This is a genomic window from Streptomyces sp. HUAS MS02, assembly GCF_055702265.1.
In genome coordinates, this window is the sequence record NZ_CM146747.1 from 5,346,606 (window position 1) to 5,401,879 (window position 55,274).

Consider the following 55,274-nt stretch of genomic DNA (forward strand, 5'->3'; position numbering starts at 1 on the left):
ACGGACGGCAGAGGAGATCGGTGGCGCGCGTAGCGATCGTGCTGGGGGCCGGCAGCGGTATCGGACGGGCGACCGCGCTGCGGCTGCTGTCCGGGGGCTGTACGACGGTCCTCACCGCCCGAGGCCGGGACGCGCTGGAGAAGGTGGCGCGGGAATCCGGCGTCGAACGGAACACCTACGTCGTTCCGGGTGACGTCACCTCGCCGGAATTCCGTGCCGAACTCGTGGAGAAGGTGGAACAACGATTCGGCCGGATCGATGTCCTGGTCAACAACGGGCCCGGGCCGGCGCCCGGCCCGTTCGACGGGGTGCGGGTGAACGACGACGTATGTGCCGCGATGCAGCAGAAACTCGTGCCGTATCTGGATCTCATCGGATCCGTCGCGCCCGTGATGACGAGAAACGAATTCGGCAGGATCATCAACGTCGTCGGCAACGTCGGAAGGGAACCCATGCCGGGCATGTTCCTCTCCGGTCTGGTCAACGCGGCCATGGGGAACGCCGGGAAATATCTGGCGAGCCAGTACGCCGCGCACAACATCACGGTGAACTGCGTGCACCCCGGGACCATCCGGACCCCGCGCTACGACCAGGCCGTCCGGCACCTGGCCCGGGACGGCGGTGTCCCGGAGCCCGAGGTCGAGGACCGTCTCGTACGGGCGGTCCCCATGAACCGGCCGGGGCAGGCCGACGAGGTCGCCGCCCTCATCGGATTCCTCGCCTCCGACGAGGCGTCCTACATCACCGGCCAGCAGATCTCGGCCGACGGCGGCCAGTTGAAGAGCGTGTGAGACGAGCGTGTGAGACGAGCGTGTGAGACGAGCGTGTGAGGAGGGACCGAGTCTTGTTCGAGGACAAGGTCGTCGTGGTCACCGGTGCCGCCTCGGGGATAGGGAAGCGGACGGCGGTCGAGTTCGCCCGGCAGGGCGCCACGGTCGTCGTGGCGGACGTCGACGGGACGAACGGACCCGAGGTCGTCGCCAAGCTGACCAGCGACGGGCACCGCGCGGTCTTCGTCCGGGCGGACCTGACCGCCGAGGTGGACTGCGAGCACCTGATCGCCGTCGCCGCGGAGCGGACCGGCCGGGTGGACGTCCTGGTCAACAACGTCGGCATCGAGATATCCACCCCGATCCACGAGATGCCGGTGTCCGAGTGGGACCGGCTGTTCGACACCAATCTGAAGAGCATGTTCCTGTGCTCCAAGTACGCGCTGCGCCCGATGATGGCGGCGGAGAGCGGGGCGATCGTGAACGTCTGCTCGGTCAGCGGGCTGGTGGCCTGGCCCGGTATCGCCGCGTACAACACCACCAAGGGCGGTGTCCTGATGCTGACGAAGTCGCTGGCCGTCGAGTACGCCCGCCACGGCATCCGGGCCAACTGTGTCTGCCCCAGCATCATCGACACCCCCATGACGGACGCGTCCATCGGCCACGACGCCGGCGTCAAGGAGGCGAAGGCGAAGCTGAATCCGGTCGGCCGTCTGGGCACGCCCGAGGACGTCGCGAACGCGATCCTCTTCCTCGCCTCCGACCGGTCGTCCTTCATCACCGGCGCCGCGCTCACCGTGGACGGCGGATACACGGCCGTCTGAGCGGGCCGCGGGAAGCGCCACAGGGAAGCAGATGAGCACGAGCGAGTGAGCCAGAGCGAGTCAGCATCAGCAAGTGAGCAACAGCAAGTGAGCAACAGCGAGTGAGCAACAGCAAGTGAGCAACAGCGCACGTAAGTGGGAAAGGTTGGCTGGAGTGGCGGATCGCTTGGACGGCGGGCAGCGCGCGGCGGGGTTCCCCTTGCTGACGGTCCTCGCACTCATGGCGGGGATCTTCGCCGTCGGCTCGGAGGAGCTGGTGGTGTCCCCGCTGCTCCCGGACATGTCGGAGTCGTTCGACACCTCGGTCGCCGTGATGGGGCTGTCGGTCAGCGTCTACGGCGTCTGTACGGCGATCGGCGCCCTGATCTTCGCCCCGCTCGGGGACCGGGTGTCACGGCGGGTCGGCCTGGTGACCGGGATGACGGTGTTCGTCCTGGGCACGCTGCTGTGCGCGTCCGCCGGTTCCCTGGGCGTGTTCTTCGCCGGGCGGGCGCTGGCCGGTCTGGCCACGGGCGCGTTCGTACCGACCGCGTACGCGTTCGTCGGCGACCAGATCCCGTACCGCCACCGGGCCAGGGCCATGGGCATCGTCGTGTCGAGCTGGTCGCTCTCCCTCGTCCTGGGCGTGCCCACGGGGGACTTCGTCGGGCAGCGGGTCGGCTGGCGGTGGACCTTCGGGCTGCTCTGCGTGCTGGGCGTCCTCGTGATCGGTGTGCTGTTCCGGGCGGGCGGCCGCGCCCACCCCGAGCCCGCCGGCCGACAGGGCACGCCGGACGAGGCCGCGCGGACACCGGACGACGCCGTGGGCACACCGGACGAGGCCGTGGGAGCACCGGCGCGGCAGGGCGACGGCGGCTGGGGCCGCTCGGTCGTCCAGGCCTTCCGAGGGCCGAAGGTGCTGGTGTACGTCCTGGCGACGTTCCTCAACATGCTCGGCTTCTACGGCATGTACACGTACCTCGGCAGCGCGCTGCAGTACCGGTTCGGCGACGAGAGCTCGTCGACCTCACTGATGATCCTGCTGTACGGCCTCGGCTTCGCGACGAGCTTCGTCACCGGGAAGTGGGCCGACGACCTCGGCAAGGAGCGCGTGCTCGTCGGTCTGCTGGCCGGACTGGTCCCGGCGCTGGCCGTGATCCCGCTGGTCGACCATCTCACCCCGCTGCTGGTGCTCTGCCTCTTCCTGTGGGGAGCGATGCAGAGCCTGGTCGTCACCCTGCTGAGCACCCTGCTGAGTGAGTGCTCGCCGGCCCACCGAGGGACCATCCTCGCCTTCTACACCCTCGCGACCAACCTCGCGGTGGCCCTGGGCGCCGCCCTGCTCGGCCCGCTGTTCACCGAGTACGGCTTCTCCGCCGTCGGCTTCGTCTGCGCGGGCATCACGCTCGCCGCCTGCGGCCTGAGCCAGTGGGCGCGCGCTCGCGACACCGGAACCCCCACCGGGACCGACGGGCCCCCGACCGGGACCGACCCCGAGCCCGGAGCCGAGCCCGTCACCGAGGACCGCCGCGTGGCAGTGACCGAGGACCGCCGTGTGGCAGTGACCGAGGACCGCCGTCCGGAAGCGGCCGCCGACCGTGAGGACCGGCCGTGAGGATCGCGTCCGCCCACCGGCTCCGGGACCTGCCCAGGAACTCGTTCGCGACGACCGTGGCCAGGATCGACCGGCTCGTGCGGTCGGGCGAGGACGTCGTCAACCTCTGCCAGGGGAACCCCGATCTGCCCACGCCCCCGCACATCGTCGAGTCGCTGCGCACCGAGGTCCTCGATCCCGCCACCCACCGGTACGGCTCCTTCTCGGGCCTCCTCGAACTCAAGGCCGCCATCGCCCGGTGGTACGCCACGAACCACCGGGTCGAGCTGGACCCGGAGACCGAGGTCGCGATCCTGTTCGGTGCCAAGGCCGGACTGGTGGAGCTGAGCCAGTGCTTCCTGGACCCGGGCGACGTGTGTCTGATGCCGGACCCGGCCTTCCCCGACTACTGGGCCGGTGTCGCCCTCGCCGGGGCCCGGATGCACCCCCTGCCGCTCCGCCGGGAGAACGGCTTCCTGCCCGACTACACGGCCCTCGACCGGGCGACCCGCGAGCGGGCCCGGCTGATGTTCCTCAACTATCCCAACAACCCCGCCTCGGTGACGGCACCGCCGGAGTTCTACGCCGACACGGTCCGGTTCGCGGACCGGCACGGCGTGCTCGTGGCCTCCGACTTCGCCTACGGGGCCCTGAGTTTCGACGGCGAGGCCCCGGTGTCGTTCCTGCGGGCGGACGGGGCGAAGGAAGTGGGCGTCGAGTTCATCTCGCTGTCGAAGATGTACAACATGGCGGGCTGGCGGGTCGGCGCCGTCGTCGGCAACCGCGCCGTCGTCGCCGCGATCGACCTCCTCCAGGAGCACTACTTCGTCTCGCTCCCGCCCTTCATCCAACGCGCGGCGATCACGGCCCTGACCGGCCCCCAGGACTGTGTCCACGAGCTCTCGAAGATCTACGAACGCCGACGCGACGTCTTCGTGTCCGGTGTACGGGACGCGGGCTGGGACCTCGACGTCCCCCGGTCCGTCTTCGCCTGGCTGCCGACACCGGCCGACGAGCCCTCCGTCGCCTTCGCCGACGCGCTGCTCGACCGGGCCGGGGTGGCCGTGTCACCGGGCCGCTGGTTCGGGGAGCACGGCGAGGGATACGTACGGGTGAGTCTGCTGGCCCCGGAGGAACGGCTGCGCGAAGCGGTCGTCAGGCTGGCCCGGTTCCGCTGACGTCGGCCGGTGCCGGCGGAGGGTCCCCTGCGTCGGGGCCCCCGGCGTCGGCGGCCGTCCCGAGCTCCGCCAGCAGCCGGGGCAGTTCCGGTGGCCATACGGGCTCGGCCGCCGGGTCGGCCAGGTCCGCGGGGGTCCACCAGCGCCAGGTCAGGATGCCCTCCTCGGCGCGGGTGGTGGTGAGGAGGCCGCCGGCCGGCTCGCGGCGGGGGCCCCGGGCCACGTAGATGTCGTCGTACTGGCGGACGGGGACGCCGGCGCGGGTGAAGTCGTGTTCCCAGGAGCAGAGGAAGGCGCCCGGCTCCACGTCCGTCCAGCCCGTCTCCTCGCGCAGCTCCCGCAGGGCACCCTGTCGCGGTGACTCGCCCTCCTCCAGACCGCCGCCGGGCAGGGCCCAGTGCGGGCCCGTCTCGTCGTCGACGTACCGGAAGAGGAAGACGGCACCCTCCGGATCGAGTACGGCGATCCGCGCGGCCCGGCGCGATCTGCGCGGCGGCTCGCTCGGCCGTTCGCTTGACGGTTCGCTCAGCGCCTTGCGCAACACCGTGCAGGGGCGCCCCAGTTGGCGGTCCCGGCGGTGTTCGACGAACTCGTAGCCGAGGGAGGTCCAGAAGGACAGGGCGCCGGGGTTGTTGTCGAGCGCCGCCAGCCGGACGGCGGCCCGCCCCGCCCGCCGGAACCGCTCCTCGACGAGGGCCGCCACCTGGCTTCCGTACCCCCGGCGTTGCACCGACGCGTCGACGAGCAGCAACCCGATCCACGGGTCGGGGTCGGCGGGATCGGGGTGCCGCGCGAGGGTGATGGCGACCCCGACGAGCCGCCGGGGAGCCGGGCCGTCCCCGTCCTCCGTGCCCTCCCTCGCGAGCAGGATCTCCACATCCGGGTTGGCCAGCTCGACCGACAGGGCCGCGGCCACCTGTTCGGGACGGATGTCGTTCGCGTCCGGGAAGTCACCGCTCAGGGCGTAGAAGTCGCGGTTGGAGGCGTGCAGGGCGGTGAGTTCGACGAGGAGGGACCCGGGAACGGTTCCGTCCGCGGCCGTACGGAGAGGTTCGAGCAGCAGCATGCCCGCACGTTATCGATCAGGGGACTCCGCCGACTGGCGCGTATGACGCCGAAGGCCCCGCCGTGGTGGCGGGGCCTTCGTGAGGTGCCGTGGTGTCGCGGGGCGTCGGCCCCGGTCGGCCGGCGCTCAGTTCTCAGACGTCACTCAGACGTTGACGCCGAAGTCCTGGGCGATGCCGACGAGACCCGAGGCGTAGCCCTGGCCGACCGCGCGGAACTTCCACTCGGCGCCGTTGCGGTACAGCTCGCCGAAGACCATGGCGGTCTCGGTGGCGGCGTCCTCGGAGAGGTCGTAGCGGGCGATCTCGGCTCCGCCGGCCTGGTTGACGATGCGGATGTAGGCGTTGCGGACCTGGCCGAAGTTCTGCGAGCGGTTCTCCGCGTCGTAGATGGAGACCGGGAAGACGATCTTGTCGATGTCGGCGGGGAGGCCCGCGAGGTTGACGTTGATCGCCTCGTCGTCGCCCGCGCCCTCGCCCGTGCGGTTGTCGCCGGTGTGGACGATCGTCTGGTCCGGGGTCTGCTTGTTGTTGAAGAAGACGAAGTGGCCGTCCGAGTAGACCTTGCCCTGCGGGTTGACCGCGATCGCGGAGGCGTCGAGGTCGAAGTCCGTGCCGGTGGTGGTGCGGACGTCCCAGCCGAGGCCCACGGTGACGGCGGTCAGGCCCGGAGCCTCCTTGGTGAGCGAGACGTTGCCACCCTTGGACAGGCTTACAGCCATGGTTGGGAGTCCTTCCCTCGTTGCGTACGTGCCTTACGGGCTTCGTGCCGGGGACGAAGCTACCTGTACCCCTATGAACGTCGGGAGGGGCGCCAGAGGTTCCAGCGGTTTTTACTTTCTTTACCCGAGGAACCCGAGGAACCGGAGGAACCAGAGGCACCCGTGCAGCCCGGGGGATCCGGGTGCGGTGAAAAGGGCGTGACGTGGACCGGACATCCGCGCGACCATGGGGGGCATGTCCGGTCCTTACGTCATCCGTGGCTCCGTCTCGCTTCCCGAGGCCGAGCTCATGTGGCGTTTCTCCCGCTCCTCCGGTCCCGGCGGACAGCACGTCAACACCAGTGACTCGCAGGTCGAGCTGCGGTTCGACCTCGCGAACACCGAGGCGCTGCCCGAGGTGTGGAAGGCGCGGGCGCTGGAGCGGCTCGCGTCGCGGCTCGTCGACGGGGTGGTCAGTGTCCGCTCCTCCGAGCACCGTTCGCAGTGGCGCAACCGGGAGACCGCCGCCGTACGGCTGGCCGCGCTGCTCGCGGAGGCGACGGCGCCGCCGCCCAAGCCGCGCCGGGCCACCCGTATCCCGCGCGGGATCAACGAGCGTCGGCTGCGGGAGAAGAAGCAGCGCTCGGACACGAAGCGGGGCCGGTCGGGGCGGGACTGGGGCTGAGGGCCGGGGCCCGGCCTACTGGGACAGTTGCCGGTAGCGGCCGCGGAAGTAGGTGAGGGGGCCTGTGTCCGGGCCCGGGAGGGTCGCGGCCAGGACTCTGCCGATGACCAGGGTGTGATCGCCCGCGGTCACGCGCTGTTCCGTGTGGCACTCCAGGGTGGCCAGGGCGCCGTCGATCAGGGGCGCGCCGGTGGCCTCGCCCCGGGTGTGGGGGACCGAGTCGAAGAGGAGGCGGTCGCTCACGCGGTTTCGCATGGCGAAGCGTGCCGCGACGGTGTGCTGGTGGTCGGAGAGGACGGAGACCGCCCACCGGGGCTGCTCGGCGAGGAGGTCGTCCATGCGGGAGCCCTCGCGCAGGCTCACCATGACGAGGGGCGGGTCGAGGGAGACGGACATGAACGAGGTGGCCGTCATGCCCACGTCCTCGCCGCGCGGCCCGTCCGGATCCAGCGCCGCCTCGTGCGCGGTCACCAGGACCACACCCGCCGCCAGTCGGGACATCGCGGCACGGAACTCGTCTTCGCTCACCCCCTCAGCATGCCCGCCGGGGAGGGAACCGGGGGCGGCCGGGGTGCGCTGGGCCACGGGCGCGTTTGCGAGAGGAACTGTCTTCGACACGCTCGCACGCTAGTCCGCGGCGAGGGGCTCCCACATCGGGCCGGGGCCCCACCCCGCCCCGGACCTGCGACCTAGGGCGGCCGCCTGAGCCGGGCGGTCAAGGTCGCTCACAGCGCCTACACAGAGTTCTGAATCCTGTTCAGGAAGCGCATGCGGGAAACGCATAAACTCCACTCAATTGCTCATGTTCCGCTGTGACTTGAGTCACAGGGGCCATATTTTGTTGACCCTGTGTACCGAGTGGGCTTCGCGCTGTGATTCAGTGGCGGGAAGCTGGAACCTGTAAGCGGGAACTGTAAGCGGCTGTAAGCCCGCGAGTTAAGCACGTCGAGCAGGTTCCGCAGGTTACCTGGAGCCTGGAGCTGCCACGAGATCTCGGGGGGAGGGCGAATGGAGACCGAGTCGGAGCCCTACGTCCGTCTGACGACGCTGCGGCAGCTGCACCAGGTGATGGCGGACATGAACACCGCGCGCAGTCTGGCCGACACGCTGCAGACCGTCGCCGACGGTGTGGTCAACGGCCTGGGCTACGAACTGGCCTGCGTGAACCTCGTCCGCCCCGACGGCGACCTGGTCGTCGCCGCCCTCTCCGGCAACAGCGCCGCCGAGGCCCTGATCACCGGCCGCGTCGGCTCCCGCGCCTCCTGGGACCGTCGGCTGAACATGGGCGAGGCCTGGGGCGACCTGCGGTTCATACCGCACACCGAGGGCTGGGTGCTCGACGAGGACGACGTCCCCCAGTGGTACACCGACGGCCCCGCGCCCCGCTTCGAGGACGAGTGGCACCCCTCCGACCGGCTCTTCGCGCCGATGTACACCCCGGGCGCCAGTGGCGCCTCCTGCGGCGAGCTGCTCGGCGTCCTGTCCGTGGACCGGCCGCGAAACGGTCGCCGACCGGGCGCGTGGGGACGCGAAGCGCTCCAGATGTACGCCTTCCAGGCCGCCATCGCGATCAGTAACGCTCGGCTGCGCGCCAACATGCAGCGCGCACTGGTCAGGCTCGAAAGGGAGCAGCAGGCGCTGCGCGCCAGCGAGGAATCCTTCCGGCAGGCGTTCGAGTACGCCCCGAGCGGTATGGCCATCGCGGAGATGGGCGGCGACCAGCACGGCCGGATCCTGCGGACCAACGACGCCCTGTGCCGACTGCTGGGCCGGCCCGCCTCCGCCATGCGGCGGTACGCCTTCTCCGACCTCGTCCACCCCGAGGACATAGGCACCCTGCTGCGGACCTCCGCCGAGGGCGGGCGCGCCGAGCTGCGCCTCGGGCGCCGCGACGGGACGTACGTGTGGGTCTCCCTGCGCAACAGCGTGGTCGCGGACGCCGCCGACGGGCCCCGTTTCCTGCTCACCCACGTCGAGGACATCGAGGAGCGCAAGCGGCGTGAGCTCCAGCTCGCGCACCGGGCCTCGCACGACGCCCTCACGGGCCTGCCGAACTCCGCCGAGCTGCGCTCGCGCCTCTCCGCCCGTCTCTGCCAGCGCCCCCAGTCCCTCCCGGCCGGCGCGGCGGCCGACTCCATGAACGCGGCCTTCGGACAGTTCGGCGAGCAGGGCGAGGGGGGCGAGTTCGGGGAGTACGGCGCCGAGCACGCGGCGCGGCTGCCGCACCCGTCGTTCGACGCGTACGAGGCCGCCGGGCACAGCGGGCGCGCCTTCGACTTCCACGCGGCCGGCGGGACGTACGACGCCTTCGACCACCATGTGCACACCGTCGCGCCCGAGGACGAGCGGGACGACGGGACCAAGGGGCTCGCGGTGCTCTTCTGCGACCTCGACGGGTTCAAGTCGATCAACGACCGGTTCGGGCACAACGCCGGCGACGCCGTCCTCATCGAGGTGGCCCGGCGGCTCAGCCGGGGTGTGCGCGACGGCGACACCGTGGCCCGGCTCGGCGGTGACGAGTTCGTCGTCCTGGCCGACGGGCTCGGCCGCGCGGACGCCCAGGACCTCGCCGTACGCCTGCGCAACGAGATCATTCAGCCGATTCGCGTCGACGGCCGCGCGATGCGCGTCGGGGCCAGTTTCGGCATCGGATGGGCCCACTGCGGAATGACGGCGGACGAGGTGTTGAAATCAGCTGACGAGCGGATGTACGTCGAGAAACGATCTCGTCCCAGACAGCACAGGCGGGCCGGATAGCGCCCGGTGTGACAGCGGAGACACCGGGGCGGATGCCCAGGTCAGCGCCCGATGGCGGCTGAAAAGCGCCTGGTCGGCGCTGGGCCGCCCGGGTGATGAGGTCCGAGTCACCCGTTTGGACCAGCGCGAGCGGGTAGGCTCGCTGTCCTACGCCCCCACGCACCAACCCGCCACCCGTACCGCATGTACCGCACCGCTGAGGAGACCTAGGGATGACGCCCGGCAACAACGGCGCGAGCACGCCCGAGGACGACGACCCGTTCGGCTACCTCTACGCCGACGGGCAGGCCCGAGGAGCCCAGCCGCCCACGGGGAGCTATGGCTACCCGAACGCGGTCAACCGGGTCCGACCGGTCGGCGAGCGGCAGTACGGGCAGCAGACCCAGCAGGCGCCGCTGGCCGCCACCGCGCAGTACGGGCAGGTCCCGCAGCAGGGTTACGGCCAGCCGCAGGGCGCCCCCGGCCAGCCGAACGCGCACTACCAGGCCCCCGAGAGCTTCTCCGGCGGCGCCCAGACGACGCGTCAGCAGGCGCACGGCAACGGCGGGGGCGGCGGCCGGGGCCGTGGTCCCAACACCAAGGGCCTCCTCATCGGCGCGATCGCCGTGGTGGCCGCCGTGGTGATCGGCATCAGCGTCGCCATGCTCGGCGGCGACGACTCCGACGGCGCCTCGGGCAACGACACCGGTGCCTCCACCGGCCCCAGCACCCAGGAGAGCGCCGACCCCAGCCCGTCGGCCAGCAAGTCCAAGAAGGCCGAGGCCGCGGAACTCCCCAAGGCCGAGGCCAAGACCCTCCTCCTCGGCGGCAACGCGGCCATCGCCTCCGACGTCCCCGGCGCGAAGTCGGAGGGCGGGTTCTATGTGGGGAACTTCAACTCGGTCGGCTCGTCCATCACCTGGAAGGTGGAGGACGTCCCGGCGGGCGGCAAGTACACGCTCTACGTCAACTACGGCGTCCCGGGCAAGAAGGCCGACGCCACGCTCACGGTCAACGGCACGGCCCAGACCCGCCCGCTCAACCTGGACAACTTCGCCAAGGGCCCCGAGGGCGACTACGAGAAGGGCTGGACGAACACCTACGCGTCCATCCAGCTCAACAAGGGCAGCAACGAAATCAAGATCTCCTGCGAGAACGGCAACTCCTGCGACGTCAACTTCGACCAGCTGTACCTGGAAAAGGGCTGGAGGAGCTGAGGCCCGCTCGCAGGAGCCGATGCCTCACGCCGCCGTGACATCCCCCGTCACCGTCACCTGGTCCACCAACTCCTCGTACGCCTGACGGTCGAACTCGCCCGCCACCGGGGTCAGTACGGTCGCGGCCGACAGGGCCGCCGCGCGGGCCAGCCGGTCGGGCCAGGACAGGCGGTCGACCAGGCCGGACAGAAGGCCCGCCACCGCCGAGTCGCCCGCCCCGGTCGGGTTGCCGCGCAGACGGCGGGGCGCGGTGGCACGCCAGAGGCCCTCAGGGGTGTGGGCGAGCAGACCGTCGGGGCCGAGGGAGGCGACGACCGCCTGCGCGCCGCGGCGGCGGGCGTCCCGGGTCGCGCGGGACGGCTCGTGGGAGCCGGTGAGTTCGGCCAGTTCGTCGGTGTTCGGCTTCACCAGGTCGGGGCGGGCCGCCACCCCGCGCCGCAACGGCTCGCCGCTGGTGTCCAGCAGGACCGGCACGGACAGCGCGCGAGCCGTACGGACCAGACCCGCGTACGCCCCCACCGGCACCCCCGGCGGCAGACTGCCGCACAGGGCCACCACCGAGGCGGAGCGCAGCAGACCGACGTACGCCTCCTGGAAGGCGGACCACTCGGCGGGCGAGACGAGCGGGCCCGGTTCGTTGAGCTGAGTCGTGTCACCGCTCGCGTCGGCCACGGCGATCGTCCGGCGCGTCGCACCCTCCACCGGTACCAGCGCGTCCACCACGCCCGGTGTGTGCGTGAGCCGGTCCTGTACGGCCCGGCCGGTCGCGCCGCCGACGAAACCGGTGACGGTCACCTCGTGGCCGAGCGCCGCCAGCACCCGGGCCACGTTCAGGCCCTTGCCGCCGGGCCGTTCGATGACATCGGTCACCCGGTGCGTGGCGTGGGGCCTGAGGTCCCGTACGCGGTAGGTGAGGTCGAGAGCGGTGTTCAGTGTGACCGTGAGGATCACCTGGGCCTACCCCCTTGGTGCTCGTGAGCGCGCCTGCGAGTAACAGAGTGCGCGCGCCCGGACGCGGTTGCGGAGGCTCGATCATGCCAAAAGAGCGGCGGTCGTCCCAGCCCCCCGGGACAACCGCCGCACTTCGCTCCTGATGCCAACAACCAGGCGAATCACCCCAGTTGGGGATCGACCACCCACTCGCCCTTGCGCAGGACCCCCTTGAGGTCGAAGTGCGCGTCGAGGAGGACGAGGTCGGCGTCCTTGCCGGGGTCCAGGGAGCCCACGCGGTCGTAGAGGCCGAGGAGTTTCGCCGGGTTGGAGCAGAGGGCGGCGACGGCGTCCTCGACGGGGAGGCGGTCGAGGGTGACGGCCCGTTTGAAGGCGCGGTCCAGGGTGAGGGTCGAGCCCGCGATCGAGCCGCCCTCCACCAGGCGGGCCACCCCGTCCACGACCTCGACCGCCAGCGGGCCCAGCGTGTAGCGGCCGTCGCCGAAGCCGGCGGCGTCCATCGCGTCGGTGATGAACGCGACCCGGTCCGCCCCCGCGTGACGGAACGCCAGCTGGAGGGCGGCGGGGTGCAGATGGGTGCCGTCGTTGATCAGCTCCACGGTGATCCGCTCGTCCTCCAGGAGCGCGGCGATCGGACCGGGGTCGCGGTGGCCGAGCGGTGGCATCGCGTTGAAGAGGTGGGTGGCCACGGTCGCGCCCGCGTCGATGGCTTGAACCGTCTGTTCGTACGTCGCGTCGGTGTGTCCGATCGCCGCGATGACGCCGTGTTCGGCGAGGAGCCGTACGGAGTCGAGGCCGCCGGGGAGTTCGGTGGCGAGGGTGACCATCGCGGCCCGGCCGCGCGCCGCGTCGATCAGCTTGCGGACCTCCGCCGGGTCGGGGTCGCGCAGGAGTTCCTCCGAGTGGGCGCCCTTGCGGCAGGGGGAGATGAAGGGGCCCTCGAAGTGGATGCCGGCGATGTCGCCCTGTTCGGCGAGTTCGGAGAGGAGGCCGGCGCGGTGGGCGAGGCCGTCCATGTCGCTGGTGACCGTGGAGGCGACGAGGGTGGTGGTGCCGTGCAGGCGGTGGGTGCGGATGCCCGTGAGCACGTCGTCGACGGTGCCGGAGGTGAAGGAGGCTCCGCCGCCGCCGTGGTTGTGGAGGTCGACGAAGCCGGGGACCAGCCAGTGGTTGCTTACGTCGATGGTGTGGGCGTTCGCGGGGATGTCGGCGGTGATCTTGGTGCCGTGGATGGTGAGACGGCCGTTTGTGACGACGCCGGTGGGGAGGGCGACGTGGGCGCCTTCCAGGACGAAGGGCTGGGAAGGGTTCGGCGGCTGCGGCTGGGTGGGGGCTGGTCGCGCAGTTCCCCGCGCCCCTGACGGGGCGCTGGTGTCGGACCCTTGGTCGGAAAATGCGGGGGCCATCAGGGGGTTACCTCCGAAGGGTCCGTCGGGGTTGTGGGGGTCGTGGGGGCGATCAGGTCCCAGGCCATCAGGCCGGCGCCCAGGCTGCCCGCGGTGTCGCCCAGGGCCGCGGGGACGATGGCGGGGACCTTCTGGAAGGTCACCCGGTGTTCCACGGCGGTGCGGAGCGGGTCGAACAGGGTGTCACCGGCCTCCGCCAGGCCGCCGCCGATGATGAGGGTGCGGGGGTCGAGGAGGGTGAGGGCGGTGACGAGGCCGTCGGCGAGGGCGTCGACGGCGTGCTGCCAGACGGCGCTCGCGCGCGGGTCGCCCGACTCGACGGCCTTGGCGCAGTCCGCCGCGTCGGCCTCGGGTTCCCCGCACGTCTCCGCCCAGGCCTGGCTGACGGCCGCCGCCGAGGCGTACCGCTCCAGACAGCCGTACTGCCCGCAGGGGCACGGGATGCCCCCGGGCCGTACGACGATGTGGCCGATCTCGCCCGCGAAGCCGTGGGCGCCCGCCTCCACCCGGCCGTCGACGCCGATCGCGCCGGCGATCCCGGTGCCGAGCGCCACGAAGAGATAGCGGTCCGCGCCCCGGCCCGCGCCCACGCGCCCCTCCGCGAGCCCTCCGGTGCGCACGTCGTGGCCGAGGGCGACCGGGACGCCGCCGAGGCGTTCGGCGAGGAGCGCGCGCAGCGGGACGTCGCGCCAGCCGAGGTTGGCGGCGTAGACGGCTATGCCCCGCTCGGCGTCGACGATGCCGGGCACGGCGACGCCGGCGGCGAGCGCGGGCTCGCCGAAGTGCCGTTCGCCGTACGCGCGCAGCTCGGCGGCGAAGTCGAGGATCGACGCGACGACGGCCTCCGGCCCGCGCTCGCGGCCGGTCGCCCGGCGTGCCTGGTGCAGCAGGACGGGGGCCCCGGGGGATGTGCCCCCGGAGGCCGCGCCGTCGGCCCCGACCAGAGCGGCCTTCATCCCGGTGCCGCCCACGTCGAGGGCGATGACATGTCTCACGGAGGACAGTGTGGCCCTTGGACCCATGAGAGGTCTAGTCCACTCACGTGGTCTAGACCTCATGAGAGGAGTGGTGTAGACCTTATGGAGGGTTCGGGAAGTTGAGTGATCAACGGCCTTGAGCGGAGAGCCGGTGACTCAGGCTGGTTCACGCGGGGCACGTGCGACGGGTTTGGGGCAGGACAAGTGCGAGAGCGGCAGAGGCGGACGAAGACCGGCGTCAGGAACAGCGGGATGGCGGCACTGACCGCGCTGGGGCTGATGGCGACGCTTGCGGGCTGCGGCGCCTCGGCGGCCGACGGCCCCGGCGTCACCCTGAAGCTGGTCGCCGCCGATTACGGCGACTCCAAGGCCAACAGCTCCCGGAAGTACTGGGACGCGGTCGTGAAGGCGTACGAGAAGAAGACCCCGGGCGTCACGGTCGACGTCACCGTGTACTCCTGGAACGACGTCGACCGCAAGGTCAAGGAGATGGTCGCCGCCGGTGAGGCGCCCGACATGGCGCAGGCGGGCACCTACGCGGACTACGCCGCCGCCGACCGGCTCTACGAGGTGGACGACCTGCTCTCCATCCCCGTCCAGGCCGGGTTCGTCCCCCAGCTCGCCGGCGCGGGCAAGGTGCGGCGCGTCGCCTACGGGATGCCGTTCGCCGCGTCCACCCGCGTCCTCTTCTACAACAAGAAGCTCTTCGCCGAGGCGGGCCTCGACGGAGCCCCGCGCAACTGGAGCGAGCTGGCGGCCGACGCCGAGGTCCTCGACGATGCCGGGGTCAAGACCCCCTACGCGCTGCCGCTCGGGCCCGAGGAGGCACAGGCCGAGACCATGCAGTGGCTGCTCAGCGGCGGGGCGGGCTATGTCGACACCGTCGGCAGCTACCGCCTCGACTCCGAGGAGAACGTCCGGACCTTCACCTGGCTGAAGGAGAAGCTGGTCGACCAGGGGCTCACCGGGCCCACGGCGCCGGCGGAGCTGAACCGGGCCGACGCGTTCGCGGCGTTCGCGCGGGGGGAGGTCGGCATGCTCAACGGGCACCCCAGTCTGATGCGGATGGCCGCGGACGAGGGGGTCGACTACGGGACGGCCGCCATGCCCGGGTACGGCGGGGGGCGGCACGCCACCATGGGGGTGGCCGACTGGATGATGGCCTTCAAGAAGAACGGCCACGGGGAGGAGATCGGGCACTTCCTCGACTTCGTCTACAGCGACGAGAACGTCCTCGACTTCTCCCGGGAGTACGACCTGCTGCCGGTGACCGTGTCCGCGTCCGAGAAGATGGCGGCGGACAAGGACGAGGCGGACCTCCGGCCGTTCCTCGACGCGCTGCCGGACGCGGTGCTGCCGCCCGTGGGCAAGACGTCCTGGGCGGATGTCAGCGCGGCGGTCAAGGAGCAGATCGGGCGAGCGGTGCGGCCGGGGGTTGAGCCGGGGGGTGTGCTGGAGCAGTTGCAGCAGACGGCGGCGGTTGTGGATCGGGAGGATTAGAGCGCGTACGGGGGTGGGGGGTTGCGAAAGCCAAGGGGCGCAGCCCCTGCCTTTCAGGGGCGCGGGGAACTGCGCGAGCAACCACGAACCACCCGCACCCGCCGACGAACCCGCACCCCCGAGCTGTCACGCGCCCTGTCACCCCCCTCCGCTACGGTCGTGGCATGGACGCGCTCGAACCCCGTGAACAGGCCATCCTCGCCGTGGAACGGCAGTCGTGGGCGGGGCCGGGGGCCAAGGAGCGGGCCATAAGGGAGCGGCTCGGGATCGCCCCCGTGCGGTACTACCAGCTCCTCAACGCCCTGCTCGACGACCCCCGCGCCCTCGCCCACGACCCGGTCACCGTCAACCGGCTGCGAAGGGTGCGGGAGGCCCGCCGCGAGGAAAGATGACGGATAGGGTCGAAGCCATGGGCAGCCACAAGGACGCAGGGAACGCAGGAAGCGCCGAGAACGCAGAGAACGCAGAGAACACGGGTTCAGCGAACTCCGGGGCCACCTTGCCGACACCCGTGACCCCCGCCGGGCGGGACGCGCTGGACGCGATCCTGCGACGACCCGGCCGTACGGTGATCGCGCTCGACTTCGACGGCACCCTCGCCCCCATCGTCCCCGACCCCGAACAGGCCCGCGCCCACCCCGACGCCGTGGCCGCGCTCGCCGCACTCGCCCCCAAGGTCGCCTCCGTCGCCGTGGTGACCGGTCGCCCCGCCGCCGTCGCCGTCCGCCACGGCGGATTCGCCGGTGTCCCCGGCCTGGAACACCTCGTCGTCCTCGGCCACTACGGCGCCGAACGCTGGGACGCCGTCACCGGCACCGTCAGCGCCCCCGCCCCGCACCCCGGTGTCGCCGCGGTCCGCGCGGAACTCCCCGGGCTGCTGGACGGCGTCGGCGCGTGGCAGGGCACCTGGATCGAGGAGAAGGGCCGCGCGGTCGCCGTACACACGCGCCGCGCCACCGACCCGCAGGCCGCCTTCGAAGCCCTCCGCGCCCCGCTGGCCGACCTCGCCGGCCGGCACGGCCTCATCGTCGAACCCGGCCGCATGGTCCTCGAACTGCGCCCCCCGGGCATGGACAAGGGCGTCGCCCTCCACGACTACCTCAAGGAGACCGCCGCCGAGTCCGTCCTCTACGCCGGCGACGACCTCGGCGACCTCCCCGCCTTCGCCACCGTCGAGAAACTCCGCACCGAGGGCACGCCGGGCCTGCTGGTGTGCAGCGGCAGCGCGGAGGTGAGCGAGTTGTCGGAGCGCGCGGACCTGGTGGTGGACGGCCCGGCGGGGGTCGTGGCCCTGCTGGCAACGATCGCCGAGCACGTGTAGCGACAGGCGGACCCGGTGCTTTTCAGGCGCGGGGAACTGCGCGAGAAGCCCCACCGGACCCGCACTCGCCGACGAACCCGCCCCCCGAGCTATCAGGCGCCCTCCAACGCCTCCAACTGATCCAGGAACCACCGCGTCGGCGGCAACGCGGTCGCCGCCGCGACGAGCCGCTTCGTCCGCTCCGCCCGCTCCGCCGCCGACTGACGCAACGCCTCGTGCAGGGCGGCGGCCGTGCCCACCACGTCGTAGGGGTTCACCACCAGCGCGTCGTCCCCCAGCTCCTCGTACGCCCCGGCCTCCCGCGACAGCACGAGCGCGCACCCCTCGTCGGAGACGACCGGCACCTCCTTGGCGACGAGGTTCATGCCGTCCCGGATGGGGTTCACCAGGGCCACGTCGGCGAGCCGGTACGCCGCGAGGGAGCGCGCGAAGTCGTCCTTCAGATGGAGGACGACCGGGGTCCAGTCCGGCGTCCCGTACCGCTCGTTGATGTCGTCCGCGACCCGCTGGACCTCGCTCATGTAGTCCCGGTACACCGCGAGGTCCTGCCGCGACGGGTAGGCGAGGGCGATGTGCACGACGCGCTCGCGCCACTCCGGCCACTCGTCGAGAAGCTGCCGGAAGGCGTGCAGGCCGCGCACGATGTTCTTGGAGAGTTCCGTACGGTCGACGCGGACGATCGTGCGGCGCGGGGAGCCGTCGGGGGCCGTACCGATCTGCTCCCGCAGCGTGGCCATGCGGTCGTCGACGTCCGCCTGGTGGGCGCGGGCCCGCAGGAAGTCCGCGTCGGCGCCCAGGCCGTGCACGCCGATCCGGGTGCCGGACGGGGCGTCGGGGCCGAGGACGGCGCGAGCACAGTCGGTGAACGCGTCCGCCCACCGCCGGGTGAGGAACGCGGCCCGGTCGGCGCCGAGGATGCCGTCGAGCACCTGGGCGGCGATGTCGTCGGGCAGCAGCCGGAAGTACTCGACGGGCGCCCACGGGGTGTGGGAGAAGTGGCCGATCCGCAGATCGGGGCGGAGCTCGCGGAGCATCCGGGGGACCAGGGTCAGGTGGTAGTCCTGCACGAGCACGGACGCGCCGTCCGCCGCCTCCTGGGCCAGCGCCTCGGCGAAGGCGCGGTTGTACGTCTCGTACGACGCCCACTGGCGCCGGAACTCCGCGTCGAAGGACGGCTCCAGCGGGGTCTGGTACAGCATGTGGTGCACGAACCACAGCGTGGAGTTGGCGACGCCGTTGTACGCGTCGTGGTGCACGTCGGCGGAGATGTCGAGCATGCGGACGCCGGGCTCGCCGACACCGCGGCGTACGGCCTCGCGGTCGCCGTCGCCGAGGGCGGAGCACACCCAGACGGCGCCCGCGTCCGGGTCGATCGCGGAGAGGCCCGAGACGAGACCGCCGCCGCCGCGCTTCGCTGTGAGGGCGCCGGATTCGTCCTCGGTGTACGTGATGGGGCCGCGGTTGGAGGCGACGAGGATCCGCGCGCTGTGCGTCGATGCCATAGGGCTCAACCTAGCCCCTGGGTTCGCCGGTCAAACGTACGGTTCGGCCGTCTACGGGGTGCCTATGGGGCAGGGGGTGCGTGTTGCGTGGGCGGCTGCGGGTGAGTGGGGGCTGGTCGCGCAGTTCCCCGCGCCCCTGAAAAGCAGGGGCTGCGCCCCGTGCTTTTCATCTTTTAGGGGCGCGGGGAACTGCGCGAGAAGCCCCACTTACCCGCACCCGGCGACGAAAGACGTGCCCCCCACCCCCTACGCCGCCTACGCCTACGCCGCCCTGCGCTCCGCGTACTCCTCGATCTCCCCCATCGGCGGCCGTTCCTCCAGGTCCACCGAATACGTGCGCGGCTCAAAACCTTCCCGGCCCCGTTCGAACTGCGTCAGGACGGGACGGATCAGGTGGCCCCGGGCCAGCCGCAGCTGAGCCGTGCGGTAGATCGCCGCCGACATGCGGCCCAGCGCCGCCCCGTCCTGGTGCCGGTGTTTGCGGACGCCCACGTCGACCTGCGCGAGCGCGTCCAGGCCGACCAGGTGCAGCGCGTCGACCAGCATGCCCAGCTCGATGCCGTAGCCCACCGGGAACGGCAGCCGTTCGAGGAGGGAGCGCCGCGCCGCGTACTCGCCGCCGAGCGGCTGGACGAAGCCGGCCAGCTGCGGCCAGTGCATGTTGAGCAGGGGGCGGGCCATGAGTTCCGTCACACGCCCGCCCTGGCCGGCGGCCGAGCCCAGGGGGCGGTCGTACATCGCCTTGACGAGGTCGACACCGGGGTCGGTGAGCAGGGGGCCGACGATCCCGGAGACGAAGTCCGACGAGAACTCCTTGAGGTCTGCGTCGATGAAGCAGACGATGTCGCCGGAGGTCACCATCAGCGACCGCCACAGGACCTCACCCTTGCCGGGCACGGCCGGGAGGCGGGGCAGGATGTCGTCGCGGTGGACGACCGTGGCCCCGGCGGCTGCCGCGACCTGCGACGTCCGGTCGGTCGAGCCGGAGTCGACGACCACGATCTCGTCGACGAGCGGGACCTGCCGCATGAGGTCGTGACGGATGATCGCGACGATGTCGCCGACCGTCTCCTCCTCGTTCAGCGCGGGCAGGACGACGCTGACGGTCTGTCCCGTGGCGCGTTTCGCGGCCATGATGCGGTGGAGCGGGCGGTCGGACATGGACCAGGAGCGGGTACTCAGCCAGCGCTCGACTTCCTTCAGCACAGTGCGCGGCTCCTCTGCGTTCATCTCGCGGTTCGGACGGCTCTCTCAACTGTCCTGGCCTTCGGTTACAGTCTTGGACAACGCTGGTGACCATCGCATGTCGCGGCTCGTCGGCGTATACAACCAAATACCGCTCATCCAGAGGGGCAGAGGGATACGGCCCGATGAAGCCCCGGCAACCCTCCAGCCGGTCTGACCACATCATTCGCGCATCGTCGCGTCATCGTCTTCGTGGTGAGGCTCCCGGCTAGGGAAGGTGCCAAATCCGTCTCACGGCGAAGTGCGTCGTGAGGAAGATGAGGAGAAAGGGCCTCGCCTCCATGGCTGCGCAGACTGTTGCAAGCACCACCGACTCCCTCGGCTCCACCTCCACAGTAGACCTCGGCCCCGCCGCGGCTCTGAGCTGTCGTGAGTGCGGTCACCGCGTACCCCTCGGCCCGGTCTTCGCGTGCGAGGAGTGTTTCGGGCCGCTGGAGATCGCGTACGACTACTCCTCCTACGAAACGGAGGAGTTGCGCAAGCGGATCGAGTCCGGTCCCGCGAACATCTGGCGGTACGCGCCCCTGCTGCCCGTCCCGGCGGACGTGGCCACCAAGCCGAACATCAACCCCGGCTGGACCCAGCTCGTCAAGGCCGACAACCTGGCCGCCGCGCTCGGCGTCGACGCCGGCAAGCTCTTCGTCAAGGACGACTCCGGCAACCCGACGCACTCCTTCAAGGACCGGGTCGTCGCGCAGGCCCTGGAGGCGGCCCGCGCCTTCGGCTTCACCACCCTCTCCTGCTCCTCCACGGGCAACCTGGCCGGTGCCGTCGGCGCCGCCGCCGCCCGCGCCGGCTTCCGGTCCTGCGTGTTCATCCCGCACGACCTGGAGCAGGGCAAGGTCGTCATGGCCGCGATCTACGGCGGCGAGCTCGTCGGCATCGAGGGCAACTACGACGACGTGAACCGCTTCTGCTCCGAGCTGATCGGCGACCCGGCCGGCGAGGGCTGGGGCTTCGTGAACGTCAACCTGCGGCCGTACTACGCCGAGGGCTCCAAGACGCTCGCGTACGAGATCTGCGAGCAGCTCGGCTGGCAGCTCCCCGACCAGCTGGTCGTGCCGATCGCCTCCGGGTCGCAGCTCACGAAGATCGACAAGGGGCTGCAGGAGCTGATCAAGCTCGGGCTCGTCGAGGACAAGCCCTACAAGATCTTCGGCGCGCAGGCCGAGGGGTGCTCGCCGGTGTCGGTGGCCTTCAAGGCCGGGCACGACGTGGTGCGCCCCCAGAAGCCGAACACCATCGCCAAGTCGCTCGCGATCGGCAACCCGGCGGACGGGCCGTACGTGCTGGACATCGCGCGGCGGACCGGTGGGGCCGTGGAGGACGTGACGGACGAGCAGGTCGTCGAGGCGATCAAGCTGCTCGCGCGGACCGAGGGGATCTTCGCGGAGACCGCGGGCGGGGTGACCGTCGGCGTGACGAAGAAGCTGATCGAGGACGGGCTTCTCGACCCGACGCTCACCACGGTCGTGCTCAACACGGGGGACGGTCTGAAGACGCTGGACGCGGTGGCCGGGACCGGGCTGACCGCGACCATTCGGCCCAACCTTGACTCGTTCCGTGAGGCGGGGCTCGCGTAGGGCCCGTTAGCCAGTCGTTCGTCTGCGGGCCGGTGGGGGCTGGTCGCGCCCACGCGGCGGCAGCCGCACATTGAACACAGCCCCGCGCCCCTGAAAAGCACACCTGACCGGAGGTCCCATCGTGAGCGTTTCCGTCCGCATCCCCACCATCCTTCGTACCTACACCGGCGGGCAGGCCGAGGTGAGTGCGGAGGGCGCCACCCTCGCCGAGGTCATCGCCGATCTGGAGAAGAACCACAACGGGATCGCCGCCCGGGTGCTCGACGATCAGGGCAAGCTGCGGCGGTTCGTGAACGTGTACGTGAACGACGACGACGTCCGGTTCGAGCAGGGTCTGGAGACGGCCACGCCGGACGGTGCGGGTGTTTCGATCATTCCCGCGGTCGCCGGTGGCTGACCGCCGTCGTACCGGCCGGTAGTAACCGTCGGTAACTTTGATTACCGAGAGTTCATCGAATTGCCCCCTCCGTGAGAGAAGCGGAGGGGGCAATTCTCTATGGTTGAGCACTGTAGAGTTGGGGAACCCGGTCCGATCGCCGTAGTGATTCCTTGCCGGGCGCATATCTCAACGCGCCGCACGCCCTATATGAAGTAGCCAAAGTGTGCAGGCCTTTTGCGTATTTCGTTCCTTTTGTGGGGCCCGACTTGCCCTGAATTCGGACGAATTGTTCGTACATTCCCGACCGGTCGTGTCCAGAATTCTCGTCCGATTGACCTGTTGCAGAGGGCAGTTGGGCAGATACATTCGGCCGCGGTCGACGCGTTCCGGCGCACACCCCCAACCGTTGGGGGGTGAGGTCTGACCCGGATCCGCGAAGTGTGGATCTGTGCAAGGGCCAGTAATAGGGGAGTTAGGCATGGCTCAGGGCACCGTCAAGTGGTTCAACGCGGAGAAGGGGTACGGCTTCATCGCGGTCGACGGTGGTGCGGATGTATTCGTCCACTACAGCGCGATCCAGATGGACGGTTACCGCACCCTGGAAGAGGGCCAGCGGGTCGAGTTCGAGATCTCGCAGGGTCAGAAGGGACCGCAGGCGGACATGGTCCGGCTCGCGGTCGGCTGAAGTAACGCGCCGGGTTTCACGCAGCGACGTTCTTCGTTCTTTTCGGGAGGGCTCGCACCCCGTCAGGGGTGCGGGCCCTCCTGCGTGCGAGGGGTATGCGCGGGGCGCCGAGGCGGCGCGTGCGCGGGCGCGTTCACCTGCGGATCATCGAGAGCCGCTTGCACTCGGCATGGTCGAGTGCTAATCATTGGCGTTAGCACTCTGAAGGTGAGAGTGACAACGAGGACCGGGTCGGTGAGGCCCGCAGGCCGGGTGGGGCAAGGAACCACGAGGCAGGCAGGCCGTCCGTCGCGGGCGCCAGCGCGGTCCGGAGCAATCCACCCCAGTCCGGGAGGACCACTTCACATGGCCAAGATCATCGCGTTCGACGAGGAGGCGCGGCGCGGCCTCGAGCGCGGCATGAACCAGCTCGCGGACGCCGTCAAGGTGACGCTCGGCCCCAAGGGCCGGAACGTCGTCCTCGAGAAGAAGTGGGGCGCCCCCACGATCACCAACGATGGTGTTTCCATCGCCAAGGAGATCGAGCTCGAGGACCCGTACGAGAAGATCGGCGCCGAGCTGGTCAAGGAAGTCGCCAAGAAGACGGACGACGTCGCCGGTGACGGTACGACCACCGCGACCGTTCTCGCCCAGGCGCTCGTACGCGAGGGCCTGCGCAACGTAGCCGCCGGCGCCAACCCGATGGCCCTCAAGCGCGGCATCGAGAAGGCCGTCGAGGCCGTCTCCGGTGCGCTGCTCGACCAGGCCAAGGAGGTCGAGACCAAGGAGCAGATCGCCTCCACGGCCTCCATCTCCGCCGCCGACACCCAGATCGGCGAGCTGATCGCCGAGGCCATGGACAAGGTCGGCAAGGAAGGCGTCATCACCGTCGAGGAGTCGCAGACCTTCGGTCTGGAGCTTGAGCTCACCGAGGGCATGCGCTTCGACAAGGGCTACATCTCGGCGTACTTCGCGACCGACATGGAGCGCATGGAGGCGGTCCTGGAGGACCCCTACATCCTCATCGCCAACTCCAAGGTCACCAACGTCAAGGACCTGCTCCCGCTCCTGGAGAAGGTCATGCAGTCGGGCAAGCCGCTGCTGATCATCGCCGAGGACGTCGAGGGCGAGGCCCTGTCGACCCTGGTCGTCAACAAGATCCGTGGCACCTTCAAGTCCGTCGCCGTCAAGGCCCCGGGCTTCGGTGACCGCCGCAAGGCGATGCTGAACGACATCGCCATCCTCACCGGCGGCGAGGTGATCTCCGAGGAGGTCGGCCTCAAGCTGGAGAACACCACGATCGACCTCCTGGGCCGTGCCCGCAAGGTCGTCATCACCAAGGACGAGACCACCATCGTCGACGGGGCCGGCTCCTCGGAGCAGGTCCAGGGCCGGGTCAACCAGATCCGCGCCGAGATCGAGAACAGCGACTCGGACTACGACCGCGAGAAGCTCCAGGAGCGCCTGGCGAAGCTCGCGGGCGGCGTGGCCGTCATCAAGGCCGGTGCCGCGACCGAGGTGGAGCTCAAGGAGCGCAAGCACCGCATCGAGGACGCCGTTCGCAACGCGAAGGCGGCCGTCGAGGAGGGCATCGTCGCCGGTGGTGGCGTGGCCCTGCTCCAGGCCTCCTCGGTCTTCGAGAAGCTGGAGCTGACGGGTGACGAGGCGACCGGCGCCAACGCCGTACGTCTCGCCCTGGAGGCCCCGCTCAAGCAGATCGCCGTCAACGGTGGCCTTGAGGGTGGCGTCATCGTCGAGAAGGTGCGCAACCTGCCCGTCGGCCACGGCCTGAACGCCGCGACCGGTGAGTACGTCGACATGATCGCCGAGGGCATCATCGACCCGGCGAAGGTCACGCGCTCCGCCCTGCAGAACGCCGCCTCCATCGCCGCGCTCTTCCTCACCACCGAGGCCGTCATCGCCGACAAGCCGGAGAAGGCCGCCGCGCCCGCCGGCGGCGGCATGCCGGGCGGTGACATGGACTTCTGATCGACCCCGGTCGATCACCGTCCTGCGGTACCGAGGGCGGCACTCCCTGGAAACGGGGGGTGCCGCCCTCGGGCGTTTCCCACGACGGGCGAGCGGATGAGCGGGCGCGCGAGCCGGCGGGTGGGGCGGCGCCGTGGCGTGTCCGGGGTCACAGTGCGCGGGGGCGATGAGCGGAATTCGATGGCGGTGGGGGTGGTTGTGCGGAGGGACGCACGCTACATGCGTGTGCATGGAATGCATTCTGCTCCCCCCTCCAAGGAGTCCCCACGTGACCACCGCTTCCACCGCCTCCACCACTGGTTCCACGTCCCGTGCCGCCGAGGTGCTCTCCCGGCCCGTCACGATCAACGGGCTGACCATCCCCAACCGGATCGCGATGGCGCCGATGACGCGGGTGTTCTCGCCCGGGGGTGTGCCCGGCGCGGACGTCGCCTCGTACTACGGGCGGCGGGCGGCCGCCGGGGTCGGGCTGATCGTGACCGAGGGGACGTACATCGGGCACGAGACGGCGGGGGACCTCGACGGGGTGCCCCGGTTCGCCGGTGAGGAGCAGCTCGCCGGGTGGGCGAAGGTCGCGGAGGCCGTGCACGCCGGGGGCGGGACGATCGTGCCGCAGCTGTGGCACATCGGGACCGTCCGGCAGCAGGGCAAGCTGTTCCCCGAGGCCCCGGTCCTCGGCCCCTCCGGCCTGCGGCCCGACGGCACCGAGGCCGAGGGCGGCCGGGCGATGACCCAGGCCGACATCGACGAGGTCGTCGCGGCCTTCGCCAAGTCCGCCGCCGACGCCGAGCGCATCGGCATGGACGGCGTCGAGATCCACGGCGCCCACGGCTACCTCGTCGACCAGTTCCTCTGGGGGCACACCAACCGCCGCACCGACGCCTACGGCGGTGACCTGGCCGCCCGTACGAAGTTCGCGGCGGAGGTCGTGGCGGCCGTACGGGACTCCGTGTCCGCCGACTTCCCCGTCATCTTCCGCTACTCGCAGTGGAAGCAGGACGCGTACGACGCGCGCCTCGCCGAGACGCCGGAGGAGCTGGAGGCGCTGCTGAGCCCGCTGGTGGCGGCCGGGGTCGACGCGTTCCACGCGTCCACGCGCCGCTACTGGCAGGCCGAGTTCGAGGGGTCCGAGCTGAACCTCGCGGGCTGGACGAAGAAGCTCACCGGCAAGCCGACCATCACGGTCGGTTCGGTCGGCCTGGACGGGGAGTTCATCGCCGTGTTCACCGGTGAGGGTGCGACGACGAAGGGGATCGACGACCTGCTGGACGGGCTGGAGGCGGAGGAGTTCGACCTCGTCGCCGTGGGCCGTGCGCTGCTCCAGGACCCCGAGTGGGCGGCGAAGGTGCTCCAGGGCCGCTTCGACGAACTGAAGGCGTTCGAGCCGACGGCGCTGGGCTCGCTCAGCTGAGGTCGTTCCACGCCGGGGCCGGGGCCGGGGATCTTTCGCCAAGTCTCCCCAGTACCCGGCGGTAGCGCACCAGTTCCGTCATATGCGTCGTTGTAGTGTCGTCGGACAGCGCCCTCGGCGCCTCAACTCCGGTTATTTCACCGGTAGTTGGGGCGCCGATTTGCTGATGATCCCATTCACCCCCCACGAATCGGACAATCCCATGGCACGACACAAGCTCACCCTCAAGCACAGGCGGCTCATCGCGGCCGGTGCCGCCGTCGCGGCCGTCGCCGGCGGCCTGGGCGTAGCCGCGAACGCGGGCGCCAGTGAGCCCGTCGCCGAGAAGACGCCCGTCCCGAGGGTCGTCGTCAAGACGGTGTTCGCCCCCGCCGCCACCGCCGATGTGGCGCCCGCCGTCACCTACAACGCCGATCTGGTGCCGGTCGCCGGGCGGGTGCAGGTCAAGGAGGAGTTGCGGCGCGACGGCGGTACGCGGGTCGAGCTGCGGCTGCGGGACCTTGTCGCGGACCGCGTGTACGGGGCGCACGTCCACACCGAACCGTGCGGCAAGCTGCCCGCCGACGCCGGGCCGCACTACCAGGACGAGGCCGACCCGAAGCAGCCGTCCGTCGACCCCGAGTACGCCAACCCCGAGAACGAGGTGTGGCTGGACGTGCGGACGAACGAGGACGGTGCGGCGCGCTCCGTCGCCGTTGTCGACTGGCGCTTCCGGGAGGGCGGGGCCCGGTCCGTGGTGCTGCACGAGGCGGCCACCTCCACGCACGAGGGACACGCGGGGACCGCGGGGGCCCGGCTGGCCTGCGTGAACGTGCCGTTCCGGTAGGGGTCCGCCTGGCCGTAGGAGCGGTCACACGGGGGTCCCCTCGCGTGGCTGTTGTGACATCGCCGCACGGATCTGGGCCACGTGGGTGCGGACCGCGTCGGCGGAGAGGGGCCCCTTGGGGTGGGCGGGGGCGCGCTCGCCACGGCACGCGCCGCACACGCCGCCCGGCAGAGCCTCCGGCCTGCCCGGGGTGCGGCAGCGGGAGCATTCCAGCATGCGGAGGGGCGGGCGGGACGGGGGTGACTCCGGGGTGTGTGCCGGTGCCGGTGTCGGTGTCGGTAGTGGTCCTGGGGGGAGCTTGTCGCGCAGACGGGTGCGGATCAGGGCCGCCGGGCTGTGGACGGGGGCGGGGAGGCCCGAGGTGAGGGCGCGGATCACGGACTCGTCGGTGGCGCCTCGCTCGAACCACGGGGTCAGGAGCGGGGCCAGGGTTACGCAGTCGGCCTCGGAGAGGGACAGGGCCGGGGTCGTACGGCCCAGGGCGGCCAGCAGGATGTGGGCCCGGGAGCGGGTGGGGCGGGCTCGGTCCGGTTCCTCCTCGGGTACGTCACCCCGGGTGAACCTCGCCCACCACGTGTCGTCGCGCGCGGTACGGGAGAACCACGTTCGGGTGATCCACCGCGGTGTCCCCGACGTGGCGGTCAGATGCTCCCGCCCCCGGCGCAAGTGGCCCGCGTCCTGGATCCTGTTGAGCGCCGTACGCAGGGCGCATTGGCCGTACGGCAGCTCCTTGGCCAGCGTCTTCACGCTGATGTCGGCACCGTCGGGGAGGCGGTCGATGTACGCGGCGACGGCCGCCTCACGGGGTGGGAGGTCCGCGAAGTCGTGTGCCGTGCGGGGGAGTTGGCCGGGGGCCGCGCGCTTGCCGTAGCCCGGGTTGGCCATGGGGTGACGGTGCGGAGGGTGCGGGTCCGCGTGCGCGAGCAGGGGAGCGCCACTAAGGTTGGCAGTAGCCATGGGATCGAAATCTTCCTTCGATCTTGTAGGTCAAGCCCCCGCAGGTGTTGGTAGCACCTGGCGGGGGCTGTTTCGTCTGCGGGCACCGTATCAGCATCGTCACGGTGCGTGGCAAGTCGAACGCGTCAAGTCAACTCGCCGGGTGGGAGGGTGGGTTGAGGCCCTCCACCCCATCCGAAAAAAGAGCGCTCGCGGCTGGTGGCTTGAGCCTCGGGGGGCGGGCGGACGGGCCTCGGTGCGTCAGGCCATGCTCTGGGCGCCGTCCAAGGACTCCCTGATGATGTCCGCGTGGCCCGAGTGCTGGGCCGTCTCGCCGATGATGTGCAGCAGCACCCTGCGGGCCGACCAGTGCGGCTGGCCCTCGAACCAGGGCGCCTTCGGTAGCTGGTGAGAGACGTTCAGGTCGGGCAGCGCGGCGATCACCTCGGCCGTACGGTCCGCCGTGCGGGCGTACGCGTCCAGTACGTCCGCCAGTGTCTCCCCGGGCAGCATCCGGAACTCGTCCGCCCTGCGGGCCCAGTCGGCGTCGGTCATCTTGGTGAAGTCGGGCATCGACGACGAGCCCTCCAGGATGAACGTCACCCACTTGTGCTCCACCGACGTGACGTGTTTGACCAGGCCGCCGAGGCACAGCGCGCTGGCGGTCGTGCGGCGGCCGGCCTGCTCGTCGGTGAGGTCGCGGGTGGTGAGGCGCAGGAAGTCGCGGTGCTTGGCCAGGGTGTCCAGCAGGTCGGCGTGCTCCTGGGTGGGGAGGGTGAGGGCGGGGGTGTTCGTGGTGGTGTTCATGGCTCCACGCTAGGGAGCGTGTAGGTCAGATCCTGACCTCATTGACCTCGCTCTTCAGTTCCTCGATGAAAAGGGACCAGCTCGCCGCTCGGAACACGAGCTTCGGACCGCGGGGGTTCTTGGAGTCGCGCACGGGGATGTGGGTGGGGTGGGCGAGGGCGACCTCCAGGCAGTCGCCGCCGCTGCCGCCGCTATAGCTGGACTTGTGCCAGACGGCTGCGTCCAGGTCGTACTCAGAGAGGTTCCTCATGCGAGTAATCCTGGGCCATGGCTTCGAGCATGACCAGGGACTTCTCAGGCGAGAGAGCTGCGGCGGTGAGGAACTCGTATGTGCGCCGCTGGTAGCGGACGGTCCCTGGGTCGTCCTCCAGCCGTCCAGAGCCGACCCCCTCGAAGTAGAGCAGCGGCGGGGAGTCTGCGAAGTCCATCAACTTCATGGACCCCTCCATCGAGGCATGGGCCCCTGCGTCGAACGGCAGCACCTGCACGATGACTTGGTTTTGCTGGACCAGGGCCGCAATGTGGTTCAGGGCCTCCGCCATGACCTTCCGGCCGCCCGTTACTCGGCGTAGGGCGGCCTCGTCAATGACGGTCCACAGCAACGGAGCTGTTGGACTGTCGAGGAGATGGGCTCGGTCAAGGCGAGCAGCCACCAACCCTTCGATCACCTCGGCCGATGCCGTGGGCCGGTACGCACGGAACACGGCTCGCGCGTATGCGGCCGTTTGTAGTAGTCCAGGGATCAGAAGCGGCGAGTACTGGCGGATCTCCGTAGCCGACGCCTCTGCTTCTACTGCCTCGGCGAAGTGTTCCGGGTACTTCGACTTGGCGGTGGCCAGGCAGTTCCGTGAGAAGAAGTCCCCCGTGTCCAGCGCGACATCGATCAGCCGCGCGATCTCCGGCTGCATGCGCCGTACCGCCGACTCCAGCTGACCCACGAACGAACCGCTCACGAACAGCCGCTGGCCCAGGTCCTCCTGGCTCAGTCCCGCCCGCTCTCTCGCGTGGCGCAGCTCCGCGCCCAGGAGCGCGCGCGGTGACGACGACGGGTCGAGGTCCTTCGGTCCTGGCATGGGCACTACTCCCTGTACAGCAGTCCCCCTGTTGGGGCGTCGTATCTGGCCAGGTTAGGACGTGGTCGGCCACGCTGTGTCGTGAATCGGCAACCCAGCGTGGAGGAATGGCGACGTGAAGAACAGAGCGGTGAGCGGGCGGCGGCGCCGGTCCGCGTTCTCGACGGAGGACGCCGTGGAGCAGCTCGACCAGGCCCTGCGCGGGGTCGGGATCATCCTGCCGTCCCTGCGCGTCGATCCGATCACCGGCGCCAGTGAGCTGCCGTATCCGCTGGTCGAGTTGGGGCGCTGCAACCTCCAGGTCGCCGCCAAGCTCGCCGCCGTCCTGCGCAAGGCGGCCGAGACGTGACCGCCGCGCAGGGGTCGCCGTCGTACGCCGTGGACGTACGGGACGGGCGGCTCGGGGAGGTCATGGGCCATGAGGGCGGCTACGCGCAGTTGCGGCCGGTCGGAGGCGGGCGGGAGTGGGACTGCCCGCCGGGGTCGCTGCGTGAGGCCACGCCGGGAGAGGTGCTGCGGGCCCGGGTGCGACGGGTCAACGAGGAGGGCCGGCTGCCGTGCTGAGCGACGGTCTCCCGGGGCTCACATGTTCCCCAGGGGCTCGATGTCCATGTGGACCGGCTCGCCCCAGATGCGGGTGACGTCGTAGTCGGTGAACTCCTGGACCAGGCGGTAGGCGATGGCGGGGCGGGGGCCACGGCGCTGCGCGGCGAGGTAGAGCTCGGCCTCGCGGCGGTCGCGGCGGGGGGTGCCGCAGAGCTGCCAGACCTGGCCGTTCCACGCTTCGGGGAGCCAGCGCTGCTGGGGCTGGGGGCGGTCGTCCCGGATGCCGTAGCGGGAGGGGGCCGGGGTGGTGGGGCCGGTGGGGCGGGGCGGGCCGTAGCTGTCGTTCAGCTGGGTGCGGCGGGCGGCTCGGCGGCGGGTCTCGCAGAGCAGGCAGCGGTCGGGGGCCTCCTCGTCCACCGGGCCGTTCGGGTGCTCGGCGCAGTGGGTGGTGGGGGCGGCCGTCGTGACCGTCTCGTCCAGCAGCTCCAGGGCTCGTCTGAGGTCGGCCTTCACCTCGTGCAGCCGGGCGTCGGGGGTGTCGGCGTTCAGCGCCTCGCCGTGCTCCCCGAGGACACGCAGGGCACGGCCGAGGGCGGTGAGCTGGGCGTGGTTCACGGGCTCGGTCCTTCCCGGAGGGGCGAGGGAGACGACTACGACCCCACCACGGTGCCACACGCCACTGACAGTGCCGCCGAGGCCGGACCCTGATGAGCTGAGCTATGTACACTGATGGGCGAGATCGCTGATGAATCTGTACATCGCAGCCGGGAGGGTCGCATGTCCCTGACGCACATCGACATCGACGACGAGGCCCTGGAGACCGCCAAGCGCCTGGGCGGGCACCGGACGAAGACGGCCGCGGTGGCGAAGGCGCTGGAGGAGTACAACCTGCGGTTGCAGCGTCGTACTGCCTACGACAAGTACTTCGAACTCGCCCAGGACTGGGACATCGAAGGGGCTGAGGCCGCGCATCGCGCCGACAAGGAGGCCCACCGCGCGTGAGCGGGTACCTGCTGGACTCGTCGGCCCTGTGGCGCCTGCTCAGGGACCGGCAGCTGCGCGACGCGTGGCGTCCGATCGCCATGGACGGCGACATCCGTTCGTGCTATCCGCAGCGGGCGGAGTTCCTTCGGTCGGCACGTGGCCTGAAGGAGTACGAGGCGTTCAGCGCGATGTTCGCGGAACTCTACGACGACGTCTCCGTTCCCAAACAGGCGCCCAAGTGGATCGGCGGCCTGCAGCTGAGAGCTGCCGAGCGGGGCGAGCATCAGGCGCTGTCCGCCGTCGATCTCCAGATCTGTGCCACCGCCGCTCACCACGATTTGGTCGTGCTGCACGATGACAGGGACTTCGTGACAGCCGCTCGCCTGGCGGTCGAGCTGCGACAGCTCAATGTGCATCAGGGGCCGCTGTAGTCGGCGGCTCCAGGGCCGCCTTTCGGTGTTCCCTTTCAGCGACTCCTCACCGCGTCGCCCCCGCCAGCGCCGCCCTCAGGTGACCCTCGTTCTCTGTCAGGAGGCGGGTTGCCGTGAGGGCGTCCACTCCGCTCAGGATGGTGAGGATGGCGTTCTTGACCTGGCCGTTCGTGGCGGTGAGGGCCTTCTCGATCTCGTCGTCCGTCGCGCCGGTGGCGAGGGCGACGATGCGGTGGGAGCGGGCGCGGAGCTTGTCGTTGGTGGCCCGGACGTCGACCATCAGGTTCCCGTAGGTCTTGCCCAGGCGGATCATCGTGATCGTCGACAGCATGTTGAGGACGAGCTTCTGGGCCGTGCCCGCCTTGAGCCGGGTCGAGCCGGTGACCAGCTCGGGGCCGACAACGATCTCGATGCCATGGTCGGCGGCCGCCGCGAGCGCGCTGGCCGAGTTGCAGGACAGGCCCACCGTCAGCGCGCCGGCCGCCCGCGCGTGCTCCACCGCTCCCACCGCGTACGGGGTGCGCCCCGAGGCCGAGACGCCGACCACCGTGTCGTCGGGTGTCAGCGCGAGCGCGTCGAGGTCGGTGCGGGCCAGTTCCGCCGAGTCCTCCGCGCCCTCGATCGAGGTGACCACGGCCTCCCGGCCGCCCGCGATCAGGCCCACGACCTGCGTCGGGGCCGTGTTGAACGTCGGCGGGCACTCGGACGCGTCCAGCACGCCCAGGCGGCCCGCCGTGCCCGCGCCCGCGTAGATCAGCCGGCCGCCCCGGGCCATCCGTTCCGCGATCGCGTCGATCGCCGCCGCGATCAGCGGCAGCTGCGCGGCCACGGCCGTCGGCACCGCCGCGTCCTCGGTGTTCATCAGCTTGGCGATGTCGAGCGTCGGAAGCTGATCGATGTCGGCCAGCTCCGGCCGGAACGCCTCGGTCGTCAACGACTCCAACTCGGCGCGTACGGCGAGGTGGTTGGCGAGGGCCGAGGAGTTCGGGAGGGCGGAGGAGTCGGGGAGGGCCTGGTCGGACGGGTCCGGTGCGTCGGAGGCGTCGGAGCGGGTGGAGGCGTTGGGGCAGGTGGGTGGCATGGTGACTCATTCCGTGCAGGTGGAACGACTGTGCCTTCGGGGCGGATGCCGGGCGACGCCGCCGTGACGGTCGGCCACGGGCACCGCGAGCGTCGGCCCGGCTACCGCGAGGGGCCCCCGGTGCGATGCCGATGGGCCAGCGCCTCGTACGACGCCGACAGCGCCGGCGCGGCCGACTCGTACGTCCGTTGCGCCACGCCGACGAAGAGGCAGTCCACGACGAGCAGTTGGCTCGTGCGGGACGACATCGCCGCCGGTCGCAGCTCGCTCTCCCGTGCCGTGGAGGTGGTCAGGACGTGGTCGGCGTACTGGGACACCGGCCCGTCCGGGCGGCCGGTGATCGCGACCGTCGTGGCCCCGTGGTCGAAGGCGACCCGCAGCGGCTCGATGACGTCGCCCGTCGAACCGGAGTGGGTGATCGCCACGGCCACGTCCTTCGCACGGAGCTGCACCGCGTTGGTGACGGCGAGGTGCGGGTCGCTGTGCGCCTGGGCTATCAGCCCTATGCGGAGCAGTTTCTGCGTGAGGTCCTGCGCGACCAGCCCGGACGCCCCGACCCCGTACACATCGATGCGCCGCGCCCCGGCGAGCGCTCCGACCGCCGCGCCGAGCTGGCCCATGTCGAGTCCGGCCGCCGTGTCCGCGAGGGTCTGCTGCTCGTCGTACGCGAGCTTGGCGACCACGTCGGGCAGCGGGTCGTCCACCGCGATGTCGGCCGTGACCGAGGGCGCGCGGCCCGACTGCTGGTGGGCGGCGAGGCCGGCGAGGGCGAGCCGCAGGTCGCGGTAGCCCGGGTAGCCGAGGAGGCGGGCGGTGCGGACGACCGTCGCCTCGCTGGTCCCCGTGAGCTCGGCGAGGCCGGTGACCGTGAGTGCCGCGCAGGCGGCCGGGTCGTTCGCCACGGCCTCCGCGACGCGCTGCATGGAGCGGGTCATGGAGGGCGCCAGCGTCCGCACCTTCGCCGCGAGGGCGGCGGGGGCGGGCGGCGCGGGTGGACCGGACGCCGGGGAGAAAATTTCCTTCACGTCATCGCTCACATCTTGAAAGATATTTTCTGTCGGGCGGGATGGTCAAGGGCCGCACAATGGACGCATGAGTACCGGCAGTGACCCCGTGAGCCCCCTTGAGCAGGCGCTGCACGCCGCCCGCGCCCTCGTGCTCGCCGATCTGGTGTCCGGGCAGGTCGCCGAGGCGGATGTCGTCTCGATGGTCGAGGAATCCGTCGTGCAGCGCCGCTGGTGGGTCGAGCAGTGGCCGGACGGGGCGGCGTACGTCGCCGGGCTCGTCGCCCAGGACGTCCAGGACGCCCTGCTCGAACGGTACGGCCGCTGGCCCCTCTGCCCGGTCTGCGGCTCCGGCGACCCGCACGCGCTCGACGTGGAGCCCGAGCTCGGGCCCGATCCGCAGTGGGTGTGCCACAAGGCCGGGGTGCGGGTCGCGGCGCTGGGCGCGCTCGGCGGGGCGGCGTCCTCGTGACCCTCTACGTCGATCCGCCCACCTGGCCGGGGCACGGGCGTATGTGGTCCCACCTGGTGAGCGACGTGTCCTTCGACGAACTGCACTCCTTCGCCAGGGAGTTGGGCATCCCCGAGCGCGCCTTCGAGCGCGACCACTACGACATCCCCTCGCATCGCTACGCGGAGGTGGTGCGGGCGGGGGCGGTGGAGGTGGGCTCGAAGGAACTGCTGCGCCGGCTGACCGGGGCGGGGCTGCGGCGGCCGAAGCGGCGGGGGACTCCGGCCTGAAGGGACGCACGCGAGCGCGCGCGACGCTTTCGCGCCGCGTTGACGGTGCATTCACGCCGCCATGGCCGAATTGTCAGGACTGCCGCAGGGGCCCCGACAGGGGAAACGACAAGAAACCGGAGCGGTTGGGCCCGGCGTACGTCAGGCGCGCAGACGGAGTTCGTACGCGAACTGTTCCCCGTGCTCCCCGGCCTGCTCCCCGGTCCGCTCTCCGGCCTGCCCCCCGGCATGCCCCCCGTCACCCCAGTCGTCGCTCACCTTCTCGAATCCGGTACGCGAAACGACGCCCTGCGAAGGCAGGTTGGACTTCTCGACCACCGCGAACAGCGACCGTACGTCGCCCCGCTCCCGGCCCCGCTCCCGCGCCCAGTCGGCCAGCGCGCGCACCGCCTCGGTCATGTAACCGTGCCCGCGCGCCCCCTCCACCAGGTCGTAGCCGATCTCGACCCGGCCCTCCTCGTCCGGCGCCCCGTGGTAGCCGAGCGCGCCGACGGCCAGCCCGTCCTCCTTGCGGACGAGCACGAACATGCCCCACTCCGGCCGGTGCACCCCGGCCTCGTACGCCTGGAACACCAGGCCCGCGCCGGTCCGGGTCCCGTCGACCGGGCCGCCCGCGATCCAGTCGAAGCCGCCGGTGCCGCCCTCGGCGAGATCGGCCGCGGCGGCCGGGTGGACGCCCTGGAGGACGAGGCGCCCGGCGTCGATGTGCAGCGGGTTGCTCCACTTCCACTCCGTGACGGGCGCCCGGCCCGGCAGGTCGCCCCGGCCGGTCGCCCACAGCAGCGTCGCCCAGGGGTCGTCACCAGGCCTGACGTGCGGGAAGAGACGGGCGAGCACGGACTCGCTCAGGCCGAGCCCGGCGGGCGGCACGGCCGTGGCCGCCGGGAGCCCGAGGCCCTCGACGATGTCGTGCGTGTGCAGCAGCACCTCGGCGACGCCCATCGCCGCGAAGCCCTCGCGGTCGGCGGCGCGGAACGGGTACGGGTGGAAGGCGCGGACCGGGCGGGGCGTGGTGTGGACGACGGCCGTGAGCAGGACGCCGGTCGTCCGGATCACCTCCAGCAGGTCGGCGTTGTTCTCGCACTCCGCCATGTCGATCTCGAACGGTACGTAGCGCGCGGTGGGCCGCCCCGCCAGCTGCGCCGCGTACGCGATCAGGTCCGACGCGACGTGCTCGGCGGTCTCCCGGCAGTCCCAGTCCAGCCGGCCGGCCTTGGTGCCCTCCCACTCCCGGTCGGCCACCGCCCCCAGCACCGCGAGACAGTGTTCGACGGCTTCCCGTACCTGTTCCCCACCCATTGGTCGCATGGCGGCGAGGATAGGCGGGGTCAGGCGTCCGTACGTACCGGATTTACGCCGCTGCCGGTCAGCTCACCGCTCCCGGGCACCAGCTCACCGCTCCCGGTCACCAGGCGGGACGCCCGCGTACGCCGGTGCAGGCGCAGGGACACGGCGGTCGTGAGGAGGGCGGCCGCGGTGATGGCGCCGCCCGCCCAGGCCGTGGCCGCGAAGCCGTGGCCCGCGTCGATGACGACCCCGCCGATCCAGGGCCCACCGGTGTTGCCCAGGTTGAACGCGGCGGTCGTGGTGGCCCCGGCGAGTGTGGGGGCGGCACCGGCGACGTTGAAGAGGCGGGCGTTGAGGGCCGGGGCGGTGTAGAAGCAGGACACCCCGAGGAGGAAGGAGAGGAGGACGGCGGCGACCGCGTACTGGGCCAGCAGCGCCAGGGCGACCAGCAGGACCGTGGAGGCGGCGATCCCGCTGAGCAGTACCCCGAAGAGGTGCGCGTCCGCGAACCGGCCCCCGACCGCCGTGCCGATCAGCGCCCCGATCCCGAACAGCGCGAGCACCGTCGGCACCCAGCCGGTGTCCAGGCCCGACACGTCCGTGAGCAGCGGCGCGAGATAGCTGAACGCGCAGAAGACGCCACCGGCGGCGAGCGCCACGACGGCGATCGACAGCCAGACCTGCCCGTCGCGGTAGATCCGGGCCTCCTGGGAGAGCTTGGGGCGCTCGTCGGGCAGGGGGATGGCCGGTACGAGCGTGACCACGCCGACCAGCGCGACCGCCGAGGCGACCGCCACCGCCCAGAACGCCGAGCGCCACCCGAAGGACTCCCCGAGGAACGCGCCCGCCGGTACGCCCAGCACGTTCGCGATCGACAATCCGCCGATCATGATGGCCAGCGCGCGGGCGCGGGCGTTGACGGGCACCATGGCCACGGCCACGGCGGCGCCGACCGCCCAGAACCCCGCGCAGGCGAGGGCGCTCACGATCCGGGAGGCGAAGAGGACGGCGTAGTTGGGGGCGAGGGCGCCGGCGACCTGTCCGAGGCCGAAGACCGTGATCAGGGTGACGAGGGTCGTCCGGCGCGGCAGCCGCAGCGTCGCCACGGCCAGCAGGGGAGCCCCGACCACCATCCCGATCGCGAACGCCGAGATCAGCAGCCCTGCCCGGGGGATGGACACGTCCATGTCCTGGGCGATCGGCGGCAGCAGCCCCGAGAGCATGAACTCGCTGGTCCCCAGCGCGAAGACGGCGAGGCCGAGGACGTAGACGGAGAGGGGTATGCGGAAGCGGGCGGCGTGCTCGGTGGCGTGGTCGGGACCGGCGGCGGGTGAGGGCATATCCATGGGCAACCGACGGCCACGGGGTCGCATTCCCGACGTGGAGCGCCGCCGGTTCAGCCGTCGGCCGCCGATTCAGCTGCCGGCCGCCGGTCCTGTCGGCTCCGTCAGACCCGCCAGTTCCGTCCGCAGGTTCTCCCGGGCCCGGTCCTCCCACTCCCGGCGGCCGTACGGGGTTCTGAACAGCATTGGGAGATCCAGGAGTTGGCGCAGCACCGCCGCTCGGCCCGCTCGGAACGCGTCGTCCGGGACGAAGCCGTACTCCTCCCGTACGGCGGCGGCGTACGCGGCGTAGGCGTCCGGCGGTGACGCCAGGACCGCGAGGTCCGCGTCGCACAGGACCTGACCGTTCGGGTCGTCGTCGGCCGGATCGTGCGTGACGGTGAGGCGCACCAGCCGCGCCACCTCCGCCGTCCTCTCCTCCGACACCCCGGCCTCCGGCAGCGCCCGCTCGGCGAGCCGCGCCGACCGCTCCTCGTTCTCCGACCTCTCCGGCAGATACACCGCGTCGTGGAACCAGGCGGCCAGCCGGACGAGGTCCGGGTCCGTCGCGTGGTCCTCCAGCACCTCGATACGGTCCAGCACCGCCGTGAGGTGGTCGAGGGTGTGGTACTTCCGCTGCGGTTCCGACCAGCGCGCGATCAGGGCGTCGGCGTACGGCGACGGCGGGGGATCGCAGGCCCCGTCCCGGGCCGACAGCAGCGCGGGCAGCCAGCGGTGGCGGAGGTCTTCCCTGGGGGACTGGGAGTGGGGCATGTACGCATTGTGCCGTGGAGGTGAGTCGGGGGCGGGTGCGCCGTGGTCGTGCGCCGTGGTCGTGCGCCCGGCGGGCCTCTGCCCCTAGCGTGGGTCGCATGACGACTGTGGCTGATACGCACGATGTACGGGACCCCGGACTCCCCGCTCGGCTGCTGGCCGATGAGCGGGACGCGCTGGTGCCGCTGTTGCGCGACCGTCCGGAGGCGGACTTCGGGGCGGCGACCTGTTGCCCGGGATGGAGCGTGCGGGACCTGCTGGCGCACAGCTCCGCCGTGTTGTCGCGGGTGGTCGAGGGCCGGCTGGAGAAGGGAGTCTTCGGCCCGGAGTCGAACGACCGGGACATCGCCGAGCGGGCCGAGTGGCCCCTCGCGCGGATCGTGGACGAGCTGGAGCGGGGCATGACCGACGCGGGCCCGGTCATCGCCGACGCCGGCGGCTTTCTGGACGGCGTCGCCTTCGGCGAGTGGGTGCACGCCGGCGACGTACGCGAGGCGTGGAGTCTGCCCGGTGCGTACGAGGGTCCCCAACTGGGCCTGGCGGTGGAGCTGTTGGCCCACCTCACCCGGGCCCACGGCAGCCGCCCGCTGCACGCCGACCTCGACGACGCCGACACACCCCTGCTGCTCGGCGCCCCGAGCGGCGACGCCCCGCCCGCCCGCTACATCGGCGACGCCCCCACCCTCGTACGCCTCTACTCGGGTCGCCGGCCGCCCACCGGGACGTCGTACGAACTGGCCGGCGCGACCGAGGCCGAGCTCATCCTCTATCCCTGAGCCCGGCCCGCCGTGGCGTGCATCCACCGGCATCGCGTCCGCCGGCATCGACCGCGTCTCGCCATCGCGCAGATTGTGGCCCTCGACACCCTTGAGGAACGTCGACGGGAAGCCGACGGGAAGCCGACGGGAAGCCGGGAGGGCCTGCCCTCCCGGCTTCCCGACCGCGCCTGTGTGACGGCTACCGCAGCAGGTATGCCTTCACCACGGTGACCTCGTACGTGTTGCCGCTCTTGTCTGTGAGCTTCGCCTTGAAGGAGACCGACTTGGCCTTCTTCGGGTGGTTCAGCGTGAGGCTCCGCTCGCCCTTCTTCGTGGTGACCGGTGCCTTGGACCACTTCTTGCCGCCGTCGTAGGAGACCTGGACGGTGAGGGACTTGAGGCTCTTGGCCGCGGGGCCCTGGAGGGTGAGAGGGACCGTGAACTTACGGCCGGCGGGCGCGCTGCTGGACAGGTCCAGCTTCGGGGCGAAGCGGACCGAGGAGAGCGGCAGTTTCTCGTAGTCGTCACCCGTGACCTTCTTCGAGGTGAAGGTCCAGGCCGCGACGAGACGGGTGGTGACACCGGCGACCTTCGTGGAACGGGTCGCGTCCGTGCTGATCCGGTACTTGGCGGACCTGGAGGGCAGGCCGTCGATGTCCTGGCAGAGCGGCCCCTCCCCGTCCATGAGCTTCTTGCCGTCGACGGTGACGACGGCGTGCTGCCCGGTGGTCGCCGACTCGACGAAGTTCCCGGAGCCGTCCGCGAACACCCCTATGCAGACGCTGAGTTCATTGCCCCAGCGCTGAGCGGTGTTGTACTCGTCGATCTTCGGGCTGAACACACCGACGTTGTACGTCCGCGAGTACGTCTGCCCGGCCCGGTAGGTCCGGGCATCGGCGTCCGCGACGAAGACGTCGAACTCGTCGCTCGACCCGGGCCGGAACTGCGCGGCGCTGAAGTGCCACTTGACCCCCTTCGACGCGTTGACATAGGTCTTCGCGGTGGCCGGCAGGGCGAACGGCTTGCTGACCGAGTCGTACCCGGCCCCCGAGGCCGTCTCCCAGGTCGGGCTGATCGCGCCCCTGCTGTTCTTGACCGAGGCGCCGATCCCCAGTTTCACCAGGGCGAGTTCACTCGTGGCGACCTTGCGGGTGAGCCCGGTGTGCAGCGAACCAGCGCGGTCGTAGACCAGGTTGTACGTCGTGCTGCCCTTCTGCCAGATACCGAAGACCTGCGAGCTGAACTCCTCCGCCGGCAGCGTGCCGCCCACATGGCCGGTACGGAACCCCTTGAAGGAGTCCGACTGCCAGACCGAGTTGTGGAAGAAGGAACCGCTCTCCAGGGAGTACCTCACGAACGTCTGCACACTCTTGGCCGACCCCGGCACGGTGATGTCCACCGGCTTGGCCTTGCGGGCGTCGAAGGTCACCGTGGTGTTCTTGGAGACGGTGAGCTTCGGCTGCGCCATCAGCGCGAGATCCGGGCGGGCCTGCGCCCCCTTGGGGGTCCGGACCAGCGTCTCCAGAAGGTAAGTCCCCTTCGGCACCCGGGTCTTGACGACTCCGTCGCCGTCGGAGTCGTACGGGTCCAGCTGAAGGTCGACGTTCTGGCCGCGGACCAGCGTCCCGGACTGGGAGGGCCTGCCCTCGGTGTCGACGTACTTCAGGGTGAGGTCGTACGCCTCCGACTCCCGGTGCACGGCGAACGAGGTACGGACGCGCTGGCCGCCCTCGGTCGCGCGGGCGACGAGCACCCCGGCGAACACGCCGTCCTGGCCGCCGATCCGGGTGTCCGCCGTGAGGTCGACGCCCGCGGTGCCGCCCGCCGGGACGGTGATCCGGTCGGTGCCGGCGGTGAAGAAACCGGCGGGTGCGGGCTTGCCCTTCGGCCCGGCCGTCTCCATGGACAGGTCGAGGGTGACGGGCTGCGTGCCGTCGTTGCGGTAGGTGATCCGTCGGGTCACCGGCTTGTCGTCGGCGTGCGGCCACAGCTGCGTGCCGAGGTTCACCGAAGCCTGCTCGCCGCTCACGGTCTGGGTGAGCGCCCGCACCAGGTCGGTCCGCCCGGTGCCCTGCTGGAACGGCGACAGACGGGCGCCGGGTTCGGTGGAGGAGGTCAGCGCCCGCTTGATCCGCTCCGCGCTCCAGTCCGGGTGCCGTTGCGCGAGGATCGCCGCCGCGCCGGCCACGTGCGGGGTCGCCATCGACGTACCGGACATCGACACATAGCCGGGGATGGCCGGGGTGCCTTCGACACCCTTGGCGGCCTTCGCCGCGACGATGCCGACGCCCGGGGCGGTGAGGTCCGGCTTCAGCGAGCCGTCGGCCGTGGGGCCGACACTGGAGAACTCCGCGATGCCGTCCTTGCGGTCGACCGCGCCGACGGTGAGCGCGGAGGCCGCGCTACCGGGGGAGCCGATGGTCGTCGCCTCGGGGCCCTCGTTGCCGGCCGCGACGACGAAGAGGGTGCCGCTCTCGGCGGATATACGGTCGAGAGCGGCCTCCAGCGGGTCGTTCGCCACCGTGTCCTCGCCGCCGAGGGAGAGGTTGGCGATCCTGGCGCCCTGGTCGGCGGCCCACTGCATGCCCGCGATGATGCCGGAGTCCGAGCCGAACCCCCCGTTGTCGAGGACCTTGGCGTCCAGGATCCGCGCACCGGGCGCGACCCCCTTGTGCGTGCCGCCGGACCTGGCCCCCGATCCCGCCACGGTCGACGCGACATGCGTGCCGTGGCCGACGTGGTCGACGGTGCCACCGGAACCCGAGAAGTCCTTCTGGGCGATCTCGACGCCCCTGAGGTCGGGATGCGTCTCGTCCACACCGGTGTCCAGTACGGCGACCTTCACATCCGTACCGTCGTACCCGGCCTGCCAGGCCGCCGGGGCGCCGATCTGCGCCGTGCTCTTGTCGAGGGCGGCCTTGCGGCGGCCGTCCAGCCATACGTGGGCGATACCCGGAGCCGTCGTCAGGGCCTGCCCGCCGCGGGGGTCGGCCGTGGTGAGCGCGTCCCAGACCTCGTCCGCGCCGCTCTTGGGCGCGGTCAGCGCCTCACCTCCGACGGCGGGCAGTTCGCGGCCCACGCGGACATCCGCCTCCGCGATCGCCGCCTCCGCGGTGGCCCGCTTCTTCGTGTTCTTCGTGTACGAGACGATCAGCGGCACCGTCGCCCGGTGCGCGTCGTCGTACTCGGCCCTGAGCAGCCCCGTCACATTGAACAGCCGACGGTCCACCGTGCCCTGCCCGATCAGGGGGAGCGCGTCGGCCGGCAGGACGTAGGTCTCGTCGCCCGTCCGCTGGACGGACATCGGGATGCCCTCGCGGCCCTCGCCGGGCTGGACGCGGGTCACCCGGCCCTCGGCGTCCACGTGCACCCGGTCGCCGGAGATCAGTGTGACGACGGACCCGGCCCCCGCGCCTGCCCTCGTCCCACCCGACCCGGTCCCGGTTACGGCCCCGGTCCCGGCCCCGGCCGCCGAAGCGCCCCCCGCCACCGTGAGACACGTCGTGACCAGTGCGGCGACCATGGCCGCACCCATACTTCTTCTGCACCGCAGCACAGTTCTCCCACCCCTGGAACCGTCGATGAATGGCTCATGGAAGACGGTCGCGGAGTGACAGGGGTTGCACCTGAGTACGCCTACTCAGGTTCGTCTGTGCAATCGGACGTGACCTATTCGCCCGTCCGCCTCACGCCCCCCAGGAAGCTGGCCCAGGCGGCGGCCTGGAACACGAGGACGCCACCGGCGGGGTTCTTGCTGTCGCGGACGGGGACGAGGCCGGGGAGGTTGTCGGACACTTCGACGCACTCGGCGCTGTTGCCCCCGCTGTAGCTGCTCTTACGCCAAGTCGCGGTCCTCAGATCGGGTGCGGTGCGCATCCTCGTACTCCTCGGCCGCCTGCTCGATCAGGGCGAGGGACGCGCCAGGCGACAGTGCCGCACCCCCAATCAGATCGTAGGACAGCGTGGAACGGGTCACTACGGCAGGATCGTCCTGGAGACGGCCAGTTTCGGACCCATCGGCGTATGCGAGAGGAGGGGCGTCCTCGAACGTCATGAGCTTGAACATGCCTGTCATCCCGGCGTTCGCTCCCTCCGCCAGCGGTAGCACCTGGACGATAATCCGGTGGCGCCTGGCCATCGCCGCGATGTGCTGCAACTGCGCCGCCATGACCGCCGGTCCGCCCACCGGGCGGCGTACGACCATCTCGTCCAGCACAGCCCAGTACTGAGGCTTCCTCGGGTTCTCGAAGATGTGCGCCCGCGCCCGGCGGGCGGCCACTCGCGCCTCGGCCGCCTCCTCCTCCAGGAACGGGTCGTACGCCCGGACCACCGCCCGCGTGTACTCCGCCGTCTGAAGCAGGCCGGGCACCAGGATCGGCGCCCAGTCCTTGATCGTGAGTGCCAAGCCCTCGAACTCCACCACATCCGCGAAGTGGTGCTCGTACGGCGACTGCCGCGCCGCCTCCAGGTTCCGCGTGAAGAACCCGTCCGCGGCCAGCACCTCGTCCGCCATCCTCGCGAACTCCGGCTGCATCCGGCGCGTCCCGACCTCCAGCATCCCTACGTACGCCCCGCTGATGAACATCGCGGCACCCAGGTCCTCCTGGGACAGGCCCGCCTGTTCTCGCCGGTGGCGCAGTTCCGCGCCGTACATCGCCCGGGTCGACTGGGACGGGTCGAGAGACTTCGGCTTCGGCATGGGGCAACTCCCTCTCGAACAGCCGGTCTTGTTGCTGCGCGCCGATTCGAGGGTAGATGCGGAGGGTGGTCGGGTGCGTGCTGAACGTGACGGCCGCGTCCAACGGCCCGGGTTGTTGGTAAATTGGACTAGACCTGTTGTCGTCACGTGAAGCCCGAAGGAAGGGGCCCCATGACCACGCGCGCGCTTCTGGAGGTGATCGCCCTCGATGCCGAGGACGCCGTCGCCGCCCAGACCGGAGGTGCCGACCGGCTGGAGCTGGTGGCGGACATGGCGGCCGACGGGCTCACCCCGACGGTCGCGACGTTCGTGGAGGTACAGGCCGCCGTCGACATCCCCGTACGGGTCATGCTGCGGCTCGCGGACGGATTCGCGGCGGGGCGGGTGGACGCGTTGGTGCGGGTCGCGTGCGACATGCGGGCGGCCGGGGCGGAGGAGTTCGTGCTCGGGTTCCTCGGGGAGGACGGCGGGCCCGATCTGGACGCCGTCGAGCGGGTGGTCGCCGAACTGGACGGTCGCTCGTGGACGTTCCACCGGGCGATCGACCGTGCCGCCGACCGGGACGCCCTGCGCAAGCAGCTCGCCGAGCTGCCGGGGCTGGACACGTATCTGACGGCGGGGTCGGAGCGGGGCGTGGACGACGGTATGCCGGTCCTGGTGGCGGAGGCCGCGAGACGCGGGGATCCCGGCTACACGCAGCGCCTCATGATCGGCGGGGGCCTCCGCCTGGACCACATCCCCCGGCTGCGCGCCGCCCGCGTCGATGCCTTCCACATCGGCGGCGCGGCCCGCCCCGGGGGGTGGGCCGCGCCGGTCGCCGCCGAGGCCGTACGCGCGTGGCGCACGGCCCTCGACGCGCGCCCGGCCCGCGCGACCGCTTCGCGCTGACGCGCGGGGGTCCGGGGGTGCGTTGCCGGCCGCGGGCCCGGTGGGGCTTCTCGCGCAGTTCCCCGCGCCCCTGAAGGACAGGCCCCGGGGGCGACGCGGCTACGGCCTGAAGGCGGCGGGGCGGCGGACCCAAAAGTGGCGGGGTGGCGGGCCTGAAGGTGGCGGGGTGAAAAGCACGGGGCGCAGCCCCTGCTTTTCAGGGGCGCGGGGAACTGCGCGAGAAGCCCCACCCACCCGCACCCGACAACGCACCCACCCCACAGCGCACCCCCCCGGCCAAGCAGCCCGCAGGGTTACGCGTTGGGGTCGAACGCGATCCCCGACGGCTTCGCCTTCGCGAGGTTGGAGGCGAAACTGCCGTCCTTGAGGCCGAAGTTGGCGCTGCCGAAGTCGTGCGAGACGAGGATGTCGCGGATGCCGGACGGGTAGCCGTTCCAGCCGACGAGTGGCGGGTACTGCCAGGTGCCCTTGTGGTTCTCCGGCGGCTCGTCGTTGGAGCCCGCGAGCCGGAAGCAGTGCGTCCGGATGCCGTCCTTGTGGTAGACGATCTTCGGGTGCGTACCCTCCCAGCGGACCGAGGACGCGGCGTGCACGCTGAAGCCGCCGTGGGCGGAGGTCGAGACGTACTGGGCCGTGCCGTTCTGCACCCAGACCACGACGTGCTCCCAGTCGTGCCGGTGGCCGCCGATGCTGCTGCCCGAGACCGCCTGGTCCTTCTCGAAGTAGAGGTCGTACATGATCGCGCACCAGCCGTTGTTGCACTTGTAGCGCGAGTAGCCGTTGGTGTTGTCCAGGTCGGACCGGTCGCGGCAGTCGCCGTTGAGTGAACCGGTGGGCTTCAGGCCGCCGTTGACCGTGCCCGTCGGACCGATCGCGGGCGTCGAGTAACAGCCGTCCGTGTCGTAGTCGTACGCGGGCTGCCAAGTCGTCTCCAGCGCCTCCGCGTTGGCGGGCAGCGCGGCGGGCGGAGCCGCGAACGCGCTGCCGGCGACGCCGACCACCAGGGTGACGGTGGCGCCGAGCACCACGGCGGATCTGCGGAAACGACGCGAAGTGCGCGTGCGCGAACCTGTCTTCACTACGGCCTCCTGAGCCTGCAGCGAGGGATGGCGCATGTCATGTCATGCGCCATGGCATGCGCAGGTCAGATTGGCGCTACTCGCGGGTAGTGCACAAGGGTCCGGAGGTGTCGGAGTGATGAAGAATCAATCATTGTGAAAACCCTGTGAGTTGTGGCCCAGGGGTGGGGACCGGCGCGGACGCGCCACATCACAGGTAGATATCCGCCACGTAGTTGTTGTGTGCGAAGTCGCCGTTGAAGGGCCCTCCGGAGATCATCGCGGGCTTCCGCGCGTGCATAGTTGTCTCGCCCCAGCCAAGCGGGGGCATGACAAGTTTCATCACACGGGGACGGGCTCCATGCCATTCATACGCCGCCGCGGCCTCACGGCCGCAGCCGCCGTGATCGCCGCGGTCATGGTCACTACCACCGCCTGCAGCAAGACCGAGGAGAGCGGGGCCAAGGCCTCCGACTCCACGACCGCCCAGGCGGACGCGGGCGACAACATCGACACCGGCGAGAACGAGAGCGGTGGTGACACGACCGTCGGCGGGTTCAAGCTCCCGAAGGGCGTGCCGACCGAGCTCACCGGTGACGCGCTGCAGAAGTGGAAGGACGGTGGCTGGCAGGACTTCAGCGGCGACTGGGCCTCCAAGGCGGAGGACTTCGCCAACCCGTACATCGAGAACTTCTGGACGCCGGAGCGCATCGCCGGGGCCAAGGAGAACCTGCCGGACCTGCCGGCGGTCGCCGAGGCGGGCAACACGTCGAAGGGGTCGGGCAAGACCACCCAGGTCTGGCTGCCCGACGGCAAGGTCAAGAAGCAGCAGGCCGGAAGGGTCAAGGCCACGTACCACAAGTACGCGCCCCCGGTCGGCAAGCTCTTCTTCACCACGCCCCAGGGGTCGAGCGTCTGCTCCGCCGCGGTCGTGAAGGACCCGGCGCACCCGGGCAAGTCCAACCTCGTGTGGACCGCCGGGCACTGTGTGCACGCGGGCAAGGGCGGCGGCTGGTACCGCAACATCGCCTTCGTGCCGTCCTTCAACAACACGGGCAAGCTGAACATCAGCCAGGCGTCCGCGAACTACCGCGCGAGCAACGTCTCCCCGTACGGCGTCGCCTGGGCCGACTGGGCCACCACCTCCGGCACCTGGATCAAGGGCGGCGCCGCGAGCGAGGGCACCGTGGCCGCCGCGTACGACTACGCGGTGCTGCACGTGAAGCCGGAAAAGGGCTCCAAGTCCCTGGAGGAGCGCCTCGGTTCGGCCCTGCCGGTGTGGTTCAACGCCCCCGCCGCCAACAAGGTCAAGAACATGAAGGTGCGCGGCTACCCGGCCGAGGCCCCGTACGACGGCTCGAAGATGTACCACTGCCAGGGCGCCACCAAGCGCTTCGTCCTCGGTTACAGCTACCCGAGCGACTACCCGGCCCAGTACATGGTCGGCTGCACCATGAACGGCGGCGCCTCAGGCGGCCCCTGGTTCATGTCCCACAAGGGCCGCACCTACCTGGTCTCCAACAACTCCCTGAGCGACCGCTCCACGTTCATCACGGGGCCGCGCCTCGGCAAGAACGCGAAGCAGGTCTACCTGGCGACCAGCAACAAGTTCAAGTAGTCCCCACGACCGGCCCCCGGCGACCTTCGCGGTCGCCGGGGGCCGCCGCATACACGCGTTCCCGTACCTTCGACGTCATGAACACGTCCGAGTGGTCCGAGCGGTCCCAGTGGTGGGAGCGGTTGCCCGCAGGCATCCGCGCGCAGGTCGACGGATACGTCCTTCAGGACGCCCTGCTCCCGGCGATCCGCGCCGTCCTCGCCGCCGGCCGCGTCCAGGGTCTCGGCCTGGCCGATGCCCAGCACGTCGTCCACGACCGCTATCTCCACCACGGCGACCGCGTCGCCCGCACCCCCGACAGCCCCCTCGACCAGGACTCCCTGACCGCCCTCGCCACGGGCCTCCCCGGCCGGCTCGTCGCCATCGAGGCGGTCTGGGACGGCGACACCGTCCACGACTGGTTCGTGATCCTGCTGGCCCACACCGCCGACCCCGAGGGCGAGCACCCGCTGGCCACCATCTATCGGGGCACGGCCGAGCGCCACCTCGGAGCGGACAGGGCGGCCCGCACCCCGGGCCACCCGTCCGCCGAGGCCGCCACCCACGCCGGCCGGGCCCTGGCAGCCCATCTGTCGGTCCCCTTCCATTTCGCCAGCCCTGACACCCCTGACGAAGAGGCGAGATGGGAGAGGTGACGAGCACGACGAGTCCCTGACGCGTGGCGGCGCGGGAATGTGGCTGGCGGAGGCACGACGTCAGCCGGGTGCCCTGCCCGGTGGTCCGGCGGGCCTGCTCTAGGCCAACTGCGGCGGCAGCGGCGCCGCATGGGTCACGATCAGGCCCGAGACCGCTCGGGTGAGGGTGACGTAGAGGCGGCGTAGGCCCGTGCGTTCGTCCGGTTCGGCGTCGACGATCGCCTGGGGCTCGTCCAGGACCACGTAGTCGTACTCCAGGCCCTTGGCGAGTGACGCCGGGACGAGCGTCAGGCGGGTCTCGTGCGTCGTCTCCTCGCCGGGGGACAGATGGGCGAGGCCCGCCGCTGTCAGCGCCTCGGCGAGGGCGGGGACGCGGGTGTCGGCGGCGATGAGGCCGGTCGAGCCCTCGTTGCGGAGCAACTCCTCGCAGGCGGCGATGACTTGGGAGTCGCCGGTGCTCGGCCGTACGTCGAAGAAGCCCGGGTTCTCGCGGACCGATGCCACCGGGGTGAGGCCGGGCGCGATGTGCGGGAGGAGCCGGGAGGCGTAGGTGATCACGTCCGTCGGGACGCGGAAACCGGCCGTCAGCTCCTCCACATGGGCCTCCGCCTTGCCGAGGTGCGCCAGCGCCTCCTGCCAACTCCGCGTCGCCCAGGGGGTCGTGCCCTGCGCCAGGTCGCCGAGGACCGTCGCCGAACCGGTGGTGCAGCGACGGCCCACCGCCCGGTACTGCATGGGGGACAGGTCCTGCGCCTCGTCCAGGACGACATGGCCGAGAGAGTGCGTGCGCTGCACCAGGTCCGTCGCCTCGTCGACCAGGACCGCGTCGGCGGCCGACCACTTCACCGACTTCACGCTCCGCGCCGGCTTCGCCCACAGGATCGTCTTCTGCTCGTCGTCCGTGAGGATCCCGTCCGCGTGCTCGGCCAGGAAGTCCGCGTCGGAGAGCAGCCGTAGCACGAGCTTCGCGGGATCGACGAGCGGCCAGATGGCCTTGACGGCCGCCTTCACCGCCGCGTTGCGCGCCACCGCGTCCTGCACCCGGTCGTCGGGCGCCTCCCCGGACCGCTCCATCTGCACCAGCACAGCGTGCGCGATCCGCTGCGGCAGCGCGTCCCGCGCGGCCCCGTAGCGGATGTCCCGGTCGAGCAACTCCCGCACGATGCCTTCGAGTTCGTACGCCGGCACGCGCCAGCGACGCGAACCCCGGACGACCACGACGGGCTCGGTGGGCAGCGTCACGTGCGAGCGCACCGCCCGGCGGAGGACTTCGGCCATCCGGGCGTCGCCCTTGACGACGGCGGCCGCCGCGTCGTCCGTGCCCCGCACCTCGACATGGGCGACGAGGTCGTCGACGGTCGCCTGCTTGACCTCCAGCTCGCCCAGCGCGGGCAGGACCTGCTCGATGTAGTGCAGGAAGGAGCGGTTCGGCCCGATGACGAGGGTGCCGGTGCGGGACAGACGCTCGCGGTGGGCGTAGAGGAGATAGGCGACCCGGTGCAGGCCGACGGCCGTCTTCCCGGTGCCGGGCCCGCCCTGCACACAGAGGCTGCCGGACAGGTCCGAGCGGACGATCTCGTCCTGCTCCGGCTGGATCGTCGCCACGATGTCCCGCATCGGGCCGACACGCGGACGCTCGATCTCCTGCTGGAGCAGCCTGCTGGTGGCGGCCGCCTCGGCGGGGTCGGAGAGGTGCTCGTCCTCGTACGCGGTCAGGTCGCCGCCGGTGTACCCGAAGCGGCGCCGCAGCCCGACGTCCATGGGGTCGGTCCTGGACGCCCGGTAGAAGGGCTGCGAGACGGGGGCACGCCAGTCGATGACCATCGGGTCGCCGTCCGCGTCGTGCACGTGCCGTCGCCCGATGTAGAAGCGTTCGCCCTCCGCGCCCTCGGCCCGGTCCGCGCCGGGCGCGTGCAGGTAGTCGAGCCGGCCGAAGAAGAGCGGGGTGTGGCTCAGGTCCGCCAGGGCCTTGATCCGCTCCTCGATCTGGCGGGCCAGCACCTCCGCGTTCACCCAGTTCGCGGTGACGTCCTTGATGTCCAGCGCCACCACGTCCTCCCGCATGGCCCGCAGCGCGGACCGGGAGGCGGCGAGGTGGGAGCGCTCGCGGGAGAGGGGGTCGGCGGCCGGGTCGCTGGGGGCGGCGGGGCCGGCGGGGTCGGCGGTGGGCTGCGCGGACAAGGGGGTGCCTCCGGGGGCCTGCGGGGAGCTGGGGGGACGCCTGACGGCGGTGACCGACCGGTTTCCGTCCGGGCGGCGGCGCTCCACGGACGGGAGGCGGGCAAGAGCGGAGAGTGTAGGTGAGGGGAGGGGGCGGAGGCCAACGGATTTTTTTGCCGTTCGCGTCCGCCGTGCCCGCCGTACCCCTAGGGGGTCCCTACACCGCCGGTATTACGGGAGAGCTGGACCTGAGGGGGAGCCGGGGGCTCAGCGCGTTCACTCCGGAGACCGACGCGGTTCAAAGGCGGGCGTTCCACCATGGAGACATGAGTGCAGCGACCTTCATCCCAGCCTCGGCCTCCGGCCGACCCGGTCCGCCGCCCGGCGCGACCGGCCTCGACGACCACCACAACCGCCACCGCCTCGCCGACGCCCTGCGCGCCGTCAAGGTCTTCGCGAGCGCCGCGTTCGGCGTCGTCGTCCTCGGCGAGTACGCGGAGGAAGCGGGCGTACGCCGCCGGTGAACGCCGGCGTCCCGCGCACGACCCGCTGATCACCCCTGCCTTCTTCACTCCTGCCTTCTTCACTCCTGCCTTCTTCACCCTTCCCGAACCCCGAACACCTGCCTCGATCCCTCCTCCACGGACCGACGACGCGGCTCCCGCCGCCCGCACTCAAGGCGGCCCGTCCTCGGCGGCACGGCACGGTTCCTCGTTCGCTTTTCGCCTCAACCTCCGTTACAGGCGCAAAGATTGGATGTGGCAGCATGATCGACGCAGCATCATTTGATCAAGGAAACGGGGACTGTTCATGCGTTTCGCTTCGCATCGGCTTCGCACCGCGGTGAGCGGCCTGACCGCCGCCACCGCGCTCGCCCTGGGCATCACCCTCGTGGCCGCGCCGAGCGCCTCCGCGGTCGGCTCGTCCGCGTGCACGAAGAACATCAAGGACGCGACCTACATGGTCAACAACTACGCCGGTACCACCATGCAGTCGGGCCCGGGCTACAAGTACAAGGACGTCAAGTTCCTTGAGCTCGGCACCGACGTGCGCGTGTACTGCGAGACGTACAAGAACGGTTACAACTGGTACTACGGCAAGGCCGGCAAGAAGAAGGGCTGGGTCCAGAGCAGCGACTTCCACTAGGAGGTCGGCGGACCCGGTGCCGGACGGCGGCCGACCGCCGTCCGGCACCGGGTCCCGCCCTCAGCCCTCCGCCAGGAGTTCGTCCGCGTCCATGATCCGGTACGCGTAGCCCTGTTCGGCCAGGAAGCGCTGGCGGTGCGCCGCGAAGTCCTGGTCGATGGTGTCGCGGGCGACCACGGAGTAGAAGTGGGCCTGGTGACCGTCGGCCTTCGGCCGCAGCACCCGGCCGAGACGCTGCGCCTCCTCCTGGCGGGAGCCGAACGTGCCGGAGACCTGGATGGCGACGGTGGCCTCGGGCAGGTCGATGGAGAAGTTCGCGACCTTCGACACGACGAGGACGTTGATCTCGCCCTGCCGGAACGCTTCGAAAAGCTTCTCGCGCTGGGCGTTGCTGGTCTCGCCCTTGATCACCGGCGCGTCCAGATGGGCGCCCAACTCGTCGAGCTGGTCGATGTACTGGCCGATGACGAGGATCTGCTGACCCGCGAAACGGCGGACGATCGCCTCGGCCACCTTCCGCTTGGTCGCGGTGGTCGAGCAGAAGCGGTACTTCTCCTCCTGCTCGGCGGTGGCGTAGGCGAGCCGCTCGGCATCGGTGAGGTTCACCCGGACCTCGACACAGTCGGCGGGTGCGATGTAGCCCTGTGCCTCGATCTCCTTCCACGGCGCGTCGAACCGCTTGGGCCCGATGAGCGAGAACACGTCCGACTCCCGCCCGTCCTCCCGGACCAGCGTGGCCGTCAGCCCCAGCCGTCGGCGGGCCTGGAGATCGGCGGTGAACTTGAAGACCGGCGCGGGCAGCAGGTGCACCTCGTCGTAGACGATGAGGCCCCAGTCACGGGAGTCGAAGAGCTCCAGGTGCGGGTAGACGCCCTTCCGCCGGGTCGTCAGCACCTGGTACGTGGCGATGGTGACCGGCCGGATCTCCTTCCTCGTCCCGCTGTACTCGCCGATCTCCTCCTCGGTCAGCGACGTCCGCTTCACCAGCTCGTGCTTCCACTGCCGGGCGGAGACGGTGTTGGTGACGAGGATGAGGGTGGTCGACTTGGCCTGGGCCATGGACCCGGCGCCGACCAGGGTCTTCCCGGCGCCGCAGGGCAGCACGACGACCCCGCTGCCGCCGTGCCAGAAGTTCTCCACGGCCTGCTTCTGGTAGGGGCGCAGCGCCCAGCCGTCCTCGGCCAGCTCGATCGGGTGGGCCTCACCGTCGACGTACCCGGCGAGGTCCTCGGCGGGCCAGCCCAGCTTCAGCAGGGTCTGCTTGATCTGCCCGCGCTCGGAGGGGTGCACGGCGACGGTGTCGGGGTCGATCCGGGCCCCGACCAGCGGAGCGATCTTCTTCGACCGCAGGATCTCCTCCAGCACCGGCCGGTCGGTGGTGGTGAGGACGAGACCGTGGGTCGGGTGCTTGGAGAGGGTGAGGCGGCCGTAACGGTCCATCGTCTCGGCGACGTCCACGAGCAGCGCGTGCGGCACCGGGTAGCGGCTGTACTGCACCAGCGCGTCCACGACCTGCTCGGCGTCATGGCCGGCGGCCCGCGCGTTCCACAGCCCGAGCGGTGTCACCCGGTAGGTGTGGATGTGCTCCGGCGCCCGCTCCAGCTCGGCGAAGGGCGCGATGGCCCGACGGCACTCGTCCGCCTGCTCGTGGTCGACCTCCAGGAGCAGTGTTTTGTCGGATTGGACGATGAGGGGACCGTTCACGCGCGACACCTTTCGATTCGGCCAAACGTCCAGTGTGCCTGATCGTTCCCCCTGGCAGGGTTCCGGTCCTATTGGATGTCTATTCATTCCGATGAGTGGCTGGAATTCAGATTTGCGGCAGCGGTTCCGAAGAATGCGAACCGTGCACCCTCCCACCCAGGCCGACGCCGCTGATCCGGTCACCCCGTCCATCGCCCCGTCCGTCTCTCCGCAGGGCACCACGCTCGGCTACGCCCTCTTCGCCACGCGCTGGCTCCAGGCGCCGCTGTACTTCGGTCTGGTCGCGGCGCAGGGGGTGTACGTCTACAAGTTCTTCAACGAGCTGTGGACGTTAATCGTCCGCTGCGTGAGCGGGAGCGCCACCGAGACGTACGTGATGCTCGCCGTGCTCAAACTGGTCGACGTCGTCATGATCGCCAATCTGCTGATCATGACGATCGTCGGCGGCTACGAGACCTTTGTCTCCCGCATCGGCCTCCAGGGCCACCGTGACCAGCCCGAATGGCTCTCGCACGTCAATTCCAACGTGCTGAAGGTCAAACTCGCCACCGCCATCGTGGGCATCTCCTCCGTGCATCTGCTCCAGATGTTCGTGGACGTCCACCACACCTCCCAGCACGCGCTGCTGTGGGGCACGGTGATCCACATGGCCTTCATCGCCTCGGCGGTGCTCCTGGCGTACATGTCGGGGCCGATGCTGCGCGAGGACAAGGGCCACGGCTCCCACCACGACCCGTCCGACGACCCGAGGCCGCCGAGGAGCCCGCGCGGGCCCGCCGAGCCGACGGAACGGAGCGAGCCGACGGAGCGGACTGAGCCGACGGCGGTGGTCACCCCCGCGATCTCCCGGGCGCCGCTGCCGATCCCGGCCCAGGCGACGTCACCCGAGCCCCGCTTCGCGCGGGGCGGGACGCGGCTGGTGCAGTACGAGACCTGGCGCGCGCCGTACACGGCCGGGAGCGAGGGCGGTTTCGGTGCCGGGGGCGGGACCGGGGTCGAGGGGCGGGTGCGGGCGGCCGGGTTCCCGGCGCGGAAGCTGCTGGAGGAGTTCGACGAGGGGCACCCGCGCTCCTTCGACCGGCGGCTGCTGGCCCGGCTGGGCACCCTGGACTTCCTCGGCACCGGACGGAACGTGGTGTTCGTCGGCGCCCCCGGCACCGGCAAGACGCATCTCGCGATCGGGCTCGGCGTACGGGCCTGCCAGGCCGGACACCGGGTGCTGTTCGCGACGGCGACGGAGTGGGCGGCACGGCTGGCCGGGGCACGGGCCGAGGGCAGGCTCGCCGAGGAACTGTCCGCGCTCGACGCCTGCCCCCTGCTGATCGTCGACGAGGTCGGCTACCTCCCCTTCGACACCGACACCGCCCGGCTCTTCTTCCAGCTGATCGCACACCGCTACGAACGGGCCTCGCTGATCGTGACCAGCGACCGCCCGCTCGGCCGCTGGGAGGAGATCTTCGGCGGGGCCGCCCCGGCGATGGTGGACCGCCTCGCGCACCACGCCGAGATCGTCCTCCTCGAAGGGGACAGCTACCGGCTGCGCGCTACTTCAGCAGGCTGACGTTCTGGATCAGCGGCCCCTCCACGCCGATGCCCTCACCCACCAGCGTGCTGAGTTCGGGGAGGGGCAGTGGCGGGTTCGCGGCGGCCGGGGCGGCGAGCGCGCCCACCAGGACGGCGGCTGCGGCGACGGCGACGGCGGATGCGGTCAGGAGCGTGGCGAGAGGTCGCATGTGTGCGTGTGGGCCTTTCGAGCGCAGGAGTCGATCTCGATCGGACACAGGGTGGCTGCCCCGCGCGCCCGAAGAGGATGCGCCGGGCGGCCCGCGCTCGCCCATGAGGGGGAAAAACCGGCGTGGCCTGCATGAAAGCCCGCGTACGCCCGAACGGGTGATGCGCGGGAGACGGCTTGATCAACAAGGTGTGACCAGGTGTGACCGGTTCGGTCAGGTCGCGTCGTCCGCCAGTTCCGCGACGCCCGTGATCCGGTGGAGCGGGAAGGTGCGCACCTCGTCCGCCGTGTGGTCGTACGCCGTCACGAAGCCGCCCTCGACGCGGACCGGCGCGATGACCCGCTGGCTGGCGGAGCCCTCGGCGTTGACGTAGCCGATCCAGAGGGCCTCGCCGGTGAGGACGGCGGCCTGCATCGTCGCGAGCGTCTCGGCGGAGCCGGTACGGGGCAGGGCGCCCGGCGGGGTGGCCGGGCCGTCGGGAGTCCGGCGCGGCGTGGTGGAGGCCAGGTCGCCGGCGCGGATGGCGCGGATCGCGGCGCCCAGCAGGGTGTCGTCCGGGGCCGGGGGACCGTCCGGGACGGGCTCCGGGGCCGTGCGGGGCGGGGTGCGGTGGGCGTGCGCCCGGGTGATCAGCACATCGCCCTCCGCCGACTCGGCCGCCGGCGCGTACCCCATAGCCCGCAGCCCGTCGAGCAGTGTCGCCGGGTCGGCCTGGGCGGCGAGGACGGTCGGCGCGAGCCGCCGCAGCCCGAGCCCCTGCGACCGCTTGTCGGCGAGGATCTCGCTGAGCATCGCGTCGTCGTCGCAGCGGACGTACGCCGACGCCGCGCCGATCCGCAGATGGCCGTGGCGGCGGGCCACGTCGTCGATCAGGTACGCGAGCGGCTGCGGGACCGGCGTACGGGAGTGCGCGGTCAGGAAGTCGTGCAGATCGGAGGCGCTGCGCCCCGCGTCCAGGGCCCGGCGTACGGACCCCGGCGTGAACCGGTAGACCGTCGCGCCACCCTTCGACTCCACGTCCGCCAGCACGCCCAGCATGTCGGCCAGCGGACGCTTCAGCGGGCCGGGCGCGACGGCCGTCAGGTCGGCCTGGAGCAGGACGTGGTCCAGCGGCTCGGGAAGCAGCGGAGCGAGCAGTCGGGCGGCCCGGGAGGCGGCCGCGGCCTGCTCGGCGACAGGGTCGGGGGAGGGGGCCGATGGGCGGTCGGGGAGGGGCACGTGGTGCGCGGGGAGCTTGTCGCCCGGGGTCGCCGGCAGTTCGGCCGTGGCGGCGGTCTCGGGAGGCAGCCCGAGGAGCGCGCGACCGTGCGACGACAGCGCGCCGCGCCCGGTGACCCCGAGCGACTCGGCCTCGGAGAGGGTCCACCGGGCGATCCGGGCCCGCAGG

General features: G+C 71.1%; 55 protein-coding genes and 1 riboswitch (1 of these 56 only partly in view). Of the genes, 29 read left to right on the forward strand and 26 right to left on the reverse strand.

Annotated features, from left to right (window positions below; all coding sequences use genetic code 11):
- The first annotated feature begins 20 nt into the window (after positions 1-20).
- From ACZ9QC_RS23075 to ACZ9QC_RS23090, 4 genes are all read left to right on the forward strand, one after another.
- Positions 21-791, forward strand: a complete 771-nt coding sequence (locus ACZ9QC_RS23075) for an SDR family oxidoreductase (protein ID WP_472914851.1) — start codon at positions 21-23, stop codon at positions 789-791.
- A 53-nt stretch (positions 792-844) separates the two neighbouring features.
- Positions 845-1,594 (forward strand): SDR family NAD(P)-dependent oxidoreductase, encoded by a 750-nt coding sequence (locus tag ACZ9QC_RS23080; protein WP_472914852.1) that lies wholly within the window; start codon positions 845-847, stop codon positions 1,592-1,594.
- A 154-nt stretch (positions 1,595-1,748) separates the two neighbouring features.
- Positions 1,749-3,188, forward strand: a complete 1,440-nt coding sequence (locus ACZ9QC_RS23085; protein ID WP_472914853.1) for an MFS transporter — start codon at positions 1,749-1,751, stop codon at positions 3,186-3,188.
- On the forward strand, positions 3,185-4,345 hold the full coding sequence (locus tag ACZ9QC_RS23090; protein ID WP_472914854.1) for an aminotransferase class I/II-fold pyridoxal phosphate-dependent enzyme: 1,161 nt from the start codon (positions 3,185-3,187) through the stop codon (positions 4,343-4,345). Before ACZ9QC_RS23085 ends, ACZ9QC_RS23090 begins: the two co-directional genes overlap by 4 nt.
- Here the strand turns inward: ACZ9QC_RS23090 and ACZ9QC_RS23095 are convergent.
- Together ACZ9QC_RS23095 and ACZ9QC_RS23100 are read right to left on the reverse strand one after the other, a co-directional pair.
- On the reverse strand, positions 4,323-5,408 hold the full coding sequence (locus ACZ9QC_RS23095) for a bifunctional GNAT family N-acetyltransferase/NUDIX hydrolase (RefSeq protein ID WP_472921770.1): 1,086 nt from the start codon (positions 5,406-5,408) through the stop codon (positions 4,323-4,325). The two genes, ACZ9QC_RS23090 and ACZ9QC_RS23095, sit on opposite strands and share 23 nt — an antisense overlap.
- 147 nt (positions 5,409-5,555) lie before the next feature.
- Positions 5,556-6,131: a TerD family protein gene (locus tag ACZ9QC_RS23100; protein WP_256910999.1), complete on the reverse strand. Its 576-nt coding sequence runs from the start codon at positions 6,129-6,131 to the stop codon at positions 5,556-5,558.
- A gap of 226 nt (positions 6,132-6,357) precedes the next feature.
- Between ACZ9QC_RS23100 and arfB the strand changes: the two genes are divergently transcribed.
- Positions 6,358-6,795, forward strand: a complete 438-nt coding sequence (gene arfB, locus ACZ9QC_RS23105; RefSeq protein ID WP_472914855.1) for an alternative ribosome rescue aminoacyl-tRNA hydrolase ArfB — start codon at positions 6,358-6,360, stop codon at positions 6,793-6,795.
- Positions 6,796-6,810: 15 nt separating this feature from the next.
- On the opposite strand, the gene ACZ9QC_RS23110 is transcribed toward arfB, so the two are convergent.
- On the reverse strand, positions 6,811-7,323 hold the full coding sequence (locus tag ACZ9QC_RS23110; RefSeq protein ID WP_472914856.1) for a flavin reductase family protein: 513 nt from the start codon (positions 7,321-7,323) through the stop codon (positions 6,811-6,813).
- A 480-nt stretch (positions 7,324-7,803) separates the two neighbouring features.
- Here ACZ9QC_RS23110 and cdgB point away from each other — a divergent pair, with 480 nt between their 5' ends.
- Positions 7,804-9,552: a diguanylate cyclase CdgB gene (cdgB, locus tag ACZ9QC_RS23115; protein ID WP_472914857.1), complete on the forward strand. Its 1,749-nt coding sequence runs from the start codon at positions 7,804-7,806 to the stop codon at positions 9,550-9,552.
- A gap of 212 nt (positions 9,553-9,764) precedes the next feature.
- Entirely contained in the window at positions 9,765-10,748 is a 984-nt protein-coding gene (locus ACZ9QC_RS23120; RefSeq protein ID WP_472914858.1) for a CBM35 domain-containing protein, read from the forward strand.
- Between the two features lie 24 nt (positions 10,749-10,772).
- Here ACZ9QC_RS23120 and ACZ9QC_RS23125 read toward each other — a convergent pair whose 3' ends face one another.
- The 3 genes from ACZ9QC_RS23125 to ACZ9QC_RS23135 form a co-directional block, all read right to left on the reverse strand.
- A complete protein-coding gene (locus tag ACZ9QC_RS23125) occupies positions 10,773-11,699 on the reverse strand; it encodes a 1-phosphofructokinase (protein ID WP_472914859.1) in 927 nt (308 codons plus the stop codon).
- Between the two features lie 161 nt (positions 11,700-11,860).
- Positions 11,861-13,105, reverse strand: coding sequence for an N-acetylglucosamine-6-phosphate deacetylase (gene nagA, locus ACZ9QC_RS23130; protein ID WP_472914860.1), 1,245 nt, complete (start codon positions 13,103-13,105; stop codon positions 11,861-11,863).
- On the reverse strand, positions 13,105-14,127 hold the full coding sequence (locus ACZ9QC_RS23135) for an ROK family protein (protein WP_472914861.1): 1,023 nt from the start codon (positions 14,125-14,127) through the stop codon (positions 13,105-13,107). The genes nagA and ACZ9QC_RS23135 overlap by 1 nt, the downstream gene beginning before the upstream one ends.
- 207 nt (positions 14,128-14,334) lie before the next feature.
- Between ACZ9QC_RS23135 and ACZ9QC_RS23140 the strand changes: the two genes are divergently transcribed.
- The 3 genes from ACZ9QC_RS23140 to otsB all read left to right on the forward strand — a co-directional run bounded on the left by ACZ9QC_RS23140 (position 14,335) and on the right by otsB (position 16,903).
- Positions 14,335-15,582 carry an ABC transporter substrate-binding protein gene (locus ACZ9QC_RS23140; RefSeq protein ID WP_472914862.1) on the forward strand — a complete coding sequence of 416 codons (1,248 nt, stop codon included), beginning with the start codon at positions 14,335-14,337 and terminating at the stop codon, positions 15,580-15,582.
- A 164-nt stretch (positions 15,583-15,746) separates the two neighbouring features.
- On the forward strand, positions 15,747-15,974 hold the full coding sequence (locus ACZ9QC_RS23145) for a DUF3263 domain-containing protein (protein WP_184892514.1): 228 nt from the start codon (positions 15,747-15,749) through the stop codon (positions 15,972-15,974).
- Positions 15,975-15,991: 17 nt separating this feature from the next.
- Positions 15,992-16,903, forward strand: coding sequence for a trehalose-phosphatase (gene otsB, locus ACZ9QC_RS23150; RefSeq protein WP_472914863.1), 912 nt, complete (start codon positions 15,992-15,994; stop codon positions 16,901-16,903).
- Positions 16,904-16,995: 92 nt separating this feature from the next.
- Here otsB and ACZ9QC_RS23155 read toward each other — a convergent pair whose 3' ends face one another.
- Both ACZ9QC_RS23155 and ACZ9QC_RS23160 read right to left on the reverse strand, forming a co-directional pair.
- On the reverse strand, positions 16,996-18,405 hold the full coding sequence (locus ACZ9QC_RS23155) for an alpha,alpha-trehalose-phosphate synthase (UDP-forming) (protein ID WP_472914864.1): 1,410 nt from the start codon (positions 18,403-18,405) through the stop codon (positions 16,996-16,998).
- 261 nt (positions 18,406-18,666) lie between these two features.
- Positions 18,667-19,611, reverse strand: coding sequence for a glucosyl-3-phosphoglycerate synthase (locus ACZ9QC_RS23160; RefSeq protein ID WP_472914865.1), 945 nt, complete (start codon positions 19,609-19,611; stop codon positions 18,667-18,669).
- Between the two features lie 131 nt (positions 19,612-19,742).
- A riboswitch (SAM riboswitch) is annotated at positions 19,743-19,914 on the forward strand.
- 17 nt (positions 19,915-19,931) lie between these two features.
- Here ACZ9QC_RS23160 and thrC point away from each other — a divergent pair.
- The 6 genes from thrC (at position 19,932) to ACZ9QC_RS23190 (ending at position 26,502) form a co-directional block, all read left to right on the forward strand.
- Complete coding sequence (thrC, locus tag ACZ9QC_RS23165) at positions 19,932-21,233, forward strand: threonine synthase (RefSeq protein ID WP_472914866.1); 1,302 nt, start codon at positions 19,932-19,934, stop codon at positions 21,231-21,233.
- A gap of 121 nt (positions 21,234-21,354) precedes the next feature.
- Complete coding sequence (locus tag ACZ9QC_RS23170) at positions 21,355-21,630, forward strand: MoaD/ThiS family protein (RefSeq protein ID WP_059080349.1); 276 nt, start codon at positions 21,355-21,357, stop codon at positions 21,628-21,630.
- Between the two features lie 460 nt (positions 21,631-22,090).
- Positions 22,091-22,297, forward strand: a complete 207-nt coding sequence (locus ACZ9QC_RS23175; RefSeq protein WP_046709519.1) for a cold-shock protein — start codon at positions 22,091-22,093, stop codon at positions 22,295-22,297.
- Positions 22,298-22,642: 345 nt separating this feature from the next.
- Positions 22,643-24,265 carry a chaperonin GroEL gene (gene groL / locus ACZ9QC_RS23180; protein ID WP_472914867.1) on the forward strand — a complete coding sequence of 541 codons (1,623 nt, stop codon included), beginning with the start codon at positions 22,643-22,645 and terminating at the stop codon, positions 24,263-24,265.
- Between the two features lie 268 nt (positions 24,266-24,533).
- Positions 24,534-25,676 (forward strand): NADH:flavin oxidoreductase, encoded by a 1,143-nt coding sequence (locus tag ACZ9QC_RS23185; protein WP_472914868.1) that lies wholly within the window; start codon positions 24,534-24,536, stop codon positions 25,674-25,676.
- A 202-nt stretch (positions 25,677-25,878) separates the two neighbouring features.
- Positions 25,879-26,502, forward strand: coding sequence for a superoxide dismutase family protein (locus ACZ9QC_RS23190; protein WP_472914869.1), 624 nt, complete (start codon positions 25,879-25,881; stop codon positions 26,500-26,502).
- Positions 26,503-26,526: 24 nt separating this feature from the next.
- Here the strand turns inward: ACZ9QC_RS23190 and ACZ9QC_RS23195 are convergent, their stop codons facing one another.
- The 4 genes from ACZ9QC_RS23195 to ACZ9QC_RS23210 all read right to left on the reverse strand — a co-directional run bounded on the left by ACZ9QC_RS23195 (position 26,527) and on the right by ACZ9QC_RS23210 (position 29,318).
- Positions 26,527-27,387 (reverse strand): hypothetical protein, encoded by an 861-nt coding sequence (locus ACZ9QC_RS23195; RefSeq protein WP_472921771.1) that lies wholly within the window; start codon positions 27,385-27,387, stop codon positions 26,527-26,529.
- 312 nt (positions 27,388-27,699) lie between these two features.
- A complete protein-coding gene (locus ACZ9QC_RS23200; protein ID WP_472914870.1) occupies positions 27,700-28,245 on the reverse strand; it encodes a DinB family protein in 546 nt (181 codons plus the stop codon).
- A gap of 25 nt (positions 28,246-28,270) precedes the next feature.
- Positions 28,271-28,495 carry a DUF397 domain-containing protein gene (locus tag ACZ9QC_RS23205; protein WP_472914871.1) on the reverse strand — a complete coding sequence of 75 codons (225 nt, stop codon included), beginning with the start codon at positions 28,493-28,495 and terminating at the stop codon, positions 28,271-28,273.
- Complete coding sequence (locus tag ACZ9QC_RS23210) at positions 28,479-29,318, reverse strand: helix-turn-helix domain-containing protein (RefSeq protein WP_472914872.1); 840 nt, start codon at positions 29,316-29,318, stop codon at positions 28,479-28,481. Before ACZ9QC_RS23210 ends, ACZ9QC_RS23205 begins: the two co-directional genes overlap by 17 nt.
- Before the next feature lie 115 nt (positions 29,319-29,433).
- On the opposite strand from ACZ9QC_RS23210, the gene ACZ9QC_RS23215 reads away from it, so the two are divergent.
- Positions 29,434-29,667, forward strand: a complete 234-nt coding sequence (locus ACZ9QC_RS23215; protein WP_472914873.1) for a hypothetical protein — start codon at positions 29,434-29,436, stop codon at positions 29,665-29,667.
- On the forward strand, positions 29,664-29,882 hold the full coding sequence (locus ACZ9QC_RS23220; RefSeq protein ID WP_472921992.1) for a hypothetical protein: 219 nt from the start codon (positions 29,664-29,666) through the stop codon (positions 29,880-29,882). The genes ACZ9QC_RS23215 and ACZ9QC_RS23220 overlap by 4 nt, the downstream gene beginning before the upstream one ends.
- An 18-nt stretch (positions 29,883-29,900) precedes the next feature.
- Here ACZ9QC_RS23220 and ACZ9QC_RS23225 read toward each other — a convergent pair whose 3' ends face one another.
- Complete coding sequence (locus tag ACZ9QC_RS23225; protein ID WP_472914874.1) at positions 29,901-30,479, reverse strand: hypothetical protein; 579 nt, start codon at positions 30,477-30,479, stop codon at positions 29,901-29,903.
- Positions 30,480-30,641: 162 nt separating this feature from the next.
- Here ACZ9QC_RS23225 and ACZ9QC_RS23230 point away from each other — a divergent pair, with 162 nt between their 5' ends.
- Both ACZ9QC_RS23230 and ACZ9QC_RS23235 read left to right on the forward strand, forming a co-directional pair.
- Complete coding sequence (locus tag ACZ9QC_RS23230) at positions 30,642-30,866, forward strand: type II toxin-antitoxin system VapB family antitoxin (RefSeq protein WP_472914875.1); 225 nt, start codon at positions 30,642-30,644, stop codon at positions 30,864-30,866.
- The gene (locus tag ACZ9QC_RS23235; RefSeq protein WP_184892543.1) at positions 30,863-31,279 is read left to right on the forward strand and encodes a PIN domain-containing protein; all 417 of its coding nucleotides are present in this window, start codon (positions 30,863-30,865) and stop codon (positions 31,277-31,279) included. The genes ACZ9QC_RS23230 and ACZ9QC_RS23235 overlap by 4 nt, the downstream gene beginning before the upstream one ends.
- A 46-nt stretch (positions 31,280-31,325) precedes the next feature.
- Here the strand turns inward: ACZ9QC_RS23235 and murQ are convergent, their stop codons facing one another.
- Both murQ and ACZ9QC_RS23245 read right to left on the reverse strand, forming a co-directional pair.
- Positions 31,326-32,360, reverse strand: coding sequence for an N-acetylmuramic acid 6-phosphate etherase (gene murQ, locus ACZ9QC_RS23240; protein WP_472914876.1), 1,035 nt, complete (start codon positions 32,358-32,360; stop codon positions 31,326-31,328).
- 101 nt (positions 32,361-32,461) lie between these two features.
- Positions 32,462-33,397 carry a MurR/RpiR family transcriptional regulator gene (locus ACZ9QC_RS23245; protein WP_472914877.1) on the reverse strand — a complete coding sequence of 312 codons (936 nt, stop codon included), beginning with the start codon at positions 33,395-33,397 and terminating at the stop codon, positions 32,462-32,464.
- Positions 33,398-33,452: 55 nt separating this feature from the next.
- Here ACZ9QC_RS23245 and ACZ9QC_RS23250 point away from each other — a divergent pair, with 55 nt between their 5' ends.
- Entirely contained in the window at positions 33,453-33,836 is a 384-nt protein-coding gene (locus ACZ9QC_RS23250; RefSeq protein ID WP_472914878.1) for a hypothetical protein, read from the forward strand.
- Positions 33,833-34,105 (forward strand): DUF4031 domain-containing protein, encoded by a 273-nt coding sequence (locus tag ACZ9QC_RS23255; RefSeq protein WP_472914879.1) that lies wholly within the window; start codon positions 33,833-33,835, stop codon positions 34,103-34,105. Before ACZ9QC_RS23250 ends, ACZ9QC_RS23255 begins: the two co-directional genes overlap by 4 nt.
- Before the next feature lie 141 nt (positions 34,106-34,246).
- Here the strand turns inward: ACZ9QC_RS23255 and ACZ9QC_RS23260 are convergent, their stop codons facing one another.
- The 3 genes from ACZ9QC_RS23260 to ACZ9QC_RS23270 all read right to left on the reverse strand — a co-directional run bounded on the left by ACZ9QC_RS23260 (position 34,247) and on the right by ACZ9QC_RS23270 (position 37,488).
- The gene (locus ACZ9QC_RS23260; protein ID WP_472921772.1) at positions 34,247-35,404 is read right to left on the reverse strand and encodes a GNAT family N-acetyltransferase; all 1,158 of its coding nucleotides are present in this window, start codon (positions 35,402-35,404) and stop codon (positions 34,247-34,249) included.
- 29 nt (positions 35,405-35,433) lie between these two features.
- Entirely contained in the window at positions 35,434-36,675 is a 1,242-nt protein-coding gene (locus ACZ9QC_RS23265; protein WP_472921773.1) for a Cmx/CmrA family chloramphenicol efflux MFS transporter, read from the reverse strand.
- Positions 36,676-36,807: 132 nt separating this feature from the next.
- Positions 36,808-37,488: an HD domain-containing protein gene (locus tag ACZ9QC_RS23270; protein ID WP_472914880.1), complete on the reverse strand. Its 681-nt coding sequence runs from the start codon at positions 37,486-37,488 to the stop codon at positions 36,808-36,810.
- A 98-nt stretch (positions 37,489-37,586) separates the two neighbouring features.
- Here ACZ9QC_RS23270 and ACZ9QC_RS23275 point away from each other — a divergent pair, with 98 nt between their 5' ends.
- Complete coding sequence (locus ACZ9QC_RS23275; RefSeq protein ID WP_472914881.1) at positions 37,587-38,264, forward strand: maleylpyruvate isomerase family mycothiol-dependent enzyme; 678 nt, start codon at positions 37,587-37,589, stop codon at positions 38,262-38,264.
- Between the two features lie 181 nt (positions 38,265-38,445).
- Here ACZ9QC_RS23275 and ACZ9QC_RS23280 read toward each other — a convergent pair whose 3' ends face one another.
- The 3 genes from ACZ9QC_RS23280 to ACZ9QC_RS23290 form a co-directional block, all read right to left on the reverse strand.
- On the reverse strand, positions 38,446-41,769 hold the full coding sequence (locus tag ACZ9QC_RS23280) for a S8 family peptidase (RefSeq protein ID WP_472914882.1): 3,324 nt from the start codon (positions 41,767-41,769) through the stop codon (positions 38,446-38,448).
- 146 nt (positions 41,770-41,915) lie between these two features.
- Positions 41,916-42,122 carry a DUF397 domain-containing protein gene (locus ACZ9QC_RS23285; RefSeq protein WP_472914883.1) on the reverse strand — a complete coding sequence of 69 codons (207 nt, stop codon included), beginning with the start codon at positions 42,120-42,122 and terminating at the stop codon, positions 41,916-41,918.
- Positions 42,082-42,945 (reverse strand): helix-turn-helix domain-containing protein, encoded by an 864-nt coding sequence (locus ACZ9QC_RS23290; RefSeq protein ID WP_472914884.1) that lies wholly within the window; start codon positions 42,943-42,945, stop codon positions 42,082-42,084. The genes ACZ9QC_RS23285 and ACZ9QC_RS23290 overlap by 41 nt, the downstream gene beginning before the upstream one ends.
- A 171-nt stretch (positions 42,946-43,116) precedes the next feature.
- Here ACZ9QC_RS23290 and ACZ9QC_RS23295 point away from each other — a divergent pair, with 171 nt between their 5' ends.
- Complete coding sequence (locus tag ACZ9QC_RS23295) at positions 43,117-43,833, forward strand: copper homeostasis protein CutC (protein ID WP_472914885.1); 717 nt, start codon at positions 43,117-43,119, stop codon at positions 43,831-43,833.
- 293 nt (positions 43,834-44,126) lie between these two features.
- Here the strand turns inward: ACZ9QC_RS23295 and ACZ9QC_RS23300 are convergent, their stop codons facing one another.
- Complete coding sequence (locus ACZ9QC_RS23300) at positions 44,127-44,912, reverse strand: NPP1 family protein (protein ID WP_472914886.1); 786 nt, start codon at positions 44,910-44,912, stop codon at positions 44,127-44,129.
- Positions 44,913-45,252: 340 nt separating this feature from the next.
- Here ACZ9QC_RS23300 and ACZ9QC_RS23305 point away from each other — a divergent pair, with 340 nt between their 5' ends.
- Together ACZ9QC_RS23305 and ACZ9QC_RS23310 are read left to right on the forward strand one after the other, a co-directional pair.
- Positions 45,253-46,509, forward strand: a complete 1,257-nt coding sequence (locus tag ACZ9QC_RS23305) for a trypsin-like serine peptidase (RefSeq protein WP_472914887.1) — start codon at positions 45,253-45,255, stop codon at positions 46,507-46,509.
- A 77-nt stretch (positions 46,510-46,586) separates the two neighbouring features.
- Positions 46,587-47,144, forward strand: a complete 558-nt coding sequence (locus ACZ9QC_RS23310) for a hypothetical protein (protein WP_472914888.1) — start codon at positions 46,587-46,589, stop codon at positions 47,142-47,144.
- Between the two features lie 99 nt (positions 47,145-47,243).
- Here the strand turns inward: ACZ9QC_RS23310 and ACZ9QC_RS23315 are convergent, their stop codons facing one another.
- On the reverse strand, positions 47,244-49,325 hold the full coding sequence (locus ACZ9QC_RS23315; protein WP_472914889.1) for a HelD family protein: 2,082 nt from the start codon (positions 49,323-49,325) through the stop codon (positions 47,244-47,246).
- Positions 49,326-49,630: 305 nt separating this feature from the next.
- On the opposite strand from ACZ9QC_RS23315, the gene ACZ9QC_RS23320 reads away from it, so the two are divergent.
- Positions 49,631-49,828, forward strand: coding sequence for a hypothetical protein (locus ACZ9QC_RS23320; RefSeq protein WP_469075685.1), 198 nt, complete (start codon positions 49,631-49,633; stop codon positions 49,826-49,828).
- A 286-nt stretch (positions 49,829-50,114) separates the two neighbouring features.
- Positions 50,115-50,450, forward strand: coding sequence for an SH3 domain-containing protein (locus ACZ9QC_RS23325; RefSeq protein ID WP_467291005.1), 336 nt, complete (start codon positions 50,115-50,117; stop codon positions 50,448-50,450).
- A gap of 60 nt (positions 50,451-50,510) precedes the next feature.
- Here ACZ9QC_RS23325 and ACZ9QC_RS23330 read toward each other — a convergent pair whose 3' ends face one another.
- Positions 50,511-52,154 carry a DNA repair helicase XPB gene (locus ACZ9QC_RS23330; protein ID WP_472914890.1) on the reverse strand — a complete coding sequence of 548 codons (1,644 nt, stop codon included), beginning with the start codon at positions 52,152-52,154 and terminating at the stop codon, positions 50,511-50,513.
- A gap of 142 nt (positions 52,155-52,296) precedes the next feature.
- Between ACZ9QC_RS23330 and istB the strand changes: the two genes are divergently transcribed.
- Positions 52,297-53,715 (forward strand): IS21-like element helper ATPase IstB, encoded by a 1,419-nt coding sequence (gene istB, locus ACZ9QC_RS23335; protein ID WP_472914891.1) that lies wholly within the window; start codon positions 52,297-52,299, stop codon positions 53,713-53,715.
- Here the strand turns inward: istB and ACZ9QC_RS23340 are convergent.
- Positions 53,699-53,887: a hypothetical protein gene (locus ACZ9QC_RS23340; RefSeq protein ID WP_472914892.1), complete on the reverse strand. Its 189-nt coding sequence runs from the start codon at positions 53,885-53,887 to the stop codon at positions 53,699-53,701. The two genes, istB and ACZ9QC_RS23340, sit on opposite strands and share 17 nt — an antisense overlap.
- A gap of 213 nt (positions 53,888-54,100) precedes the next feature.
- Positions 54,101-55,274, reverse strand: partial view of a helicase-associated domain-containing protein gene (locus ACZ9QC_RS23345; RefSeq protein WP_472914893.1) — the 3' end only. 1,538 nt of this gene lie beyond the right edge of the window; 1,174 of the gene's 2,712 nt are visible here — the last part of the coding sequence; its start codon lies off the right edge, out of view; its stop codon occupies positions 54,101-54,103.

Excerpts from the sequence above, each read along its gene's own strand:
- otsB (WP_472914863.1), top strand. The coding sequence starts at position 15,992 with ATGGGCAGCCACAAGGACGCAGGGAACGCAGGAAGCGCCGAGAACGCA.
- ACZ9QC_RS23190 (WP_472914869.1), top strand. The coding sequence starts at position 25,879 with ATGGCACGACACAAGCTCACCCTCAAGCACAGGCGGCTCATCGCGGCC.
- groL (WP_472914867.1), top strand. The coding sequence starts at position 22,643 with ATGGCCAAGATCATCGCGTTCGACGAGGAGGCGCGGCGCGGCCTCGAG.
- ACZ9QC_RS23100 (WP_256910999.1), bottom strand. The coding sequence starts at position 6,131 with ATGGCTGTAAGCCTGTCCAAGGGTGGCAACGTCTCGCTCACCAAGGAG.
- thrC (WP_472914866.1), top strand. The coding sequence starts at position 19,932 with ATGGCTGCGCAGACTGTTGCAAGCACCACCGACTCCCTCGGCTCCACC.
- ACZ9QC_RS23285 (WP_472914883.1), bottom strand. The coding sequence starts at position 42,122 with ATGCGCACCGCACCCGATCTGAGGACCGCGACTTGGCGTAAGAGCAGC.
- ACZ9QC_RS23280 (WP_472914882.1), bottom strand. The coding sequence starts at position 41,769 with ATGGTCGCCGCACTGGTCACGACGTGTCTCACGGTGGCGGGGGGCGCT.
- ACZ9QC_RS23340 (WP_472914892.1), bottom strand. The coding sequence starts at position 53,887 with ATGCGACCTCTCGCCACGCTCCTGACCGCATCCGCCGTCGCCGTCGCC.
- ACZ9QC_RS23275 (WP_472914881.1), top strand. The coding sequence starts at position 37,587 with ATGACGACTGTGGCTGATACGCACGATGTACGGGACCCCGGACTCCCC.
- nagA (WP_472914860.1), bottom strand. The coding sequence starts at position 13,105 with ATGGCCCCCGCATTTTCCGACCAAGGGTCCGACACCAGCGCCCCGTCA.
- ACZ9QC_RS23320 (WP_469075685.1), top strand. The coding sequence starts at position 49,631 with ATGAGTGCAGCGACCTTCATCCCAGCCTCGGCCTCCGGCCGACCCGGT.
- ACZ9QC_RS23230 (WP_472914875.1), top strand. The coding sequence starts at position 30,642 with ATGTCCCTGACGCACATCGACATCGACGACGAGGCCCTGGAGACCGCC.
- ACZ9QC_RS23325 (WP_467291005.1), top strand. The coding sequence starts at position 50,115 with ATGCGTTTCGCTTCGCATCGGCTTCGCACCGCGGTGAGCGGCCTGACC.
- ACZ9QC_RS23310 (WP_472914888.1), top strand. The coding sequence starts at position 46,587 with ATGAACACGTCCGAGTGGTCCGAGCGGTCCCAGTGGTGGGAGCGGTTG.
- ACZ9QC_RS23135 (WP_472914861.1), bottom strand. The coding sequence starts at position 14,127 with ATGGGTCCAAGGGCCACACTGTCCTCCGTGAGACATGTCATCGCCCTC.
- ACZ9QC_RS23195 (WP_472921771.1), bottom strand. The coding sequence starts at position 27,387 with ATGGCCAACCCGGGCTACGGCAAGCGCGCGGCCCCCGGCCAACTCCCC.
- ACZ9QC_RS23305 (WP_472914887.1), top strand. The coding sequence starts at position 45,253 with ATGCCATTCATACGCCGCCGCGGCCTCACGGCCGCAGCCGCCGTGATC.
- murQ (WP_472914876.1), bottom strand. The coding sequence starts at position 32,360 with ATGCCACCCACCTGCCCCAACGCCTCCACCCGCTCCGACGCCTCCGAC.
- ACZ9QC_RS23120 (WP_472914858.1), top strand. The coding sequence starts at position 9,765 with ATGACGCCCGGCAACAACGGCGCGAGCACGCCCGAGGACGACGACCCG.
- ACZ9QC_RS23140 (WP_472914862.1), top strand. The coding sequence starts at position 14,335 with ATGGCGGCACTGACCGCGCTGGGGCTGATGGCGACGCTTGCGGGCTGC.
- cdgB (WP_472914857.1), top strand. The coding sequence starts at position 7,804 with ATGGAGACCGAGTCGGAGCCCTACGTCCGTCTGACGACGCTGCGGCAG.
- ACZ9QC_RS23205 (WP_472914871.1), bottom strand. The coding sequence starts at position 28,495 with ATGAGGAACCTCTCTGAGTACGACCTGGACGCAGCCGTCTGGCACAAG.
- ACZ9QC_RS23145 (WP_184892514.1), top strand. The coding sequence starts at position 15,747 with ATGGACGCGCTCGAACCCCGTGAACAGGCCATCCTCGCCGTGGAACGG.
- ACZ9QC_RS23270 (WP_472914880.1), bottom strand. The coding sequence starts at position 37,488 with ATGCCCCACTCCCAGTCCCCCAGGGAAGACCTCCGCCACCGCTGGCTG.
- ACZ9QC_RS23210 (WP_472914872.1), bottom strand. The coding sequence starts at position 29,318 with ATGCCAGGACCGAAGGACCTCGACCCGTCGTCGTCACCGCGCGCGCTC.
- arfB (WP_472914855.1), top strand. The coding sequence starts at position 6,358 with ATGGGGGGCATGTCCGGTCCTTACGTCATCCGTGGCTCCGTCTCGCTT.
- ACZ9QC_RS23155 (WP_472914864.1), bottom strand. The coding sequence starts at position 18,405 with ATGGCATCGACGCACAGCGCGCGGATCCTCGTCGCCTCCAACCGCGGC.
- ACZ9QC_RS23175 (WP_046709519.1), top strand. The coding sequence starts at position 22,091 with ATGGCTCAGGGCACCGTCAAGTGGTTCAACGCGGAGAAGGGGTACGGC.
- ACZ9QC_RS23295 (WP_472914885.1), top strand. The coding sequence starts at position 43,117 with ATGACCACGCGCGCGCTTCTGGAGGTGATCGCCCTCGATGCCGAGGAC.
- ACZ9QC_RS23250 (WP_472914878.1), top strand. The coding sequence starts at position 33,453 with ATGAGTACCGGCAGTGACCCCGTGAGCCCCCTTGAGCAGGCGCTGCAC.
- ACZ9QC_RS23290 (WP_472914884.1), bottom strand. The coding sequence starts at position 42,945 with ATGCCGAAGCCGAAGTCTCTCGACCCGTCCCAGTCGACCCGGGCGATG.
- ACZ9QC_RS23260 (WP_472921772.1), bottom strand. The coding sequence starts at position 35,404 with ATGGGTGGGGAACAGGTACGGGAAGCCGTCGAACACTGTCTCGCGGTG.
- ACZ9QC_RS23200 (WP_472914870.1), bottom strand. The coding sequence starts at position 28,245 with ATGAACACCACCACGAACACCCCCGCCCTCACCCTCCCCACCCAGGAG.